General features: G+C 69.1%; 37 protein-coding genes. 18 read left to right on the top strand and 19 right to left on the bottom strand.

Features of this window, described 5'->3' with window-relative positions:
- Positions 1-1,122, top strand: a 1,122-nt coding sequence (locus ACFE86_RS05650) for a dihydrolipoyl dehydrogenase (RefSeq protein ID WP_375454345.1), incomplete at its 5' end; no start/stop codon positions are given.
- Between the two features lie 597 nt (positions 1,123-1,719).
- Here ACFE86_RS05650 and ACFE86_RS05645 read toward each other — a convergent pair.
- Positions 1,720-3,783, bottom strand: coding sequence for an ATP-dependent endonuclease (locus ACFE86_RS05645; RefSeq protein ID WP_375454344.1), 2,064 nt, complete (start codon positions 3,781-3,783; stop codon positions 1,720-1,722).
- Positions 3,784-4,131: 348 nt separating this feature from the next.
- Between ACFE86_RS05645 and ACFE86_RS05640 the strand changes: the two genes are divergently transcribed.
- The 3 genes from ACFE86_RS05640 to ACFE86_RS05630 all read left to right on the top strand — a co-directional run bounded on the left by ACFE86_RS05640 (position 4,132) and on the right by ACFE86_RS05630 (position 6,082).
- A complete protein-coding gene (locus ACFE86_RS05640) occupies positions 4,132-4,350 on the top strand; it encodes a hypothetical protein (RefSeq protein WP_375454343.1) in 219 nt (72 codons plus the stop codon).
- 199 nt (positions 4,351-4,549) lie between these two features.
- Positions 4,550-4,975 carry a fasciclin domain-containing protein gene (locus ACFE86_RS05635; protein WP_375454342.1) on the top strand — a complete coding sequence of 142 codons (426 nt, stop codon included), beginning with the start codon at positions 4,550-4,552 and terminating at the stop codon, positions 4,973-4,975.
- A 258-nt stretch (positions 4,976-5,233) separates the two neighbouring features.
- Positions 5,234-6,082 (top strand): metal-dependent phosphohydrolase, encoded by an 849-nt coding sequence (locus tag ACFE86_RS05630; protein ID WP_375454341.1) that lies wholly within the window; start codon positions 5,234-5,236, stop codon positions 6,080-6,082.
- A gap of 139 nt (positions 6,083-6,221) precedes the next feature.
- Here ACFE86_RS05630 and ACFE86_RS05625 read toward each other — a convergent pair whose 3' ends face one another.
- Entirely contained in the window at positions 6,222-7,343 is a 1,122-nt protein-coding gene (locus ACFE86_RS05625) for a DUF2336 domain-containing protein (protein WP_375454340.1), read from the bottom strand.
- 136 nt (positions 7,344-7,479) lie between these two features.
- Entirely contained in the window at positions 7,480-8,499 is a 1,020-nt protein-coding gene (locus tag ACFE86_RS05620) for an aldo/keto reductase (RefSeq protein ID WP_375454339.1), read from the bottom strand.
- A 217-nt stretch (positions 8,500-8,716) separates the two neighbouring features.
- Here ACFE86_RS05620 and ACFE86_RS05615 point away from each other — a divergent pair, with 217 nt between their 5' ends.
- The 4 genes from ACFE86_RS05615 to ACFE86_RS05600 all read left to right on the top strand — a co-directional run bounded on the left by ACFE86_RS05615 (position 8,717) and on the right by ACFE86_RS05600 (position 11,673).
- Positions 8,717-9,598: a sulfite oxidase heme-binding subunit YedZ gene (locus ACFE86_RS05615; RefSeq protein WP_375454338.1), complete on the top strand. Its 882-nt coding sequence runs from the start codon at positions 8,717-8,719 to the stop codon at positions 9,596-9,598.
- A 78-nt stretch (positions 9,599-9,676) separates the two neighbouring features.
- Positions 9,677-9,997, top strand: coding sequence for a hypothetical protein (locus tag ACFE86_RS05610; protein ID WP_375454337.1), 321 nt, complete (start codon positions 9,677-9,679; stop codon positions 9,995-9,997).
- Between the two features lie 43 nt (positions 9,998-10,040).
- Positions 10,041-10,592, top strand: coding sequence for a Uma2 family endonuclease (locus tag ACFE86_RS05605; RefSeq protein ID WP_375454336.1), 552 nt, complete (start codon positions 10,041-10,043; stop codon positions 10,590-10,592).
- 67 nt (positions 10,593-10,659) lie between these two features.
- Positions 10,660-11,673 (top strand): adenosine kinase, encoded by a 1,014-nt coding sequence (locus ACFE86_RS05600; RefSeq protein ID WP_375454335.1) that lies wholly within the window; start codon positions 10,660-10,662, stop codon positions 11,671-11,673.
- Positions 11,674-11,684: 11 nt separating this feature from the next.
- Here the strand turns inward: ACFE86_RS05600 and ACFE86_RS05595 are convergent, their stop codons facing one another.
- The 3 genes from ACFE86_RS05595 to ubiG all read right to left on the bottom strand — a co-directional run bounded on the left by ACFE86_RS05595 (position 11,685) and on the right by ubiG (position 14,110).
- Positions 11,685-12,659 (bottom strand): NADPH:quinone oxidoreductase family protein, encoded by a 975-nt coding sequence (locus ACFE86_RS05595; RefSeq protein ID WP_375454334.1) that lies wholly within the window; start codon positions 12,657-12,659, stop codon positions 11,685-11,687.
- A gap of 72 nt (positions 12,660-12,731) precedes the next feature.
- Complete coding sequence (locus ACFE86_RS05590) at positions 12,732-13,304, bottom strand: YbhB/YbcL family Raf kinase inhibitor-like protein (RefSeq protein ID WP_375454333.1); 573 nt, start codon at positions 13,302-13,304, stop codon at positions 12,732-12,734.
- A gap of 47 nt (positions 13,305-13,351) precedes the next feature.
- Positions 13,352-14,110 carry a bifunctional 2-polyprenyl-6-hydroxyphenol methylase/3-demethylubiquinol 3-O-methyltransferase UbiG gene (ubiG, locus tag ACFE86_RS05585; RefSeq protein ID WP_375454332.1) on the bottom strand — a complete coding sequence of 253 codons (759 nt, stop codon included), beginning with the start codon at positions 14,108-14,110 and terminating at the stop codon, positions 13,352-13,354.
- A gap of 214 nt (positions 14,111-14,324) precedes the next feature.
- Here ubiG and ACFE86_RS05580 point away from each other — a divergent pair, with 214 nt between their 5' ends.
- The 5 genes from ACFE86_RS05580 (at position 14,325) to ACFE86_RS05560 (ending at position 21,861) form a co-directional block, all read left to right on the top strand.
- Positions 14,325-15,560 carry an aspartate kinase gene (locus tag ACFE86_RS05580; RefSeq protein WP_375454331.1) on the top strand — a complete coding sequence of 412 codons (1,236 nt, stop codon included), beginning with the start codon at positions 14,325-14,327 and terminating at the stop codon, positions 15,558-15,560.
- 106 nt (positions 15,561-15,666) lie between these two features.
- Positions 15,667-17,931, top strand: a complete 2,265-nt coding sequence (ptsP, locus tag ACFE86_RS05575; RefSeq protein WP_375454330.1) for a phosphoenolpyruvate--protein phosphotransferase — start codon at positions 15,667-15,669, stop codon at positions 17,929-17,931.
- An 81-nt stretch (positions 17,932-18,012) separates the two neighbouring features.
- A complete protein-coding gene (gene prfA, locus ACFE86_RS05570; protein ID WP_375454329.1) occupies positions 18,013-19,098 on the top strand; it encodes a peptide chain release factor 1 in 1,086 nt (361 codons plus the stop codon).
- Between the two features lie 226 nt (positions 19,099-19,324).
- Positions 19,325-20,164, top strand: a complete 840-nt coding sequence (prmC, locus tag ACFE86_RS05565; protein WP_375454348.1) for a peptide chain release factor N(5)-glutamine methyltransferase — start codon at positions 19,325-19,327, stop codon at positions 20,162-20,164.
- A gap of 428 nt (positions 20,165-20,592) precedes the next feature.
- Positions 20,593-21,861, top strand: a complete 1,269-nt coding sequence (locus ACFE86_RS05560; RefSeq protein WP_375454328.1) for a DUF4167 domain-containing protein — start codon at positions 20,593-20,595, stop codon at positions 21,859-21,861.
- A gap of 53 nt (positions 21,862-21,914) precedes the next feature.
- Here ACFE86_RS05560 and ACFE86_RS05555 read toward each other — a convergent pair whose 3' ends face one another.
- From ACFE86_RS05555 to ACFE86_RS05540, 4 genes are all read right to left on the bottom strand, one after another.
- Positions 21,915-22,712: a hypothetical protein gene (locus ACFE86_RS05555; protein ID WP_375454327.1), complete on the bottom strand. Its 798-nt coding sequence runs from the start codon at positions 22,710-22,712 to the stop codon at positions 21,915-21,917.
- 19 nt (positions 22,713-22,731) lie between these two features.
- Entirely contained in the window at positions 22,732-23,463 is a 732-nt protein-coding gene (locus ACFE86_RS05550) for an RlmE family RNA methyltransferase (RefSeq protein ID WP_375454326.1), read from the bottom strand.
- Complete coding sequence (locus ACFE86_RS05545; RefSeq protein WP_375454325.1) at positions 23,460-24,554, bottom strand: Ppx/GppA phosphatase family protein; 1,095 nt, start codon at positions 24,552-24,554, stop codon at positions 23,460-23,462. The genes ACFE86_RS05550 and ACFE86_RS05545 overlap by 4 nt, the downstream gene beginning before the upstream one ends.
- 133 nt (positions 24,555-24,687) lie before the next feature.
- The gene (locus ACFE86_RS05540) at positions 24,688-25,161 is read right to left on the bottom strand and encodes a response regulator (protein ID WP_375454324.1); all 474 of its coding nucleotides are present in this window, start codon (positions 25,159-25,161) and stop codon (positions 24,688-24,690) included.
- A gap of 338 nt (positions 25,162-25,499) precedes the next feature.
- Here ACFE86_RS05540 and ACFE86_RS05535 point away from each other — a divergent pair, with 338 nt between their 5' ends.
- Complete coding sequence (locus tag ACFE86_RS05535) at positions 25,500-26,294, top strand: cold-shock protein (RefSeq protein WP_375454347.1); 795 nt, start codon at positions 25,500-25,502, stop codon at positions 26,292-26,294.
- 442 nt (positions 26,295-26,736) lie between these two features.
- On the opposite strand, the gene ACFE86_RS05530 is transcribed toward ACFE86_RS05535, so the two are convergent.
- From ACFE86_RS05530 to ACFE86_RS05490, 9 genes are all read right to left on the bottom strand, one after another.
- The gene (locus ACFE86_RS05530; protein ID WP_375454323.1) at positions 26,737-27,702 is read right to left on the bottom strand and encodes an ABC transporter substrate-binding protein; all 966 of its coding nucleotides are present in this window, start codon (positions 27,700-27,702) and stop codon (positions 26,737-26,739) included.
- A gap of 61 nt (positions 27,703-27,763) precedes the next feature.
- Positions 27,764-28,651 (bottom strand): ABC transporter permease, encoded by an 888-nt coding sequence (locus ACFE86_RS05525; protein ID WP_375454322.1) that lies wholly within the window; start codon positions 28,649-28,651, stop codon positions 27,764-27,766.
- Positions 28,651-29,460 carry an ABC transporter ATP-binding protein gene (locus tag ACFE86_RS05520; protein WP_375454321.1) on the bottom strand — a complete coding sequence of 270 codons (810 nt, stop codon included), beginning with the start codon at positions 29,458-29,460 and terminating at the stop codon, positions 28,651-28,653. The genes ACFE86_RS05525 and ACFE86_RS05520 overlap by 1 nt, the downstream gene beginning before the upstream one ends.
- Before the next feature lie 52 nt (positions 29,461-29,512).
- Positions 29,513-30,463, bottom strand: coding sequence for an acetamidase/formamidase family protein (locus tag ACFE86_RS05515; RefSeq protein ID WP_375454320.1), 951 nt, complete (start codon positions 30,461-30,463; stop codon positions 29,513-29,515).
- A gap of 16 nt (positions 30,464-30,479) precedes the next feature.
- Entirely contained in the window at positions 30,480-31,199 is a 720-nt protein-coding gene (gene urtE, locus ACFE86_RS05510; RefSeq protein WP_375454319.1) for an urea ABC transporter ATP-binding subunit UrtE, read from the bottom strand.
- Complete coding sequence (locus ACFE86_RS05505) at positions 31,196-31,906, bottom strand: ABC transporter ATP-binding protein (protein ID WP_375454318.1); 711 nt, start codon at positions 31,904-31,906, stop codon at positions 31,196-31,198. The genes urtE and ACFE86_RS05505 overlap by 4 nt, the downstream gene beginning before the upstream one ends.
- Positions 31,903-33,021 carry an urea ABC transporter permease subunit UrtC gene (gene urtC, locus ACFE86_RS05500; RefSeq protein ID WP_375454317.1) on the bottom strand — a complete coding sequence of 373 codons (1,119 nt, stop codon included), beginning with the start codon at positions 33,019-33,021 and terminating at the stop codon, positions 31,903-31,905. The genes ACFE86_RS05505 and urtC overlap by 4 nt, the downstream gene beginning before the upstream one ends.
- The gene (gene urtB, locus ACFE86_RS05495; protein WP_375454316.1) at positions 33,018-34,667 is read right to left on the bottom strand and encodes an urea ABC transporter permease subunit UrtB; all 1,650 of its coding nucleotides are present in this window, start codon (positions 34,665-34,667) and stop codon (positions 33,018-33,020) included. The genes urtC and urtB overlap by 4 nt, the downstream gene beginning before the upstream one ends.
- Positions 34,668-35,009: 342 nt before the next feature.
- Positions 35,010-36,236, bottom strand: coding sequence for a transporter substrate-binding protein (locus ACFE86_RS05490; protein WP_375454315.1), 1,227 nt, complete (start codon positions 36,234-36,236; stop codon positions 35,010-35,012).
- A gap of 231 nt (positions 36,237-36,467) precedes the next feature.
- Here ACFE86_RS05490 and ACFE86_RS05485 point away from each other — a divergent pair, with 231 nt between their 5' ends.
- The 4 genes from ACFE86_RS05485 to ACFE86_RS05470 all read left to right on the top strand — a co-directional run.
- Positions 36,468-36,842 (top strand): transposase, encoded by a 375-nt coding sequence (locus tag ACFE86_RS05485; RefSeq protein WP_375454314.1) that lies wholly within the window; start codon positions 36,468-36,470, stop codon positions 36,840-36,842.
- Between the two features lie 446 nt (positions 36,843-37,288).
- Positions 37,289-38,626 (top strand): MFS transporter, encoded by a 1,338-nt coding sequence (locus ACFE86_RS05480; RefSeq protein WP_375454313.1) that lies wholly within the window; start codon positions 37,289-37,291, stop codon positions 38,624-38,626.
- Between the two features lie 189 nt (positions 38,627-38,815).
- Positions 38,816-39,976, top strand: a complete 1,161-nt coding sequence (cyoA, locus tag ACFE86_RS05475) for a ubiquinol oxidase subunit II (protein ID WP_375454346.1) — start codon at positions 38,816-38,818, stop codon at positions 39,974-39,976.
- A 42-nt stretch (positions 39,977-40,018) separates the two neighbouring features.
- Positions 40,019-41,306, top strand: a 1,288-nt coding sequence (locus tag ACFE86_RS05470; RefSeq protein WP_375454312.1) for a cbb3-type cytochrome c oxidase subunit I, incomplete at its 3' end; no start/stop codon positions are given.

Raw genomic sequence — 41,306 nt, 5'->3', positions numbered from 1 at the left:
GTCGACGTGATCTGGGGCGAGGCCGCGGTCGACTCCGTGGCCGAGGGCAACCAGCCGGGGCAGGTGACCGTCAAGGAGAGCCGCCGCGCCGAGCCGCCCAAGGGCGCCAAGGGCGCGGGCACGTACAGCGCCAAGCACATCATCGTGGCCACCGGCGCCCGGCCCCGGGCGATCTCCGGCATCGAGCCCGACAAGAAGCTGATCTGGACCTATTACGAGGCGATGGTCCCCGAGCACATGCCCAAGAGCCTGCTGGTGATGGGTTCGGGCGCCATCGGCATCGAGTTCGCCTCGTTCTACCGCACCATGGGCGCCGAGGTGACGGTGGTGGAACTGCTTCCGCAGATCCTGCCGGTGGAGGATTCCGAGATCGCTGCCATGGCGCGCAAGCGCTTCGAGAAACAGGGCATCAGGATCCTCACCGGCGCCAAGGTGACGCAGGTCGAGAAGGCCGCGGATTCCGTCACCGCGACCATCGAGACCGGCGACGGCAAGTCCCAGACGATCAGCGCGGAGAAGCTGATCTCGGCGGTCGGCGTCGTCGGCAACATCGAGGGGATCGGGCTGGAGGCGCTCGGGGTGACGATCGAGCGCGGCTGCGTCGTCACGGACGGGCTCGGGCGCACCAACGTGCCGGGCCTCTACGCGATCGGCGACGTGGCCGGCCCGCCGATGCTCGCGCACAAGGCCGAGCACGAGGGGGTGATCTGCATCGAGACGATCAAGGGCCTGCACACCCACCCGATGGACAAGGGCAAGATCCCCGGCTGCACCTACTGCCAGCCGCAGATCGCCAGCGTCGGGCTCACCGAGGCGAAGGCGAAGGAGCAGGGCTTCGCGGTCAAGGTCGGCCGCTTCCCGTTCGCCGGCAACGGCAAGGCGATCGCGCTCGGCGAACCCGATGGGCTGGTCAAGACGGTGTTCGATGCCCGCACCGGGCAGTTGCTCGGCGCCCACATGGTCGGCGCCGAGGTGACCGAGCTGATCCAGGGCTACGTCGTCGCCATGAACCTCGAGACCACCGAGGAGGATTTGATGCACACGGTGTTCCCGCACCCGACCTTATCCGAGATGATGCATGAGAGCGTGCTGGATGCTTATGGCAAGGTGATCCATACTTAAGCGAAAAAAAAGCCGCATATTCAGACACTTAGGGAAATTTTGTTAAGCGTAGGAACTTGCTTTGAGGCATGATCCTACGCGATCCCCTACCCCATTTCTGATGCTGAGTGTGACCAGTTTGTGACCGGTTGAGCGTGGCTGTGAGCCGTGGAGGCCAGCGACAACCGCTCATGTGGCGCCTATGGGCTATGACGCCGAACGTGACGGTTCATGGTCTAGCGTGACCACTGCTCAGAAAATGGATGCACGCTCTTCGCACGGCATTTGACGGCCGAGAATCTTATCGGGCCTGGTGGGTCAAAGCGTATCGAGCCTCACTAACGCTTGTCACCACATCAAACAAAAAATCATCGTCTTTTCAGGTCCTTAGAACACCAACCTACCGTGGGACGACCGTAGGCACAATGGACAAAAAGGCGTCGCAAGCGGCTGTTTTTCGCGCCAACTGTGACAGAGAGTGTGACAGGATTCGCCGGGCGTAATCGGGGCTGGTCGCTCATTCCGGTCATGTAGTGACAGAAATTCGAGTGGTATCATCAGCTAAGATTTTTGATCTGGCAAATTAAGATTAGGAAGCATACGCTTTTAGCATGAAACTCAATTCCTAATTACGATAAGATCTGAAAGTAGAGACTTCATCAGCTTCCAATTATCTACTTGTTCCGCCTTCATGTCCTTCATAATTCTTCTCTTTAATCTATCCATCGATATTTTCATCGACATTTTTTTATGAAGATCATTAAACAGACGCTTGCCGTCGCAATTATCTTTCCACTTATCTTCCCACTCAGATTCAATTTCTACTTTTCTAGCGTGATGACGAACCAGAAATTCTGTTTTCCAAGCATCGATTTCACGTTCAGCCAGCTTAGCTTGAACAACGCTCATCCTTTCTCCTAAACTTTCCAAAACGTCACGTAGTTGTTTGTTAAGAAAATCACTCTTCCTTAAATCGAAGTTGATAAAATCAAATGTGTTAAAAACTTCTTTTGCAGCAAGTTCATCAATTTGGTCAAATGCAAGCTGCCGAAGTATGCGACTAACTTCCCCTATGTTCGAAACCGGAGTCTTAGTTATTTCTTCATCTTTGAGTACATCTGTAACTAGATCAACATCGATCAGATAATTCTCCAAACAACGCTTCCCCCATTGCAAGACCTTGACTGTCTCTGTGTCCACCAAGTTTGTTGGCGCTTCGTCTCGATCGAATATAAAAAATCGTTTCGTCAGCTTCTCGCCCCTAGCCTCGGCTGCTTGGAGCTGTCTAATTTGCTTCTCTACTTCCTTTCGACCGCCTAGATCCTTGATTTTGTGCTTACGAAGCAACGACCCAAACCCTAATTCTAGCAAGTCAGCGTCGTCGTCACCCTCCACGAAAAGAGTTCCTTGATACAGCAAGCCCTCACTTTCGGATGTGCCAAGTCGACGCAAAGCGTCTGTTATTTCACGATCGTCCTGACTGCGAACCTTAGTAAGATTTGTTCCCGAAACTAGGTGGAACAGTGCACATTCATCCCGCGCAAATGCGCCCGCCAGTATTTCAGGCGAATGCGAACAGATTATAAATTGCAGAGATTTTGGCGCCGCATACTCATCAACAATAAACGAAAGCATATCCTTACATACGGCAGAATTTAAGTGTAGTTCAGGCTCGTCTAACAATACGATACCGCCGGACTCCATAGATCGACTAATAGTCAAAAATGTGAGAAGTATGCCTTTCTCGCCACTACTAAGAGCATCAATATCGAACTTTCGTCCAGTCTCAACGTCCGTCACAATAATTGTAAGCTGTCCATGCTCATTTACACCTATGCTGCTATTTGAAATTTCACGTCCGCGGAGTATGCCGCTAAATATGCTAGCAAAGTCTTTCTGGATAGAAAGTCTATCTTCTTCACTCGATATAATAGCCCCAAATATAAGTTTTTTTAATCTCGAATATTTCAGCTGCGGCTGACTATTGTAAGACTCTAACTGCAGATGAGCATCTTGAATGCCAAACTGTATATGCTGTTCGCCGCGAGGAAGTGCACGATCGGCAGGAAAGTAGTTGAACCCGGTTGAGTAAGGTGGTTTATTGTTTTCGATAAATTGGAATAAGGCCACATCAATAGGGTTATCGGTTTGAACTAAGTCCGATGTAGGATCGATAGATATATCAAGCACCAGATTTTTACTGGTGATTTTCAGTTTTTGCAAAGATAGAGCTACATCATGAGTTGATTGCTCAAGTGCGGCTTTACCATTAGGGGAGGAAAATATTGTCGCAGAAGGGACAGCGCTTACACCCGGCGCAACTCGAGATAAGGCTAAAGAGACACTAATCTTTTCCGCGTGAAGTTCGAGGTATTCAACTTCCTTTTTATCTAGCTCATAGATACACTTGATTTTTATGGGTATTTCTTTATTGTGAGCTGTAGCTGATGGGATCATTTGCTGAGCATTATGGGGAGATGCCGCATTCAGCGCCAACAGCGATTGATGAGCCTCGGATTGTGTTCGCGGAGCCAACATTGCCTTCGCTAGTTTTATAGCTTCAAGTATTGTTGCCTTACCAACTGCGTTCGGACCGACAACTACGTTAACTAGACTATTAAATTCAACCTCAATATCCTCGATGACCCTAAAATTACGCACTGATAGTTTTCTCAAATGCATCTAGGGTCTCTCTCTGCCATGATAAACATTATAGTAGCTAGCTCTAAGGCTATATTCCTAATATTATTGGAAGCGTGTCAGTTCAGCGGTTTCGATGATGATCGCAGATTCTTGGTTAATTCTCAAGCGACCATCGCTGCGCCATATCATGTCCGATCTGCATCGTGATTTATGGGTAAGGTCTAATGCGACTTAAGCGTGAGGCATTGGCTTGATCGCGGGCCCGTATCGTTTGGCTCGGCAGATAGTTGCCCCCAAGTCGAGGATTCGGAGGTATACGAGACAATAGCGCGTTATCGCTCGTCTCCTGGAAGGTCACGATCCCCCAATCGGTCGCGTGCGGAATCCATGCTCGACGCCACAAAACTCTTCGCCAACGCCCTCGGCGAGCACCTCGCCCTGGTCTACCGGCGCACCTTCGGCAGCCGGGAGCCAGGCACCATCGCGGTGATCGAGGAATCGGCGCGGCTCACCATCGAGCGGATCGTGCAGAGCGACGCACTCGACCACGATGCTGGCCATACCACCGCCGCCACGTTCATCGCCCAGGGCCTATCGCCGGCATGAAGCCCATACCTGCCACGAAACATGCCGAGGCGAAATAATCGGCCTATCGCTTTGTGAATCAAAGACGAACGCGCCTTTCGGGCCAAAACGTCACATCGCGTTGCAGCCACTACAGGATTTTCATCGGCGCTCTATTTAGTTTTGTGAGCTGCAAGATTTGAATATCTTCAAGTCCCGCAGTCTCGCAAAGGATAGATACGTGGCCGATACCAAGCACGACATCGTCGATACCGCCGTCGCCGCGGGATCGTTCAAGACCCTCGTCGCCGCCGTCACCGCAGCCGGCCTCGTCGAGACCCTGAAGGGGGCCGGTCCGTTCACCGTGTTCGCGCCGTCGGACGACGCCTTCGCCAAGCTGCCGGCCGGCACCGTCGAGGAGCTCGTGAAGCCGGAAAGCAAAGCCAAGCTCACTGCGATCCTCACCCTCCACGTCATGGCGGGCAAGGTCATGGCCGCCGACGTCACCGGCAAGACACTCACCCCGGCCTCCGTCAACGGCGAGGCCCTCCACGTCGATGGCACGCACGGCGTCGTGGTCAACGGCGCCAAGGTGACGGCGGCCGACATCGCCTGCACCAACGGCGTGATCCACGTGATCGACGCGGTGCTGCTGCCCAAGGGCTGATACGGGTCAAGGGCTGATCGGGCCGGCCCCGGCCTTCGGGCCGTCCGGCCGATCGCCGTCGCGGGAGCAGTCGGGGGCCGTGTCCGATCCGTGTGGATCGGACACGCCCCCGTTTCCGTTGAGCGCACCGGAGGCTGCCCCGGACGGGGCCGTCGACCCCGCTAGGGGGCTGAATTTGCATGGGACGGAAGGGCTCGTAGGGTTGCGAGGCCCGGCGGCGGGCTCGAACGCCGCGCGCCGTCCCCGATGAGCCGCCCCATGCTCGACGCCACGAAGCTTCTGGCCAACGCCCTCGGCGAGCACCTCGCCCTGGTCTACCGGCGCACCTTCGGCAGCCGGGAGCCGGGCTATGTCGAGGTGATCGAGGAATCGGCGCGGCTCACCGTCGAGCGGATCGCGCAGAGCGACGCGCTCTACCACGACGCCGACCACACCATCCTGGTGACGTTGGTCGCCCAGGACATCTTACGCGGCCGCTTCGTGGCCCAGGGCGTGTCGCCGAACGACTGGCTGCACGCGATCCTGGCCGCGCTCTACCACGACATCGGCTACGTCCGCGGCGTCTGCGCCGGCGACAGCCGCGACCGCTTCGTGATCGACCGGGCCGGCAACACCGTCGGGCTGCCGCGCGGGGCTTCGGATGCCGGGCTCACGGCCCACCATGTCGAGCGGTCGAAGATCGCGGTGTGGGAGCGGTTTTCCGCCCACGAGTTCGTCGATGCCGAGCGGGTTGCGCGCGCGATCGAGCTGACGCGCTTCCCCGTTCCCGACGACGGCGACCATTCCGAGACCGGCACCGAGGCCGGGCTGATGCGGGCTGCCGACCTCATCGGGCAACTCGGCGACCCGCTCTACCCGCGAAAGCTCAACGCGCTGTTCCACGAGTTCGTCGAGGCCGGGCTGAACGACACCCTCGGCTACGCCAACCCCGCCGATCTCGCCGAGCGGTACCCGGCGTTCTTCTGGGGCAAGGTCGAGCCGGTGATCGGCGACGGTGTCCGCGCGCTCGACCTCACCGTGGAGGGGCGGCGCTGGGTCGCCAACCTCTACGCCCACGTCTTCGCGATCGAGCACGACCGAAGGCGGATGGGGCCGCATCCGGGGTAGGGGGCCCGCGAGCAGTCCTCCCCCTGTGCGGGCCGGGCCATCGCAGAGGGAGGCCGAGCTTCCGGCAAAGCTTGCTCGGAGCAGGGCATTCTTCCTCAAGCACGCATCCCGCCGGACGCGGGCCGGGAAAGCTTCCGCGTCACGAACTCTTCCGCGCCCGCGCCGGCAGCGTCCCGCGGCTTGCCGGCCGCTCGACGGCGGCGGAGCGGATCTTGGCAGCCTCCGGCGCGTGGTGGGGCCGGTGGGCGTCCGCGGAGCCGGTGCGCTCGCGCAACGGGCGGTCGAGGATCGCCGAGAGCAGGTCGCGGGCGGCGGCGCGGTCGGTGGTGCGGAACAGGCGCACGAGGTCGAACACCCGCTCCGCCGAGCGCGACACCGCCTCGTCCAGCGTCAGGAAGACGTAGACCGCCTCCTCCTCGTGGAGGTCGGCGGCGCGCAGCCCCAGGGTGAGCAGGTCGTAGCGCGTCCCGGCATCGGGGGCGTCGCGCAGGAAGTGTCCGGGAAGCCCGAGCCCGTCCGCGAGCGCGGCGACGAACCCCGGCACGTCGTGCGCGGCCGAGAGGCCGATCAGCACCGCCCCGAGATCGCGCGGCGGCGGCGGGCAGGGCCGGAGCGCCGCGGTGGCCGAGACGGTCTCGCGGATCGCCTCGCGGCGGATCGGGTCGGCATGGAGGTAGAGCGGCGCGAGTTCGCCGGCCGAGAGGTCGGGGCGCGCCAGCAGCAGGCGGGCGAGGTCGTGGTCGGTGCGGGCGCGGCCGACGAGGTGGCCGACGCCGTCGCCTCGGAGGACGATGCCGGTGTTGGCGGCGAGCGCACGGTCGATCGCCGGATCGCCGCGGTGGACCAGGTCGGCGACGACGCCGCGCCCGAGGCCCGGCCTGCCGGCGATGGCCGAACCGATCTCGGCGCCGTCGCGCAGCGCCGCCTCGATCAGGCCGGGCGACAGGGTGAGGGCCGAGGCGACGACGATATCGCGCACCCGGCCGCCGCGGGCGGCGAGTGCGGCGAGGACCGATGGCGGCGTGTCGGGAAAGGGGGCGAGCTTCTCGGCGACGATCGCCGCCGTCTCCTCGTCGACGATCGGGATCAGGCCGCCGGCGAGCGCGGCGAAGGATTGCAGGTCCGACCGGTCGCGGTTGGCCGCCTGCATGAACAGGTCGGTCTGCACCCGCAGGATGACGGGCTTCAGGTCGAGATGCGCGATGCGGGACAGTTCGATCAGCCCGGACAGGTCGGGCGCGACCGCGACGGATGGGGGCATGGCACTCGGATACGCGACGACGGGACCGACCATCACGCTAGCGGCCTTTGCGTGAATCGACCTTTAATCCGGTCGCGGGACCGGCGTGCCGTCCTGCGCCAAGGCGGGAGCCGAGGCCCGAGCCGCGCCCGCCGCGTCAGACCCCGGCGCCGCTCCGCGTCACGCGGCCCTCGACCGGGTAGGCGGGGTCGTTGTAGCCCGGCGTCGAGGGGTGGCCGGTAACGACGAGGCCGTCGACGAGCGCCTCGTCCTCGGGGGTGAAGGCGTAGGCGAGCCCGCCGAGATAGTCGTCCCACTGCGCGAGCGTGCGCGGGCCTGCGATCACCGCGGTCACGGCGCGGTTGTTCAGCACCCAGGCGAGGGCGAACTGGCCGGCGGTGATGCCGCGCGCCTCGGCGTGGTCCTTGAGGATGCGGGCGATGCGCAGCGATTCCGGGCGCCACTCGGTCTGCATCATCCGCGCGTCGGCGCGGCCGGCGCGGGTCTCGGCCGGCGGCGGGGCGTCGGGGTCGTACTTGCCCGTCAGCACGCCGCGGGCCAGCGGCGAATACGGGACCACGCCGAGGCCGAAATGCGCGCAGGCCGGCAGGTGCTCGGTCTCGGGCATGCGGTTCAGGGCGTTGTAGTAGGGCTGGCTCACCACCGGCCGGTCGATGCCGGCCGCGTCGCACAGCCGGCAGATCTCGGCGATCCGCCACGACCGGTGGTTCGACACGCCGAAATGCCGAATCTTGCCCTGGCGGACGAGGGTCTCCATCGCCCGCACGGTCTCGTCCAGCGGCGTCGCGTGGTCCTCCTTGTGGAGGTAGTAGATGTCGATGACTTCGGTGCCCAGCCGCCGCAGGCTCTCGTCGGCCGCGCGCAGCACGCGCACCCGCGACAGGCCGCGGTCGTTCGGGCCGCCGCCCGTCGGGTTGGCGACCTTGGTCGCGAGCACCCAGGCGTGCCGGTCCCCGGCGATCGCCCGGCCGGTGATCTCCTCCGAGCGGCCGTCGTTGTAGACGTCGGCGGTGTCGATGAAATTCACGCCGGCCTCGCGGGCGCCGGCGACGATGCGGCCGGAATCGGCCTCGTCGGTGGCGCCGCCGAACATCATCGTGCCGAGGCAGATCGGCGAGACCTTCAGGCCGGAACGGCCGAGCGTGCGGTACTGCATCGGGGTAAATCCTGCTTGATCCTGCCGCGCTATCTCGGCGCCGACCGCTCCGGGTCAACCCGTCGCGAGGTGCCGCGCCTTCGCGGGCGGACCCGACCGTAACCGGAGCGCGTTGCCGCCGAAGTCTCCGGGTCGCGGCCATCCGGTCCCGCAGGCGCGCGCCGTCATGCGTCGGCGCGAGCCGGCGGCGATCCGACCTCCGATGCGAAAAGGTGCCATGTCCCCATCCCTGCCGCTGCCCTGGCTCGACCGCGCCGGGCGCCTCTCGCTCCTGAAGCTCGCCGCGTTCCTGCTGGCCGTCGCGCCGGCCGCCTACTTGGCATCCGCCTACGCCCTGAACGGGCTCGGTGCGAAGCCGGTCACGGCGCTGATTCACGGCACCGGCGAGTGGGCGATCCGCTTCCTGCTGGCCTCGCTCGCGGTCACGCCGTTGCGGCGCGTCGCGAACTGGCCGAAGCTGATCCTCGTCCGCAGGCTGCTCGGCGTCACCACGCTGGCCTATGCGCTCGCGCATCTGGTGCTGTACGCGATCGACCAGAACCTCGACCTCGCCAAGGTCGCCTCGGAGATCGCGCTGCGGGTCTACCTCACGATCGGCTTCGTCGCGCTGCTCGGCCTGATCGCGCTCGGGGTCACCTCGACCGACGCCGCGATCCGCCGGATGGGGCCGGCCTGGCCCCACCTGCACAAGGCGGCCTACGCCATCGGGGTGCTCGGCCTCCTGCACTATTTCCTGCAATCGAAGATCGACGTGTCCGACCCCGTGTTCTGGACCGGGCTGTTCCTCCTGCTGATGGGCTGGCGCGTGATGCAGCGGTTGCGCCTGCCGATGCGCCCGTGGTCCCTGGCGCTTCTGGCGACCGCGACCGCCCTGGCGACGGCGGGGATCGAGGCGGCCTGGTACGGGATCAAGAGCGGCATCCCGGCCGATCTCGTGCTCGGCGCCAACCTGGACTTTTCCGACGTGATCCGCCCGGCTTGGTGGGTGCTCGCCCTCGGGATGCTGCTGCCGGCGGCCGCCCTCGTCCGCGGCCCCGCCGCCGGGAAGGCCGTGCCGGCCCGTGCGGGCGGCCGGCCGCGCGTCGCGCCGGCGGGATAGCCGCCTTGCTCCCGCCCGCCCCGTGACGCAGAAACCCCGCCGGCCCCGCGCCGGGCCGGACCGGAGCCCGACCGTCCCATGCGTGGAGCCTTCAGCCGATCGACCCTCGCCCTCGCGCTGCTGAGCCCGCCTGCGGCCCACGCGGCCTGCACGGTCCCGCAGCCGCCGCCCGCCGCAGCGCGGCCAGAAAAGCCGGCACTTCCGCAGAAGCCCGCCTGCCTCGACGCCAAGGGCGGCTGCCCCGGCTGGGAGGCCTACAGCTACAACGACGCGATCAAGGCCTACAACCTCCGGCTCCAGACGTTCCGGCCGCTGGCCGAGGGCTACGTGCAGACGCTCAACGCCTACGTGAAGGCGAGCGCGGATTACGCGCAGTGCGAGGTCAAGGCGATGCAGTAGCCGCGATCTTCGCGGCGCCGTCCGGGCGTGCTAACCTGTGGCCATGAGCGTCGAGCCCAAGCCGCGCATGACCGTCGACGCGTTCCTGGCCTGGGCCGAGGATCGGCCGGGGCGCTACGAGTTGCTCGACGGAGAGATTTTCGCGATGTCGCCGGAGCGCGTTCGGCACGCGGACATGAAGTTCGCGGTACAGACGGCGCTGCGCACCGCAATCCGCCGTGCTGGTCTCAACTGCCGGATGGTGCCCGACGGCGTGACGATACGGGTTGACCGCACGACTGCTTTCGAGCCCGATGCTCTTGTCTATTGCGGTCCTCGAATGGCACCCGACGCTGTCGAAATCACCAATCCGGTTATTGTCGTCGAAGTTCTATCGCCCTCGACCAAGGGCATAGACAGCGGGAACAAGTTTACCGGCTATTTCAGCGTGCCCAGCGTGATGCACTACCTGCTCGTCGACCCGATGAAACACCGCATCGTGCATCATCGCCGTGCCGCAGACCTGATCGAGACTCGCATCGTGTCCGAGGGCGTGCTCCGGTTCGATCCCCCCGGCCTTGACGTGTCGCTGACCGAGATGTTCGACGACACCTGAGCGGCCTCGGCTTGACCGGGGCGGATGCCGGTGCGACAGCGCGGGCAGACAGGCAGGACGACGCCCCATGACCGCGCCCCTCGACCTCCTCGTGCTCGGCAACGCCATCGTCGACGTCATCGCCCGCACGGACGAGGCATTCCTCGCCGCGCAAGGCGTGCCGAAGGGCGCGATGGCGCTGATCGACGAGCCGCGCGCCGAGGCGCTGTTCTCGGCGATGGGGCCGGCGACGATCGTCTCGGGCGGCTCGGGCGCCAACACCGCGGTCGGCGCGGCGCTGCTCGGCGCCAGGACCGGCTTCGTCGGCAAGGTCCGCGACGACGAGCTCGGCGGCCTGTTCCGCCACGACCTCAAGGCGACCGGCGTCGCGTTCGGCGTGCCCGCCGCCACCGACGGGCCGGCCACCGCCCGCTGCTTCGTCCTCGTCACCCCGGACGGCGAGCGGACGATGAACACCTATCTCGGCGCCTGCCAGGGCCTGTCTCCGGCCGACCTCGACGAGGCGGTCGTGGCCTCCGCCCGCGTCGTCTACCTCGAAGGCTACCTCTGGGACCCGCCGGCGGCCAAGGACGCGTTCCGCAAGGCGGTGGCGATCGCCCACGGCGCCGGCAACGCGGTGGCGCTCACCCTCTCGGACGCGTTCTGCGTCGGCCGTTACCGCGAGGAGTTCCTCGGCCTGATCCGCGACGGCAGCATCGACATCCTGTTCGCGAACATCGGCGAGTTGCAGAGCCTCTACGAGACCGACGATCCCGAGCAGGCGCTGAAGGCGCTGCGCGACGAGCGCGACGCCCGCGGGAAGCATCTCCTCGGCCTCGTCACCCGTTCGGCCGAGGGCGCGATGGTGGTGAAGGGCGGCGAGATCCGCGCGGTGGAGGCCTGCCCGGTGCACGAGGTGGTCGACACCACCGGCGCAGGCGACCTGTTCGCAGCCGGCTTCCTCGCCGGCCACGCCCGCGGCCTCGACTACGTCACCAGCGCGCGCCTGGGCGCGCTCGCGGCGGCGGAGGTGATCCAGCACATTGGCGCGCGGCCGCAGCGCGACCTCGTGGCCTTGGCCAAGGCGCAGGGGCTGATCTGATCCGCAGCGTCTCAAGGCCGCAGCAGCACCTTGCCGACAGCCTCGCGGCGGCTGAGGAGGCCGAGCGCCGCCGCGTAATCCTCCAGGGGATAGGTGCCGTGCACCCGCGCGGTCAGCCGCCCCTCGGCCACCCAGGCGAGGAGCTGGCGCTGGTTCTCCTGGTGCGCCGCCGGCTCGCGCTCGGTGAACACGCCCCAGTGGACGCCCGAGACGTCGAGTTCTCTCAAGAGCATGATGTTGAGCGGCAGGCGCGGGATCTCGCCCGCGGCGAAGCCGACCACGAGGAAGCGCCCGCGCCAGCCGAGCGCACGGAACGCCGGCTCCGAGAAATCCCCGCCGACCGCGTCGTAGACCACGTCGATTCCGGCCCCGCCGCTCACCCGCTTCAGGTCGTCGCGCAGGGTCTTCGGGTCGTAGACCAAGCCCGCCTCGGCGCCGTGCGCGCGGGCGACCGCGAGCTTCTCCTCCGACGAGGCGCAGGCGATCACCCGTGCGCCGAGCAGCGCCCCGAGTTCGACCGCCGCCAGCCCGACGCCGCCCGACGCGCCGAGCACCGCGAGCCATTCGCCCGGCTGCACCCTGGCGCGGTTGCGCAAGGCATGGAGCGATGTGCCGTAGGTGATTGTCAGGCCGGCGGCCTGCGCGTCGCCAACGCCGTCGGGCACCGGCGTCAGGCGGCCGGCCGACACCGTCACCAACGCGCGGCAGGTGCCGTACGGGGCGTGCACGATCACACGGTCGCCGATTCGGACGCCCTCGGCGCCAGGCCCGAGCGCCTCGACCACGCCGCACGCCTCGCCGCCGGGGGAGAACGGCAGGTCGGGCTTCACCTGATAGCGCCCGGCGATGATCAGCGTGTCGAAGAAGTTGAGTGCGGCGACGCGAACCCGCACCAGCGCCTCGCCGGGACCGGGCTCGGGATCGGGCAGCGTCGCGATCGCCAGTTCCTCCGGCTTGCCGAGCCGGGTGCAAAGAAGGGCCTTCATCGCGCGTGTCCCCCTCGCCGTTTCCGCCCGGCCGGATCGGCCGATCCGAACGGCTGCGCCGCGTGTCGCTGATCAGCCGCGTTCGTAGCTGCCGGTCAGGCATCCCTTTCCCAGAACGTGGCCCCGCATCGCATCGACCACCGCGCCGCGCCCTGGCGAGGGCGGCAGATCGAGCGCGCGGTCGAGGGCGTAGACCTGGAACAGGTAGCGGTGCGCGCCGTGCCCGGCCGGCGGGTCGGGCGGCAGCCAGCCGTCCGTCAGGAAGCTGTTCCTCCCCAGATCGGGCCGGAAGCCCGGGACGCCGGCGGCGGTGAGCGCGCCTTCGGCGAGATTGTGCGTCGTCGGCGCGAGGTTCCAGGCGATGAGGTGGACGAGCGGCCGCGGCGTCGGGCTGTCGGCATCCTCGGCGAGGATCGCGATGCGGACCGTGCCCGCGGGCAGCCCGCTCCAGGCGAGCGGCGGCGCGGTCTTCGCGCCGTCCGCGGTGTAGCGGGCCGGGATCGGCGCGCCGTCCGCGAAGGCCGCGCTCGTCAGCGCGAGCGTCTCGGGCACGTCCGCGAAGTCCGAATGATAGGCCGTCTTCCCGAGCCCGGCCCTGAGGCCGGACAGGGCTTGGCCCAACCCGGCGGGAATCTTCTCGAGCATCGCGGCGCCTCCTGCTGACGGATCAACCCGGGGGAGAGCGGCCCGGTTCAGGCCGGGCGCTCGGCCGCGACCATGTAGTTCACGGCCGTGTCCCGGCTCGCGCGCCAGCCGTCGGCGAGCGGGTCGTAGACGACGCCGGTGGTGTCGGTGACGGCGAGCCCTCCGGCGCTGAGCGCCGCAGACAGCTCGGCCGGCGTCACGAACTTCTCCCAGTCGTGCGTGCCCCGCGGCAGCCAGCCGAGCACGTACTCGGCGCCGACGATGGCGAGCGCGTAGGCGCGCAGCGTCCGGTTCAGCGTCGCGGCGAACAGCAGGCCGCCGGGCTTCACCGCGGACGCCGCCGTCGCGACGAAGGCCGCCATGTCGGGGACGTGCTCGATCACCTCCATGATCAGCACGACGTCGAACTGGCGGCCCGCCGCGACGACGGACTCGATCGTCTCGGCACGGTAGTCCACCGCGAGACCCTCGGCCTCGGCATGCGCCCGCGCGACCGCGACGTTCTGCGCCGCCGGGTCGAGGCCGGTGACCGCGGCGCCGAGACGCGCGAGCGGCTCCGACAGCACGCCACCGCCGCAGCCGACATCGACCACGCTGAGGCCGGACAGCGCGAACGGCGTCTCGGGCCTGCGGCCGTGATGGCGGCAGACCGCGTCGCGGATGTAGGCCAGCCGCACCGGATTGAAGCGGTGCAGCACCCGCATCGGCCCGCGCGGGTCCCACCACGTCGCCGCGAGCGCGTCGAAGCGCGCGACCTCCGCGCGATCGACGGAGCCGGGCCTTGCGGCCGTGTCGTCAGTGCTCATCCACGGTCCTCATCGCGTATCCCGTCGGGGTCGGCAGGCTTTCGAGGCGCTTTGCAGGCGGGTCCGGCGTCGTGTTGACAGCCTCCGAACCCGCTTGTACGCGCCGGACGCCGGTTCGGTACAGCGGTCGGCTCGGCCGGTCGATCGGCGATCCCATCCCGGCCGCGATCCGCTTCCGGACCGGCCGGAGACTGCAAGGAAGCGCGGACGCCGCATGCCCCGTCTGGTGATGAAGTTCGGCGGCACCTCGGTCGCCGGCATCGAGCGCATCCGCAACGTGGCCGCCCACGTCGCCCGCGAGGTCGCGGCCGGCTACGAGGTCGCCGTCGTGGTCTCGGCGATGTCGGGCAAGACCAACGAACTCGTCGGCTGGGTCCGCGAGGCGGACGGCGGTTACGACGCGGCCGAGTACGATGCCGTGGTGGCCTCGGGCGAGCAGGTCACGTCGGGGTTGCTCGCCGTCGCGCTGCGCAAAGGCGGCATCCCGGCGCGCTCCTGGCAGGGCTGGCAGGTGCCGATCCTGACCTCCGACGCGCACGGCTCGGCCCGGATCGAGGACATCGACGGCGCCCGCCTCGACGCGGGCTTCAAGCGTGGCGAGGTCGCGGTGATCGCCGGCTTCCAGGGCATCCATGCCCGGACCGGGCGCATCACGACGCTGGGGCGCGGCGGCTCGGACACCAGCGCAGTCGCCGTCGCCGCGGCGATCGGCGCGGAACGCTGCGACATCTACACCGATGTCGACGGCGTCTACACCACTGACCCGCGCGTGGTGCCCAGGGCCCGGCGCATGGAGCGCGTCACCTTCGAGGAGATGCTGGAGATGGCCTCGCTCGGCGCCAAGGTGCTCCAGGTCCGCTCGGTGGAGCTTGCGATGGTGCACCGGGTGCCGACGACCGTGCGCTCCTCCTTCGATCCGCCGGACGCCGCGCGCCCCGGCACCCTCATCTGCGACGAGGAGTCCGACGTGGAACAGCAGATCATCACCGGGATCGCGTTTGCCCGCGACGAGGCGCAGATCACACTGCGCCGCGTCAAGGACAGCCCCGGCGTCGCCGCGGCGATCTTCGGGCCGCTGGCGGACGCCAACATCAACGTCGACATGATCATCCAGACGGTGTCGGGCGACCAGTCGACCACCGACATGACCTTCACGGTGCCGGCGGCCGACTACGACCGCGCACGCACCGTCCTCGACGGCGCGCACGCGACCATCGGCTACGCCCAGATCGAGGGCGCCACCGACGTGGTGAAGGTGTCGGCGATCGGCGTCGGCATGCGCAGCCACGCGGGCGTGGCGGCCAAGGCGTTCCGGGCGCTCGCCGACAAGGGCATCAACATCCGGGCGATCACCACCTCCGAGATCAAGTTCTCGGTCCTGATCGACGCGGCCTATACCGAGCTTGCCGTCCGCACGCTCCACTCGCTATACGGCCTCGATCAGGTCTGACGGTCGGCAGGCCCGGACCCGAAATCCGGCGGCCGGCATCGCCGGCGCCGCGCTCGTTCTTCATCGAGACGGCCCGACGCCACGCTGACAGGGGATTGACGAGACGATGCCCGCTGCGCCCGGAGGCCCGCGCCTGCTGCTGCGCCGCCTCCGCGAGGCCATGGCGGAGCCGGTCAGCCCCCAGGCGCGCCTCGATCGCATCGTCGTGGTCATCGCCGCCAACGTCATCGCCGAGGTCTGCTCGGTCTACGTGCTGCGCGACGACAACACCCTGGAGCTGTTCGCGACCGAAGGGCTGAACCGCGAGGCGGTGCACCTCACCCGGATGCGCGCCGACGAGGGCCTCGTCGGCCTGATCGCGCAGACCGCCGAGCCGCTCTCGCTGTCGGACGCGCAGACCCATCCGGCGTTCTCCTACCGTCCGGAGACGGGGGAGGAGGTCTACCACGCCTTCCTCGGCGTGCCGCTGCTGCGCGCGGGCAACACGCTCGGCGTGCTCACCGTCCAGAACAAGACCTACCGCGTCTATTCCGAGGAGGAGATCGAGGCGCTCCAGACCACCGCGATGGTGCTCTCGGAGATGATCGCGTCCGGCGAGTTCCAGGGCCTCGCGCCGGATGCCGGCACCGCGGCCCGCCGCCCGGTCAGCGCCCGCGGCGTGGCGCTGGCCGAGGGCATCGGCCTCGGGCACGTGGTGCTGCACGAGCCGCGCATCGTCGTGAAGACGCTGATCGCCGAGAACGTCGAGGCCGAGGTGGCACGCCTCGAGGCGGCGATCGAGGCGGTGCGCTCGGCAATCGATGCTTTGGTCGAGCGCGGCGACAAGATCGGCACCGGCGAGTCGCGCGAGGTGCTGGAGACGGTGCGCATGTTCGCCCACGACAAGGGCTGGCTGCGGCGGATGCGCGAGGCGGTAGTCTCGGGCCTCACGGCGGAGGCCGCGGTGGAGCGGGTGCAGTCCGACAACCGCGCCCGGATGATGCGCCAGAGCGACCCGTACCTGCGCGACCGCCTGCACGACCTCGACGATCTCGCCAACCGCCTGCTGCGGCGCCTCACCGGCCAGGAAGGCGCGGGCGCGGGCGCGTTCCTCCCGGAGAACGCCATCCTCGTCGCTCGCTCGATGGGTCCGGCGGCGCTCCTCGACTACGACCACACGCGGCTGCGCGGCGTCGTGCTGGAGGAGGGGGGGCCGACGAGCCACATCGCGATCGTCGCCCGCGCGCTCGGCATCCCGGCGGTGGGCGAGGTAGAGAACGCCACGGCGCTCTGCGATTCCGGCGACGCGATCATCGTCGACGGCGTGGCGGGCGAGATTCAGGTCCGTCCCGGCCCCGAGATCGAGGCGGCTTATGCCGAGATGGTGCGGGTGCGCGCCAAGCGCCAGGAGCAGTACCGGGCGCTGCGCGACGTGCCGGCGATCACCCGCGACGGCGCGCGCATCGGCCTGCACCTCAACGCCGGCCTGCTCGTCGACCTGACGCACCTCGCCGAGACCGGGGCGGAGGGCATCGGTCTGTTCCGCACCGAGTTGCAGTTCATGGTCGCGCAGCGGATGCCGTCGGCGGCCGAGCAGCAGGCGCTCTACGAGGCGGTGTTCGCGGCCACCGGCGACCGGCCGGTGACGATCCGGACGCTCGACATCGGCGGCGACAAGATCCTCCCCTACATGCCCAAGCTCGAGGAGGAGAACCCGGCGCTGGGCTGGCGGGCGATCCGCATCGGTCTCGACCGGCCGGCGCTGCTGCGGGTGCAGCTCCGTGCCCTCCTCAAGGCGGCCGCCGGGCGCCCGCTCAAGATCATGTTCCCGATGGTGGCCACCGTCGACGAGTTCGTCCGGGCCAAGGCGATCGTCGATCGCGAGAAGGCGCACCTGCGCCGCCACGGCCACCCGCTGCCGAGCGATTGCCGCCTCGGCGCGATGGTCGAGGTGCCCTCGCTCCTGTTCCAGATCGACGAGATCGCGCAGGCCGCCGACTTCCTCTCGGTCGGCTCGAACGACCTGATGCAGTTCCTGTTCGCCGTCGACCGCGAGAACCGCCGCGTCGCCGACCGCTTCGACCCGCTCTGCGCCGCCGCGATCCGCGCCTTCCGCCTGATCGCCGAGCGCGGGGCCGCCGCCGGCTGCCCGGTGACCGTCTGCGGCGAGATCGGCGGCCGCCCGCTCGAGGCGATGGCGCTGATCGGGATGGGCTTTCGCGACCTGTCGATGTCGCCGGCCTCGATCGGACCGGTCAAGGCGATGGTGCTGAGCCTCGACGCGGGCGCTGTCTCCGACCTGATCGACGCCGAGATGGCGCGCGCCTCCGACGGCGCCTCGCTCCGCCCGGCGCTGGCGGCCTTCGCCAGGGCCCAGGGCGTTCCGATCTGAGCGGGCTTGAATCTTGAGCGGTCCTGCCCGTATCGATCCGAAGCCTCGTTTCCGTCCGCGTGTCGGAGTAGACACCGGTCGATGATCCCCTTCCCCCCCGACCGCCTCGACGCCATCCTCGTGCGCCACGACATCGTCACCGGCACGCTCGCCGCGGGCGACGGGAACTCCGAGAGCATCGTGCAGCTCTCGCGCGAATTGTCGGACCTCGATCCGGTGGTCGCCGGCATCCATGCCTACCGCGCGGCCGCCGCCAACCTCGCCGAGGTCGAGGCGCTGATCGACGAGCCGGGCGGCGACCCCGAGATGCGCGCGCTCGCCGCCGACGAGAAGCCGGACGCCGAAGCCGCCCTGGTGCGTGCGCACCGCGACCTCCAGCTCATGCTGCTGCCCAAGGACGCGGCCGACGAGAAGAGCGCGATCCTCGAAGTCCGCGCCGGCACCGGCGGTGACGAGGCGGCGCTGTTTGCCGGCGACCTGTTCCGGATGTACGGCCGCTACGCCGAGTCGAAGGGCTGGAAGGTCGAGGTGATCTCCGAGAGCGAGGGCACCGTCGGCGGCTACCGCGAGGTCGTGGCCGAGGTGAAGGGCCGCGGCGTCTTCGCCCGCCTCAAGTTCGAGAGCGGGGCCCACCGCGTCCAGCGCGTGCCCGACACCGAGACGCAGGGGCGCATCCACACCTCGGCCGCCACCGTCGCGGTGCTGCCGGAGGCCGAGGAGGTCGACATCGTCATCAACGACGCCGACCTGAAGATCGATACGATGCGCTCGCAAGGCGCGGGCGGCCAGCACGTCAACAAGACCGAATCGGCGATCCGCATCACCCACCTGCCGTCCGGCATCGTGATCTTCGTCCAGGAGGAGCGGTCGCAGCACAAGAATCGTGCGCGCGCGATGTCGCTGCTGCGGGCCAAGCTCTACGACGCCGAGCGCACCGCCAAGGACGCGGTGCGCGCCGCCGACCGCAAGTCGCAGGTCGGCAGCGGCGACCGCTCGGAGCGCATCCGCACCTACAACTTCCCGCAAGGCCGCGTCACGGACCACCGCATCAACCTGACCCTGTACAAGCTGGAGGAGATGCTGGCCGGCACGGCGCTCGACGAACTGGTCGACGCGCTGGTCACCGAGCATCAGGCCGAGCTGCTCGCGGCCGAGGGGATGGCGTGATCCGTCTTCCGGGCGCGGCCGGCCCGGCCCGCTCGATGATCGCCCGGAGGCACGCAGGGGTCGAAGCGATCGGGCGGGACGCGGGTGCCGCGGGGTGCCGTCGAGGGCGACCGGGACGCCGCTCCGCCGGCCCGCGGGAACGCCGGCGCTCGCCTGCCCCCGGGGACGGGCGTTGAATCGAACCGGCTTCGATCCCGCGCTCTCGCGCCGCGACGTGCTGCGGCTGATGTCCGAGCACTTCCTCGCGCAGGGCATCCCCGGAAGCGATGCGCGCTTCCTCCTCCTCGGCGTGCTCGGCCTGCGCAACATCGACGTGGCGCTGCACGGCGGGCGCCAGATCGGTTCCGAAGGGGCCGCGAGGCTCGATGCCGCGCTGCGGCGGCGGCTCGCGGGCGAGCCCGTCGCCCGCATCCTCGGGGCCTGGGAGTTCTGGGGCCTGCCGTTCCGGCTCTCGCCCGAGACGCTGGTGCCGCGGCCCGACTCAGAGACCCTGGTCGAGGCGGCCCTGCGCGGCGTTCCCGACCGCGCCGCGCGGCTGCGCCTCCTCGACCTCGGCACCGGCAGCGGCTGCATCCTGGTCGCGCTTCTGAGCGAACTGCCCCGCGCCACGGGCATCGGCCTCGACCGCTCGGAGGGCGCGTTGCACACGGCCCGCGCCAACGCCGCGGAGAACGGCGTGGCCGACCGGGCCGGGTTCGTCGCGGCCGACTGGTGCGATCCGCTCGCCGGGCAGTTCGACCTCGTGGTCGCAAATCCCCCCTATATCGCCGGCGCGGCGATCGCCGGCCTCGATCGCGAGGTGCGCGAGCACGATCCCGCGCTTGCCCTCGACGGCGGCGTCGACGGACTCGATGCCTATCGCCGGATTCTCGAAGGCGTGTCGGGCGGTCTGCTCTCGGAACGCGGCACCCTCCATGTCGAGGTCGGGTTCGACCAGGCGCGCGCGGTCGCGGAGTACGGGGCGAAGGCCGGGTTCGCGGTGCGCGGCATCGCCCGCGATCTGGCGGGGCACGCGCGTACGGTGTCGTTCTCGCACCGCCCGGCGGCGGCGTCCCGGCAGGCCTGAAGCGCCGCGATCTCGGAAAAATGGGGAAATCCTTGTCGAGCCTCCGCTTGGGCGCGCGTGGCGGCTTGCGCATCGCGAACGATCCGTTAAGACGGACGACCGTAAGTTCGGTGCAGACCATCTCCGCCGGGATGTGGACCGAACACGCCGCCGCCGATCAGACGCAGGCTCGTTCACGGGCAGCGGCTCGGCGGTTTTTGAACCTGACAATCGACAGGCGTCCTGGACGCGCACGTAGGCCCCGAGGGATCGGGACAGACGGCCGGTAGGCGAGCGGATCGCGGATCGTCGTGGATGATCCGGCCGCGGGCGTCGGCGAGGACCCGCAAGCGCGGCTCTTCCGGCCTCACCGCCTTCCCAGGACCGGACGCGCCTTTCGCACGAACGAGGGTCATCTGAGACCGATGAGACCAAACCAGAACCGACGGGTGCGCGGCCGCAACCGGCCGAAGGGCCCCAATCCGCTGACCCGATCCTACGAATCCAACGGTCCCGACGTCAAAGTCCGCGGCACGGCCCAGCACATCGCCGACAAGTACGCGCAGCTCGCGCGGGACGCCCAGGCGGCGGGAGACCCGGTCGCGGCTGAGAACTACTTCCAGCACGGCGAGCATTATTTCCGGATCATCTCCGGCGCGCAGGAGCAGGGACGCCCGCAAGGCGGCGGCTATGCCTCGCGGTCGTTCGACGACGACATGGAAGACGGCGACGACGACCAGGGCGGCGACGCCAACGGACAGGGCTACGCCGGATACGGTGCCGAGTACGGCGATCCGGGCCAGCAGCCGCAGCCCTACGAGATGCGCAACGACAACGGCCAGCAGGACGGGCGCCAGGATCGGAATCAGCAGGACCGCGTGCAGCCGGACCGTCCGGGCCAGAACCGCGGCGACCGGCAGGAGCGTCGCGACCGTTTCCAGAACAACCGCAACGACCGGCCGCGCTTCGACAACGGTGCCCGTTTCGACAACCAGCGGCCAGATCAGGGTCGGCAAGACCAGGGTCGGCAAGACCAGAATCGGCAGGACAACGGGCCGCGGCCGGACCAGGCGCGCCCCGATTACGATCGTCAGGATGCGCCGCGCCAGACCTTCAACCGGCCGGATTCCGGGCGCCAGGATTACAACCGCCAGGAGAGCCGGCCGGAAAGCCGACAGGAGCCGCGCGGCGATCACGGCCGCCGGGACCAGCAGCGCGAGGCGTTTCCGCACCAGGATCAGCCTCGCCAAGATCAGCCTCGCACCGACGCCCCCCGCGAGGGCCGCTACGAGAACGGCCGCGCGGAGCCGCAGCGCCGGGACGCGCGGCCCGATGCCCGGCAAGATACGCGCGCCGAGGCTCCGGTCCGGAGCGAAACTGCCGCCAGGACCGAGGCCCCCGCCAGGACCGAAGTCCCCGTCAGAACCGAAGCCCCGGCCGGGACCGAGGCGTCCGCCCGCCGCGAACGCCGCCGCGAGGAGCCGCGCCCCGTCGCCGAGGAGCCGACGGGCCTGCCGGCCTTCCTGACGACGCCGTCGCGGCTGCCGTTCACGGCCGAGCCTACCGCGGCGGACGCGCAGGTGCCGGGACAACCCGCGTCCGCCGGCGACGAGGCGCCGGCGCCGAAGGTGCGCCGCCGCCGCCGCCCGCGCTTCGAGGCCACCGAGGGCTCGACGGACGCCAAGCCCGCGACCGACGGCGACCCCTCCGTCGAGTGAGTGATCGCCGGACGGTCGGAAAGGGCCGCCCCGGTTCCCCGGGGCGGCCTTCGTCATGTTGGGGCTCTACTCCCTGAGCCGCACCGCGCGGCCGCCCAGTCCGGGTAGGCCCGGACGCGGTGGATCAGGCGGCGATGGCGTGCGGCCTCGCCGAACGGTGCCAGTTCCCAGTCCCAGGTGTGGACGGCCTCCGGTAGGGCGATCCCGTGCATCAGGTCGAGCCGGTCGGTGACGGCGCCGGCGCGATCCTCCTCGCGCGCGTCGATGTCGGTGATCAGGCAGACGCGCGCACCGAGGCGGTCGAGGGCCGCGAGGTGTGCGGCGACGATCCCGGCGCCGAGGCCGGGCGGAACGCTCAAGCCCCGCGATTCGAAGCGGTCGATCGGCAGGATCGGCAGTTGCGACAGCAGGTTGGCGGAGAGGACGAAGTCCGCGCCGGCGCAAGCGCCGGCGAGCGGATCGGACTCGATCGGCCCTTCTCCCAGAAGCCACCGGCCGGTGCCGCCGAGATCGATGGTCGCGCGCGCGACGTTCGCGTGGCGGCGTGCGCGGACCCGCGCCGGCCAGGGATGCACCGCATCGACGAGCACCACCTGCGTGAAGGCGGCGGCGAGGTCGGCGAGCGGCACGTCGTCGAGGAGCCCGGAACCGAGGACGACGGCGCGCCGCCGTGATCGCAGGTCCGCGAAAGCCGCGCGCACGACCGCGCGCGAGGCCGCGAGGTGAGGCGCCCAGGCCGTGCGGCAGCGGCGCGAGCGCGCCTGCAGCGACACGCTCTCGCGCAGGTATCCGAGGCGGCGCAGGTGCGCAGGTGCGGGCGTGCCGAGGTAGAGCGCCCATTCGCGCAGCATCGGCGGGCGGCGTCCCGGATCAGTCCGCGTCCGGCTCGGCCGCCGACGCGCCGGCGCGCGCCCCGCGATAGCCCGTCGCCAGCACGTAGAGCTCGCTCGAATCGGCCCGACTCGCGTTCGGCTTGACGTGGCGCACCACGGCGAAGTCGCGCTTGAGGTCGGCGAGCAGGGCGGTCTCGGTGCCGCCCTGGAGCACCTTGGCGAGGTAGGCGCCGCCCGGCGCCAGGACCTCGCGGGCGAACGCGGCCGCGGTCTCGGCGAGCCCGATGATGCGCAGGTGGTCGGTCTTCTTGTGGCCGGTGGCGTTGGCCGCCATGTCCGACAGGACGAGGTCGGCCGGCCCGCCGAGCAGGCCGGTGAGGCGCTCGGGCGCCTCGGGGTCAAGGAAGTCGAGGGTGATGAAGTCCACCCCCGGCATCGGCTCGATCTCCAGGAGGTCGATGCCGACGATGCGGCCCGTCGCGCCGACGACCTTAGCAGCGACCTGCGACCAGCCTCCCGGCGCCGCACCGAGATCGACGATGCGCTGGCCGGGTCTCAGGAGCTTGAACCGCTCGTCGATCTCGATGAGCTTGTAGGCCGCGCGCGAGCGAAAACCCTCGCGCTTGGCCCGGGCGACGTAGGGATCGTTGAGCTGGCGCTCCAGCCAACGCTTCTGTGACAGCGTGCGCCCGCGCCCGGTCTTCACCCGCTGCTTGAGGTCGCCGCGGACCCCGCCCGTCGCGCTCGTCCCGCCGCGCCTGTCGCTCACCGGTAGCCCCCGCGGCGCCAGACGCCGTCCTCGCGCATCATGTTCATCAGCAGTCCCTCGCGCAGGCCCCGGTCGGCGATGCGCAGGCGCTCGGCCGGGAAGGCGCGCCGGATCGCCTCCAGAATCGCGCAGCCGGCGAGCACCAGATCGGCGCGGTCGCGCCCGATGCACGGGTTCTCCGCACGCTGGTCGAGGCGAGTGTCGAGGAGGTCGTCGATCGCGCCGGAGACCTCCGCGTCGCTCATCCAGAGCCCGTCGACGCGGCGGCGCTCGTAGCGCACGAGGCGCAGGTGCATGGCGGCGATCGTCGTCACCGTGCCGGAGGTGCCGAGCAGGTGGAAGCCGGGGGCGGTGGCCGCCGCCGCCGCGCGGATCGCGAAGGGGCCGAGCATCCCGGCCACCTCCTCGACCATGCCTTCGAACATCCTCCGCGTGACCTCGGCCCCGCCGTGCCGCTCGGCCAGCGTCACCACGCCGACGGGCAGCGAATCCCAGGCACGGATGCGCAGGGTCGGGTCGGTCGAGGGGTTGGCCGCCGCCCCGTCGAGCCACGCGATCTCGGTGGAGCCGCCGCCGATATCGAAGATCACCACGGATTCCGCCTGCGGGTCGGCGAGCGCGGCGCAGCCGGTGACCGCGAGGTAGGCCTCGGTCTGCCGGTCGACGATCTCGAGGTCGAGGCCGACCTCGGCGCGCACCCGCGCCACGAAGTCGGCTCCGTTCACCGCGAGGCGGCAGGCCTCGGTGGCGATGATCTTGGCGCGGCGCACGCCGCGGGCGCGCATCTTGCCCCGGCAGATCCGCAGCGCCTCGATCGTCCGCTCGATCGCCGCCTCGCCGAGGCGATCGGACGTGCCGAGGCCCTCGCCGAGGCGGACGATGCGCGAGAACGCGTCGATCACCCGGAAGCCGCGCGAGGCCGGCTCGGCGATCAGCAGGCGGCAGTTGTTGGTGCCGAGGTCGAGCGCGGCATAGGCGTTGCGGCGCACGTCCCGGTGCACGGCGGCGGCTGCGCCGCCCGGAGTCCCGGAGCCGGCCGATGGCCCCCCTTGAGGGCGGGCCGGCGCGGTGGCGCCACTCTCGTCCCTCATCGGCGGTGTCGCGCTTCCCCATCGCCGGCCCCGGCGCACGGCCCGGCCCTCGTTCGGGTTCGACCCTACTCGCTCGGCAGGGAACTGCAACGTCCGGCGCGCGCGAGGCGAGCCCGGGACGCGCGAAAACCGGTCAGGCCATCGACTTCACGAGGCTCGCGGCCCGGCTCGTCGGCCGCAGGAGGCTCTTCACCTGCGAATAGGGACGCGGACGGTTGATCACCTCGTCGAGGCGCGACCACAGGGTCTTGGGCGAGAACGGCTTCGCGATGATCTCGTTGACGCCGAGCGAGATCGCGCGGTCGACGACGTTGCGGCGCGGCTGGGCGAGCATCAGGATGATCGGCACCGTGGGGCAGGGCGAGGTCGAGGGCGTGCGCGCCAGCCGGATGAACTCCTCGCCCGAGAGGATCGCGAGGTCCCAGTCGATGATCGTGAGGTCCGGCTTGCTCTCGGCGAGCACGCCAAGCGCCTCCGCCCCGTCGGGCGCTTCGAGCACGCGCTTGATGCCGACGCGCATCAGCATGTCGCGCACGATGCGGCGGATGTAGAGGCTCTCGTCGACCACGAGGGCTGAAAAATCCGGGAAGGTCGGGGTCGCGATCATGCCGGGGCGGAGACGGGGGGCTGGCGGATGCCGGAACCCGTCGGTACGTCTACGCCACCGGCCTTTGCGCTTCCCTAACGCGATCCGTGGAACGCGGCAGCGTCCGCGCGTACCGCCCGGCGATCGCCAGCGGCGGTCGCCGGCGACGGGAAAGTGATGGAACCGCGGCCGGAACGACGACAAGGTCCTTGCAGTCAAGGCCCGATTGCGTCAGGACTGAGGCGTTATTCTTGGTTACCGCGACCGGGAGTGATGGGATTGCGGGGCGTGAGCTGTCTGGGATGGCGCGCACGCGGTATTCGAGACGCGGTCGGCGGACGGTTTTTGGCGAGCTTTCGATGGGACGTGGTCGTGATTTCCGGGGGCCGCAGAAGCGCGGCTTCGATGAGGGTGGCGCCGAGCCGAGATGGCCTGATCAGGCTCCCCCGAGCGGCGGCGGGTATGGCGGCGGCGGCTTCGGCGGCGGCGGCGGGGGCGGATTTGGCGGCGGTGCGCCGCGCGCCGCGGCAGCGCCCACGGGTCCCGAGCGCGATGCCACGGTGAAGTGGTTCAACAAGGAGAAGGGCTTCGGCTTCGTCGAGCTCGGTGACGGCTCGGGCGACGCCTTCCTCCACATCCGCGCCGTCGAGGCGGCGGGCCATGCCGACCTGATGCCGGGCACCCGGCTCACGGTCCAGACCGCGCAGGGCCAGAAGGGTCCGCAGGTCACCAACGTGACGAGCGTCGACACCTCGACGGCCGAGGCGGCGCCGCCCCGGCGCGAAATACGCGATGTGCGCCCGCCTCGCACCGGCGGCTTCGCCGGCGCGGGTGGCGGGTACGGTGCCGGCGGCGGTTATGGCGCCGGTGGCGGCGGCTATGCCGGTGGCGGCAGCAGCTACGGTGCGGGTGGCGGCGCCGGCCGCGTCGCATCCGGCCCCTCGACCGAGATGCAGGGCACCGTGAAGTGGTACGACCCGGCCAAGGGCTTCGGCTTCGTGTCGGTCAACGACGGCGGCAAGGACGTCTTCGTCCATCGCTCCGCCCTGTCGCGGGCCGGTCTCGATTCGCTGGCCGAGGGCCAGACCGTGACGCTCGCCGTGATCGACGGTCAGAAGGGCCGCGAGGCCCAGAGCATCAACGTCGACGATTGACCGGCGCGACGCGGCGGCTACCTATGCGCCGGGTTCCTGGGAATGATTCACGACGGCGGCCCCTAAGCGGGCCGCCGTTTCTCGTTGTGGGCCGTTCGGAAAGGTGTTTTGCATGCGCCATGCCTTCCGGCCGCGCGTTGCGCCCCTTCTCGGGCACTGGGCGGGGATTCTCGGGTGCTACGCCGAGGCGAATGCCGGCTTCGGGGGCGATCGGGATGTCCGCAAGCCGGGTGGCGTCCTGAAGCGAGATGCGCGCGGCTGGGCCACTGAACGACCCAGAGCATTTTCCCAGTGAGGTGGATGCCGGCTCACGTGAGAAAAATAATTTGGCCACACAAGAACTTAGAGCATTTCCTATGATCCGGAGATCATGGGAAATGCTCTGGCTCCGAGCGCGACCGGTGCCGCCAGGACGTCGCGACAGCACAACCGCGCCTGCGGCTCACTCGCCCGCGACAGCCTTGGCGATGAACTCGCGGCGCACGAAGGCGGCGTAGTCGGGCTGGGCCGCGAGGTTGCCCAGCGCGATCTGCGTGTCGAGGGCGATCTTCAGGGCGTCGGGCGTAATGTCGACGCTCTCCGGGTAGACCTTGTCGCCCATCATGCGCTTCACGGCGGCCTCGACCACCGCCGGGTCGAGATTCGGAAATTCCTTCTTCGCCACCGTGACGGCCTTGGCCGGCTCCGCCTGCATCAGCCGGATCGCGGCCTGCATCCCGTTGACGAAGGCCTGCGCGACGGCCGGATCGACGTCCTTGCGCGCGCTCACCGCCGAGAAGGCGTAGGGACCGTACTTCTCGGGGAAGCCGAGCACCACCTTCATGCCCTTGGCCGCGACCTGATCGAGGCCGGGCTCGTAGAGCACCGCGACCTTGGCTTGGCCCGCAAGGAACGGACCGGGCTCGGTGCCGAGCTGGACCTGGGTCAGGGTGACGTCGTCCTTGCTCATCCCGTTCTCCTTGAGGAGCTTCAGGAAGAGGGACGTGCTCGTCGTCGGCATCAGGCCGGTGACGATGGTCTGGCCCTTTAGATCCTTCACGTCCTTGAACGGGAAGTCCGGCGTCGTCGCGATCCAGACCGCGGCGCCGTTCACGACGTTGGCGATCACGCCCACCGGCGCGCCCTTCGAGGCCGCGACCGCCGTCCATTCGGGTCCGTGGATCGAGAACTGCGCGCTCTTCGAGATCACGGCCGACAGCGCCACGCTCGGCGCGCCGGCGGTCTCCTTGGTGACCTCGATGCCGGCATGCTCGAACAGGCCCTCGTCGATGGCGACGTAGAGCGGCAGGTAGAGCATCGACTGGAAGGCTTGGCTGACCGTGGCCTTCAGCGCCGCCGCGGACGCCGGCGCGGTGCCGAACATCAGGGCGCCGGCAAACGCTGCGAGGAGGGGGCGACGCTTGATCATGGCGGGTGACTCTTTTTCACGAGGATACGCGAAGACGGCGTTCCGGCCGCCGGCCGAGCGGTCAGACCTGGACGCTTCCCGCGGTGCTGACCTGCCGCCAGGGCAGGATGCGGCGTTCTGCGAAATCGATGACGTGGTAGAGGACGAAGCCGACGAACATCAGCACGAACAGCCCGACCCAGACGGCATTGAGGTCGTAGAGCGAGGAGGCATTGTAGATCAGGTGGCCGAGGCCCGCCTGGGACGAGATGAACTCGCCGACCACGGCGCCGACGAGCGCGAAGCCGACGTTGATGCGGAACATGCCGATGATCGCCGGCAGCGTCGAGGGCACGATGACGGAGCGGAAGATCCGGTTCTTCGATGCGCCCATCGAGGCGAGCAGCGCCTGGAGATCGGGGTCGGCGTCGCGGGCGGCCTGATAGGCGGCGATGAGCGCGACCAGCGCGGTCAGCGAGACCGCGAGCGCCACCTTCGAGACGAAGCCGGTGCCGAACCACAGGATGACGATCGGCGCCAGCGCGATCTTCGGCACCGAGTTGATCGCGACGATGAACGGCTCGACGATGCGGGCGACCAGCACCGAGTACCACAACCCCAGCCCCGCGACCGAGCCGAGGATGGTGCCGATCACGAAGCCGAGGATCGCCTCGACCACGGTGAGCCAGGTGTCGCGGGCGAGGCTGCCGTCGCGGACGCTAGCCAGGAACACCCGCCAGATCCCCGACGGCGCACCGACGAGGAACTCGGTGAGCCAGCCGGCATCCACCGCGACTTCCCAGGCGGCGAAGAACACGGCGACCGCGAGGAGCTGGATCAGGCCGCGGCCGAGGTTGGTGTCGATCGCCCGCGCCAGCGGGCCGGGCCTGCGCCGGGTCGCGGCCGCCTTCTGGCGGACCGGCGCCTTCGCGGCGGGGGCGTCGGTGCCGGACACGGCCTGCATCGCCATCAGGCGGCCTTCGCGCGGGTCTGGGCGCGGGTCTGGATGTCGAGTTCGCCGCAGAGGGTGTGGAAGTATTCGGAGAAGCGCGGATCGCTGCGCGCGCCGATCGGCGAGCGGTCGCTGAGGGCGATGTCGTGCACCGCCTTCACCCGGGCCGGACGGTTGCCGAGCACCACGACGCGCTTCGAGAGCGCCACCGCCTCGTCGATGTCGTGGGTCACGAGCACCACGGTCTTGTCGTAGGTCTCGACCGCGTCGAGCAGCACGCCCTCCAGGTAGAGCCGCGTCTGGTAATCCAGCGCCGAGAACGGTTCGTCGAGCAGCAGGATGTCCGGGTCCATGATCAGCGTCCGGATCAGCGCCGCGCGCTGCCGCATCCCGCCGGACAGGGTCTTGGGATAGGCGTTCTCGAAGCCCGACAGGCCGAAGCGGGCGAGGTAGTCCCGCGCGGTTTCGGTCGCGCGCTTGGGGTCGATGCCCTTCATCTCCAGGCCGAGCATCACGTTCTGGAGCACGGTGCGCCAGGGGAACAGCAGGTCCTTCTGCATCATGTAGCCGACCCGGCCCGACAGGCCGGGCACGGCTTCGCCGCGGAAGCGCATCGTGCCCGCGTCCGGCTCGAGCAGGCCGGCGATGACGTTGAACACCGTGGTCTTGCCGCAGCCGGACGGGCCGATGATGCTGACGAAATCGCGCTCGTAGATATCGAAGCTCAGGCCGTCGAGCACCGGCACGGCGCCGCCCTTGGCCGGGAACGCCTTGCGGATTCCCGTCAGGGAAAGCTGGACGTCCCGGCCGCTCGCATCCGCATCCATCACGACAACTCCACGCATCGGACGAGGCGAGCAAGCCTCGGGCCACGGCCCATCAGCCGGCAGCCGTCAGGGCCGATTTCGGCATCAGCATGTGCACGCCCTTGTTGCCGTCGACCGTCTGCGTGATGCGCAGGTTCCCGGCGAGCGAGCACAGCATGTAGGCCTGGTTGCGGGTCAGCTTTGTTCGGGCGCAGAGGTGCTTGATCATCTCGCGCAACGCCTGCCGCATCGCCTCGTCGAGGCTCTCGTGCAGGCCGATCGACATCAGGTCGGTGGGCGTCTCGGCGAACGGCCAGTCGTAGCCCAGGTCCTTGCGCACGGTGAGCCGGAACGTGCCGGTGAGGCCGGTCTCAAGCGCCGTGATGCAGACCTCGCCGTCGCCCTGCACCCCGTGGCCGTCGCCCGCATAGAAGCCGGCGCCCGCGTTGTAGACCGGCAGGTAGAGGGTCGAGCCGACCTTGAGCTCCTTGTTGTCCATGTTGCCGCCGAAGCCGCGGGGCACCGGCGTGCCGACCCGGCCCCAGGCGGCGGGCGGCGCGGTGCCGAGGATGCCGAAGAACGGATCGAGCGGCAGCTCGGTGCCCCAGGGCAGCACGCAGACGCCGCGGGCGACGTCGATGTCGGGGTGGATGGTCTCGTACTCGGTGAACTCGTCCGGCAGCGTGCCGAGCAGCGGCAGGATCGCGACGAAGCCCCAGTCCTGGCGGAACTTCTGATCGAGGATCTCGACCTGGAGCACGTCCCCGGGCTCGGCGCCGCGGACGTGGACCGGACCGGTGACGAAGTGCGGGCCGGGGCCCTGCACGCAGGTGTCGAGCGCCGTCAGCAGGTCGGCCGGCACGCGGGCCGGGTCGGGATGGAGCGATTCGCGCCCGCCGGCCGGGAACGAGTGCAGGGTGACGGTGTCGCCGGATTCGATCTCCAGCACCGGGGGGAGAGCGGCATCGAAGTAGCCCAGCACCATCGTGTCGGGGGTCGCGGGGATCTCGTGATGCGTCGGCATGGGTTCTCCTTCCGGGTCAGACGGCGATGTGGCGGGACAGGTCGGCGTGGCTGATCTCGCCGCGGGTGCCGCGCTCGACGACTTGGCCGCGCGAGAGCACGACGCAGGAATCGGCGAGCCGGATCGCGAAGTCGAGGTACTGTTCCACGAGAAGCACGGTGATCCGCCCCTTGAGCCCTGCGATCACCGCCTCGATCGCCGAGACGATGGAGGGTTGGATGCCCTCGGTCGGCTCGTCGAGCAGGAGCAGGCGCGGCCGGGTGGCGAGCGCGCGGGCGATAGCGAGCTGCTGCTGCTGGCCGCCCGAGAGGTTGCCGCCGGGCCGGTGCCAGAGGTCGCGTAGCGCCGGAAAAAGGGCCGCCGCCTCGTCGATCGCGTCGGTCCGCTCCAGCCCGTGGGCGCGGGCGGCGACGCGCAGGTTCTCGGCGACGGTGAGGTCGGAGAAGATCTCGCGGCCCTGCGGCACGGTGGCGAGGCCCGCCCGCGCCCGCCGGTCGGAGGAGAGCGGCCCGACCTCGGCGCCGTCAAACGCGATCCGGCCGCTGCTCGCCGGGATCAGGCCACTGAGACAGCGCAGCAGCGTGGTCTTGCCGGCGCCGTTGCGCCCGAGCACCGCGAGGCAGGCTCCGGGCTCGATCGACAGCGCGACGCCGCGCAGCACCTGGGCGCTGCCGTAATGCTGGTCGAGGCCCTCGACGTCGAGGCGCATCGGGGCTTGCGCTGAGGGCGTGCTCATCGGCCGAGGAACACCTCGATCACGCGGGCGTCGGCGCGGGCGCCCTGCATGCCGCCCTCGTAGAGCGTGCGGCCCTCGTGCAGCACCGTCACCCGGTCGGCGATCGCCTCGACGAACACCATGTCGTGCTCGATCACCAGGATGGCGCGGTCGGGCCGGCGTAGGGCGTGGATCAGCGCGGCGGTGCGTTCGGTCTCCGAATCCGACAATCCGGCCACCGGCTCGTCGAGGAGGATGATCTTCGGATCGGACGCCAGCACCATGCCGATCTCGAGCCACTGCTTCTCCCCGTGGGCGAGCGACCCCGCGAGCGCGTCCTCGCGCGGGTCGAGCCCGGTCTCGGCGAGCACCTCGGCGATGCGCGCGGCGCGCAGGCGCGGAACCATCGCGGTGCCGCAGCCGATGTCGAGGTTTTCGCGGACCGTGAGGGCGGGGAAGACGCTCGGCTTCTGGAACTTGCGCCGGACGCCTGCCCGCGCGATCTCGGTCTCGGAGCGTCGGGTCAGGTCGAGGGTGTCGCCGAACATCACCCGGCCGCTCCGGGGCTTGGTGATCCCGGAGATCACGTCGAGCAGCGTGGTCTTGCCGGCGCCGTTCGGGCCGATCACGGCGCGGACCTCGCCGGCATCGACGGCGAGCGAGAGCGCATCGAGCGCCCGGAAGCGGCCGAACACGACGCTCAGGTTCTCGACGACGAGGGCGCTCACGGGCCGATTCCGGCGCGGAACCATGTCGGGCGAAGCCTCAGCGTCGCGAGGTCGAGCAGGCCGTTGGGCAGGCCGAGCACCACGAGGAGAACCAGCCCGGAGAGGACGAACGGCCACGCCTCCGGCATCGCGGCGCTGAGCCAGAACTTCAGCGCGTTGACCGCGACCGCGCCGATCACCGCGCCGCCGAGCCGGCCCATCCCGCCGACCGCCACCCAGACCGCGATCTCGATCGAGAGGTCGGGCGCGAGCACCCGCGGGTTGATGATGCCGACCTGCGGCACGTAGAGCACGCCGGCCAAGGCCGCGAGCGTCGCCGAGAGGCACCAGACCCCGAGCTTGAGCCGCGTCGTGCTGTGGCCGAGCGTGCGCAGCCGGGTCTCGTCGTCGCGGCAGGCGAGCATGCGCCGGCCGATCCGGCCCGCGACGAGGGCGCGGGTGCCGACGAGCACTGCCGCGAGCGCCAGCAGCGCCGCCACGGCGAGGCCGGTGACGACTCCGGGCGAGCCCATCGGATACCCGAACAGCAGCGGGAAGCCGGTCATGCCGTTGTTGCCGCCGAGGCCGGTGTCGTTGCGGAACATCAGCAGCATCGCAACGTAGACGAGCGCCTGGCTGATGATCGAGAAGTAGACGCCGTTCACCCGCGAGCGGAACGAGGCGAAACCGAACACGAAGGCGACCGCCGCCGCGAGCGCCAGCGCCAGGAACAGGGCGTAGGGCGCGCTGGTCAGGCCGAACCAGTAGGCCGGCAGGCTCTTCCAGCCCATGAACTGCACGAAGTCCGGCGCGACGCCGGTGACGGAAAAGGCGTGCGCGAGCAGGTGCATGGCGCAGACGTAGCCGCCGATCGCGAAGAACAGCCCGTGCCCGAGACTGAGGATGCCGAGATAGCCCCACACGAGATCGAGCGACACGGCGAGGATCGCGAAGGCGGCGAGTTGGCCGACCGCGTTGACGAGGTAGGGGGCCGGCGACAGCGTCACGAGGCCGAGGCAGGCTGCGAGGATCGCCAGCAGCACGCCGGCCAGCAGCGGGTCGCGCAGGAAAGCGGCGCCGAGCCGCCGCGGTGGTGCTTGGATGGGAGCACGGACGGCGTCGGTTCCGCCGCTCATCGCCGTCGCTTTGCGGCAAACAGTCCTTCGGGGCGCCGCTGCAGGAACAGGATGATGCCGACGAGCACGATCACCTTGGCCGCGACCGCGCCGTAGAACGGCTCGATCAGCACGTTGGCGCCGCCGATCCCGAGGGCGGCCACCAGCGTTCCCACCACCGTGCCGACGCCGCCGAGCACCACCACCATGAAGCTGTCGACGATGAAGTTCGCGCCCATCCCCGGGTTCACGCTGTAGATCGGGCAGAGCGCGACGCCCGCGAGCCCGGCGAGCCCCGAGCCGAAGCCGAAGGCGAGGCGGTCGACCCGGCGGGTGCGGATGCCAAGCGCGCCGGCCATGTCGCGGTTCTGGGTGACGGCGCGGATATCGAGCCCGAGCGGCGTGCGCTTGAGGATCAGGAGGGTCGCGGCCAGCGTCACCGCGGCGAAGGCGATCGCGAACAGCCGGTTCCAGGTGACGATGAAGTCGGCATAGAGCGGCACGCCGCCGCTGACGTAGGACGGCATCGAAAATTGCAGGTTCTGCGAGCCGAGCCCGACGCGCACGCCGTTGATCAGGAACAGGCTCACCGCCCAGGTGGCGAGCAGGCTCATCAGCGGCCGCCGGTAGAGGTGGCGCAGGATCAGAGCTTCGATGGCGATGCCGACGAGCGCGGCGGCGAGGAACGCGACGGGGATCGCTGCCAGCAGATAGAGGTCGAGGAGGCCGGGGGCGAGGGCGCGAAATGCCTGCTGCACGCCATAGGCGGCGTAGGCGCCGACCATGATGAACTCGCCCTGGGCGAGGTTGATCACGCCCATCAGGCCGAAGATGATCGCGAGGCCGGCCGCCGCCATGAACAGGATGCTGGCAAAGCTCAGGCCGTTATAGGCGAGCGCCAGCCCGTTGCCGATCGCCACCGCGCGCTCGACCCGCGCGATCCCCGCATCCAGCGCGCCGCGGAAGGTCGGGTCGGCGCCGTAGGCCGGGTCGGTCTTCAGCGCCGCGAGCCGCGACAGGGCCGCGCTCGACGGTGCGTCGGCGATGGCCGCGATCGCCGTTCGGCGGCGCGCCGGGTCGGGCGCGTTCAACGCCGCCGCCTGCATGGCCTGGAGGATCGCGTTGCGCAGGCCGATGTCCGTCTCGGCGGCGCGGGCGCGGTCGAGGATGGCATCGGCCTCCGGTACGCTTCCGATCCGCCGCCCCAGGGCGGAGAGTCCGGTCGCGCGCGCCTCCGCGTTCACGCCCGTGAGCAGTCCCACGATCCCCGCACCCGTCTCGACCAGTCCGCGCTGGCGCAGGCCGAGGACCGGCGAGCGCGCACCCGTCGCCGAGGCCGCGGCCCCGGTCGCCGCGTCACGACCTTCGGCCGCCCCGGCGCGCTCGAGGAGGATGGCGGATTCCCCGGTGCAGGCGAGGCGCCGGTCGAGCAGGGCCCGCAGGATCGTACCCGCGAAGGCGAGGTCGTCGGGGGCGGCGGTCGCGGCGGAGCCGATGATCGCCTCCGCGCCCCGGCTCACGGCCGCGCCGTCGCCGCAGAAGGATTTCGCGAGGGCCGCCCGGTCGAACGCGGCGGCCGCCCAAGCTGCGGTCGTTGGAAGGAGGAGCAGGACGAGCGCGAAGGTCACGGCGACGACCGAGGCGGACGATCCGGCGGACCACGTCACCGCATGAAACATGGGCGGCGCGACCGGTCCCCTCTCCCCGCGTGCGGGGAGAGGCCCGACTGCACGCCGTCGTGCAGCCGGGGAGCGAGAGGCGAAGCCGAAGCGACGGTGAGGGAACGAGCCCGGACGAGACGCATCCGGCATCACCCCCTCACCGTCGGCTGCCGCCTTGGCTCGCGACGACGACAAGGTCGTCGCAGCCCTCTCCCCGCAGGCGGGGCGAGGGGATGCGCGGCTACCGACGCGTCAGGCGCCGGGCTGTGTGAATCCGCAGGCCCTATCGGAGAGCGGACCCGCGTCCGGGCCGGAAGCCATGGCCGACGTGTCGCTTGCTCGCGCGCCTCAGCCATACGGGCTGAACGGCACGGGCTTGGGGGCGTCCGGCGACTGCCACAGCACGTCGAAGCCGCGCTTCTCGTTGACCGAGCCGATGAACACGCCGCGCGACACGTAGTTGTTCTCGCCCGTCATCGTCATCGTGTAGCCCGACGGGCCGTCGTAGCTGAGGCCGGCGAACGCCTTGCGCACGTCCGGCACCGCGAAGCTCTTGGCCTTGGCCGCGGCCAGCGCCCAGAGGTGGACGCTGTCGTAGGCCGAGACCATCGGATCGATCACCGTGTCGGCGCTGAAGGGCACGTTCTTCGCCTTCACGTAGGCGGCCCAAGCGGCGAGGAACGTCTTGTTGCCCTCGCCCTTGGCGGCCTGGAGGTAGGCCCAGCAATTGAGGTGGCCGACGAGCTTGGTCGTGTCGAGGCCCTCGAGATCCGCCTCGACCATGTCGAGCCCAAGGATCGGCACGTCGGTGGCCAGGATGCCCTGGTTGGCGAATTCGCGCAGGAAGTCGGGGATCGAGGAGCCGACGACGGTGAGCACCACGATCGCCTGCCCGCCCGGCTGGCTGGCGAAGCTGCGGACCTGGTTCACCAGCGTCTGGAAGTTCGAGAACCCGAGCGGCACGTATTCCTCGCGCCACGCGCTCTCGGCGATGCCCTTGGAGGTCCAGTAGCCCTTCAGGATCTTGTTGATGGTGCGCGGCCAGACGTAGTCCGAGCCGATCATGAAGAACCGCTTGGCGGAGACGCCCTCCGCCCCCATCAGGTAGTCGACCGCCGGCAGGACCGAACTCGACGGCGGCGAGTTCACGTAGACGACGTTCTTCGAGTTCTCCTCGCCCTCGAAGTGAAGCGGATAAAACAGAAGCCCGTCGTTCTGCTCGACCACCGGCAGCACGGATTTCCGCGACACCGAGGTCCAGCAGCCGAACAGGGCCGCGACCTTCTCCTGTTGCAGCATCTGACGGCCGATCTGGGCGTAGAGCGGCCAGTCCGAGGCCGGGTCCGAGGTGATCACCTCGACCTGGCGCCCGTTGACGCCGCCCTTGGCGTTCAGCTCGTCGGCGGCCATGCGCACGACGTAGTTCAGCCGGCCCTCGATGTTGGCCATCGTGCCGGACGACGAGAACAGGCAGCCGAGCTTGACCGTATCCGCCGCACGGGCCGGGCGGATCAGCGCGGGCGCGGCGAGCGCCGCCGCGGTCCCGATCAAGCCCCGTCTCGTGAATTCGACCATCGGACCCGTGCTCCCCGCTGAACGGGACGGATTGTCCGGTCTCCGGGCGCTGCGGGGAAGGCCAAAGAGGCTGCAGGAGCGGCACGGTCATGCGCAAATCCGCGGCGACGCGCTCACAGGGCGGGCGCCGGCGCCGCTAAACGTCAAAATTCACGTTGCGGCCGCGGCCGCCGGCCGGTCCGCTTCTTGCTGGTCCTGACGCGGCCTGAGAGCGTGACGGGGAGCCTGCGCATGCGTCGATCCCACCATACGGATGCGGAGATCGCGTTCCTGCTGAGGGAGGCCGAGGCCGGCATCGCCATCGCGAGCATCTGCGCGGCGGCCCACGTCTCGGTCGGGACGTTCTACCGGTGGCGGCGCCGGCTCGGCGGCCTGCCGCCCGCCGGCATCGCACGCCTCGGCCGGGTCGAGCGCGAGAACGCGACGCTGCGCGCGGAGGTCCTGCGCCTGCGCCAAGCCCTCCGGCCCATGCCGGCATCGACCGCCGGGCCGGAGGCGCGCCGGTCACCGGGTCCGGGCAGCGATCCGCGCCATCCGGCGACCGTGCGCCACCGCGACGGCAGCGCCTCGGTCGGACGCTACGCCTTCGTCAGGACGGCGAACTGACGGTTCCCGGCCTTCGGCCCGCCTCGGCGGTTCTCAGGCATCATACGCGATCACGGTATGACGCACGACCAAGTAGAAACGAGTTCCGCCGGGGGACTGGCGCAGATGAAGCCGCGGCGCCCGATCCGTCGGACGCCGGCCTCGCGGGCACCGGGCGAGCCGGGGTGACCCGCCCTGCGGCCGTAGCGGAGGCCCGGCTCCGCTCACTGCAAGACCGCATCGTGCGATCGGGCGGGCGTCCTGCGCCAGGGCCGCGATCGATAGGCGTCGACGGCGGCTCCGGTCCCTGTGCGCCGGGCGCGAGGTCGGGACACGCTTCGCGATCACGCGCCCGCATCGTCCGTGCGGCGAAAGCGGATGTTTCCCGACCAGGCTAGGTGCGCTACGCATCCTGAGCCGACGGCGTCGCGAAATCGTCGTCCCATCGAGCTGGACGGCCATCCGCCATGACTCCTGAGCCCGCCCTGGCCTCTTCCAACGCCCTGGAGCGCGACGCGCGGGCGACCTCCGCCGGCCACAAGGTCGCGCCGGGAGAGATCGCCATCGGCGTGGTGATCGGGCGCGCCTCCGAGTATTTCGACTTCTTCGTCTACGGCATCGCCTCGGTGCTGGTGTTCCCGAAGGTGTTCTTCTCGTTCGAGCCCGACGCGCTGACCGCGACGCTGTACTCGTTCGCGGTGTTCGCCCTGGCCTTCGTCGCCCGCCCGGTTGGGTCGGCGGTCTTCATGGCCGTGGATCGCCGTCACGGGCGCGGCGTCAAGCTGACGATCGCCCTGTTCCTGCTGGGCGGCTCGACGGCGGCGGTGAGCTTCCTGCCGGGCTACGCCTCGATCGGCGCCGCCTCGATCTGGCTGCTCGCGGGCTTGCGCATCGCGCAGGGGCTGGCGCTCGGCGGCGCCTGGGACGGGCTCGCCTCGCTGCTGGCGCTCAACGCGCCGCGGGAACGGCGCGGCTGGTACGCGATGATGCCGCAGCTCGGCGCGCCGCTGGGCTTCATCGTGGCGAGCGCGCTGTTCTCGTTCTTCCTCGTCAACCTCGACGCGGCCGACTTCCTCGAATGGGGCTGGCGCTTCCCGTTCTACTGCGCCTTCACGATCAACGTCGTCGCGCTGTTCGCCCGCCTGCGGCTGGTGGCCACCGCGGAGTTCGTGCGGCTGATGGAGCAGGGCCGGCTCGCGCCGGTGCCGGTGCTCGACCTGCTGCGCCACCACGCCCTCGACGTGTGGATCGGCGCGTTCGTGCCGCTGGCCGCCTTCGCCCTGTTCAACCTCGTGACGATCTTCCCGATCAGTTGGCTGACCCTCTTCACCGACCGGTCGGCGGGCGAGTTCCTGATCGTGCAGTGCTCGGGCGCCATCGTCTGCGCCGGCGCCGTCGCCGCCTCCGGGCTGATCGCCGACCAGATCGGGCGGCGCAGGACGCTGCTCCTCAGCTCGGGCCTGATCGCGGCCTTCGCGCTCGGCAGCATCATCGCGCCGCTGGTGTTCGGCGAGAGCGCCATCGGCCAGACCATGTACGTCACGATCGGCTTCATGCTCATGGGCCTTGCCTACGGGCAGACCGCCGGCGCGGTGACCGCGCGGCTCGGCGCACGCTACCGCTATACCGGCGCAGCCCTGACCTCGGACCTCGCGTGGCTGTTCGGCGCAGGTTTCGCGCCGCTCGTGGCGCTCGGCCTCTCCGCCCGGTACGGGCTGTGGATGGTCGGCCTGTACCTGCTGTCGGGTGCGGCGGCATCGCTCCTTGCCCTCGCCCTCGACCGTTCCGAGATGAGGCAGATGTAGCCGCGCGGTCGCGCGGGCACCCCATCCGACCAGACTTAGCGATCGCGCCGGACGGCCGACGGCCCGACGGCAAGGCAAACCGAGTTGACCGCCGTGGCACGCTCCGCCTCAAGCCCGCTCCAAGGCTCACGCCAAGACCCGCTCCCAGGACATGGCCGCCCGAGAGACCGCGCCGGGACGGCGCGCAGGCTGCTCCGGGCGCTGGCCGCCCTCTCCGCCTCCACCCTGCTCGCCGGCTGCAACCTCGTGGTGATGCAGCCCTCGGGCGACGTGGCGGTGCAGCAGCGCAACCTCGTCCTCGCCTCGGTCGGGCTGATGCTGCTGATCGTGCTCCCGGTCATCGCGTTCACGCTGCTCTTCGCGTGGCGCTATCGCGCGGCCAACACCGAAGCCCGCTACGATCCCGACTGGCACCACTCGACCCAGCTCGAAGTGGTGATCTGGACGGCGCCGCTGATGATCATCATCGCGCTCGGCGCGCTCACCTGGATCAGCACCCACACCCTCGACCCGTTCCGGGCGCTGAGGCGCCTCGACGCCGCGCGCCCGCTCGCCGCCGGCGTCAAGCCGCTCACCGTCGAGGTCGTGGCGCTCGACTGGAAGTGGCTGTTCTTCTACCCCGAATACGGGATCGCCACGGTCAACGAGCTCGCCGCCCCCGTGGACCGGCCGATCGACTTCAAGATCACCGCCGCCTCGGTGATGAACGCCTTCTACGTCCCGGCGCTCGCCGGCATGATCTACGCGATGCCCGGCATGCAGACGCAGCTCCACGCGGTGATCAACAAGGCCGGCGAGTATGCCGGGCTGTCGTCGCACTACAGCGGCAGCGGCTTCTCGCGCATGACGTTCAAGTTCCACGCCCTCGACGAGGCCGGCTTCGGGCAGTGGGTCGCCAAGGCCAAGGCCCAGGGCTCCGAACTGAGCCGCGAGGGCTACCTCGCCCTGGAGAAGCCGAGCGAGGCCGAGCCGGTCAGGTACTACAACGCCGTGGCCGACGGCCTGTTCGGCTCGATCCTCAACATGTGCGCCGTGCCGGGCAAGATGTGCATGAGCGAGATGATGACGATCGACGCCAAGGGCGGCGCCGGCAAGGACTCGACCGAGAACCGCGAGCGGCTGCGCTACGACAACCGCCACATCCTGCGCGGCGACGAGCCGCCGGCCGCCACCGCTCCAGCCTCCGGCCGCCCCCCGCGGGGTGTGGAGCAGCCGCAGGGCATGAAGCCGGACGCGCAGAACCCGCACGTCCACGACCAGACCTCGCACGGGGCCGGTTCGCATCCCGGCCACGACATGCCGGCGCCGGAGCGCGACTCCGCGGCGCCGTCCCAGCGCAACAACGACTGACGCCGGCTCGACGCCGCCAGAACTCTTGAACGGGCCGATCCCATGTTTGCGAATCCGGACCTCCAGAAGCTCATCTTCGGACGGCTCTCGCTGCAAGACATCCCGTACCACGAGCCGATCCTGCAGATGACCTTCGCCATCGTGGCGCTCGGCGGGATCGTCGTCGTCGGTGCGATCACCTATTACCGCTTCTGGGGCCCGCTGTGGCGGGACTGGCTGACCTCGGTCGATCACAAGAAGATCGGCATCATGTACATCATCCTCGCGCTGGTGATGCTGCTGCGGGGCTTTGCCGACGCGATCATGATGCGCGCGCAGCAGGCGGTGGCGTTCGGCGCCAACGAAGGCTACCTGCCGCCACACCACTACGACCAGATCTTCACGGCGCACGGCGTGATCATGATCTTCTTCGTGGCGATGCCGTTCGTCACCGGGCTGATGAACTACGTCGTGCCCCTCCAGATCGGCGCGCGCGACGTCGCCTTCCCGTTCCTGAACAATTTCAGCTTCTGGATGACGGTCTCCGGCGCCATGACCATCATGGCCTCGCTGTTCGTGGGCGAGTTCGCCCGCACCGGCTGGCTCGCCTACCCGCCGCTCTCGGGCGCGGACATGAGCCCCGGCGTCGGCGTCGACTACTACGTCTGGGCGCTGCAGATCGCCGGCATCGGCACGCTGCTCTCAGGGATCAACCTGATCGCGACCATCGTGAAGATGCGCGCGCCGGGCATGACCATGATGAAGCTGCCGATCTTCGTCTGGACCTCGCTGTGCACCAACGTGCTCATCACCGCCGCCTTCCCGATCCTCACCGCCGTCCTCGCGCTGCTGACGCTCGACCGCTACGTCGGCACGCACTTCTTCACGAACGACCTCGGCGGCAACCCGATGATGTACTTCAACCTCATCTGGATCTGGGGCCACCCGGAGGTCTACATCCTCATCCTGCCGGCCTTCGGCATCTTCTCGGAGGTGACCTCGACCTTCTGCGGCAAGCGCCTGTTCGGCTACGCCTCGATGGTCTACGCGACGGTGGTCATCACCATCCTGTCGTACTTGGTGTGGCTGCACCACTTCTTCACGATGGGCTCGGGCGCCAACGTGAACTCGTTCTTCGGCATCACGACGATGATCATCTCGATCCCGACGGGCGCCAAGATCTTCAACTGGCTGTTCACGATGTACCGCGGCCGCATCCGCTTCGAGCTGCCGATGATGTGGACCATCAGCTTCATGGTCACCTTCACCATCGGCGGCATGACCGGCGTGCTGCTCGCGGTGCCGCCGGCCGACTTCGTGCTGCACAACTCGCTGTTCCTGATCGCCCACT

The organism is uncultured Methylobacterium sp., assembly GCF_964244095.1.
Lineage (GTDB): Bacteria > Pseudomonadota > Alphaproteobacteria > Rhizobiales > Beijerinckiaceae > Methylobacterium.
This window is presented reverse-complemented; position numbering and strand designations above follow the sequence as displayed.

What these genes read in the sequence shown, in the direction of transcription:
- ptsP (WP_375454330.1), top strand. Translation starts at nt 15,667, where the DNA reads ATGCCCGCTGCGCCCGGAGGCCCGCGCCTGCTGCTGCGCCGCCTCCGC.
- ubiG (WP_375454332.1), bottom strand. Translation starts at nt 14,110, where the DNA reads ATGAGCACTGACGACACGGCCGCAAGGCCCGGCTCCGTCGATCGCGCG.
- ACFE86_RS05535 (WP_375454347.1), top strand. Translation starts at nt 25,500, where the DNA reads ATGGGACGTGGTCGTGATTTCCGGGGGCCGCAGAAGCGCGGCTTCGAT.
- ACFE86_RS05525 (WP_375454322.1), bottom strand. Translation starts at nt 28,651, where the DNA reads ATGGCGATGCAGGCCGTGTCCGGCACCGACGCCCCCGCCGCGAAGGCG.
- ACFE86_RS05530 (WP_375454323.1), bottom strand. Translation starts at nt 27,702, where the DNA reads ATGATCAAGCGTCGCCCCCTCCTCGCAGCGTTTGCCGGCGCCCTGATG.
- ACFE86_RS05545 (WP_375454325.1), bottom strand. Translation starts at nt 24,554, where the DNA reads ATGAGGGACGAGAGTGGCGCCACCGCGCCGGCCCGCCCTCAAGGGGGG.
- ACFE86_RS05645 (WP_375454344.1), bottom strand. Translation starts at nt 3,783, where the DNA reads ATGCATTTGAGAAAACTATCAGTGCGTAATTTTAGGGTCATCGAGGAT.
- urtC (WP_375454317.1), bottom strand. Translation starts at nt 33,021, where the DNA reads ATGAGCGGCGGAACCGACGCCGTCCGTGCTCCCATCCAAGCACCACCG.
- ACFE86_RS05620 (WP_375454339.1), bottom strand. Translation starts at nt 8,499, where the DNA reads ATGCAGTACCGCACGCTCGGCCGTTCCGGCCTGAAGGTCTCGCCGATC.
- ACFE86_RS05520 (WP_375454321.1), bottom strand. Translation starts at nt 29,460, where the DNA reads ATGGATGCGGATGCGAGCGGCCGGGACGTCCAGCTTTCCCTGACGGGA.
- ACFE86_RS05580 (WP_375454331.1), top strand. Translation starts at nt 14,325, where the DNA reads ATGCCCCGTCTGGTGATGAAGTTCGGCGGCACCTCGGTCGCCGGCATC.
- ACFE86_RS05630 (WP_375454341.1), top strand. Translation starts at nt 5,234, where the DNA reads ATGCTCGACGCCACGAAGCTTCTGGCCAACGCCCTCGGCGAGCACCTC.
- urtE (WP_375454319.1), bottom strand. Translation starts at nt 31,199, where the DNA reads ATGAGCACGCCCTCAGCGCAAGCCCCGATGCGCCTCGACGTCGAGGGC.
- ACFE86_RS05610 (WP_375454337.1), top strand. Translation starts at nt 9,677, where the DNA reads ATGCGTGGAGCCTTCAGCCGATCGACCCTCGCCCTCGCGCTGCTGAGC.
- ACFE86_RS05640 (WP_375454343.1), top strand. Translation starts at nt 4,132, where the DNA reads ATGCTCGACGCCACAAAACTCTTCGCCAACGCCCTCGGCGAGCACCTC.
- ACFE86_RS05515 (WP_375454320.1), bottom strand. Translation starts at nt 30,463, where the DNA reads ATGCCGACGCATCACGAGATCCCCGCGACCCCCGACACGATGGTGCTG.
- ACFE86_RS05490 (WP_375454315.1), bottom strand. Translation starts at nt 36,236, where the DNA reads ATGGTCGAATTCACGAGACGGGGCTTGATCGGGACCGCGGCGGCGCTC.
- ACFE86_RS05625 (WP_375454340.1), bottom strand. Translation starts at nt 7,343, where the DNA reads ATGCCCCCATCCGTCGCGGTCGCGCCCGACCTGTCCGGGCTGATCGAA.
- prfA (WP_375454329.1), top strand. Translation starts at nt 18,013, where the DNA reads ATGATCCCCTTCCCCCCCGACCGCCTCGACGCCATCCTCGTGCGCCAC.
- ACFE86_RS05595 (WP_375454334.1), bottom strand. Translation starts at nt 12,659, where the DNA reads ATGAAGGCCCTTCTTTGCACCCGGCTCGGCAAGCCGGAGGAACTGGCG.
- ACFE86_RS05480 (WP_375454313.1), top strand. Translation starts at nt 37,289, where the DNA reads ATGACTCCTGAGCCCGCCCTGGCCTCTTCCAACGCCCTGGAGCGCGAC.
- ACFE86_RS05540 (WP_375454324.1), bottom strand. Translation starts at nt 25,161, where the DNA reads ATGATCGCGACCCCGACCTTCCCGGATTTTTCAGCCCTCGTGGTCGAC.
- ACFE86_RS05590 (WP_375454333.1), bottom strand. Translation starts at nt 13,304, where the DNA reads ATGCTCGAGAAGATTCCCGCCGGGTTGGGCCAAGCCCTGTCCGGCCTC.
- ACFE86_RS05485 (WP_375454314.1), top strand. Translation starts at nt 36,468, where the DNA reads ATGCGTCGATCCCACCATACGGATGCGGAGATCGCGTTCCTGCTGAGG.
- ACFE86_RS05605 (WP_375454336.1), top strand. Translation starts at nt 10,041, where the DNA reads ATGAGCGTCGAGCCCAAGCCGCGCATGACCGTCGACGCGTTCCTGGCC.
- ACFE86_RS05615 (WP_375454338.1), top strand. Translation starts at nt 8,717, where the DNA reads ATGTCCCCATCCCTGCCGCTGCCCTGGCTCGACCGCGCCGGGCGCCTC.
- ACFE86_RS05600 (WP_375454335.1), top strand. Translation starts at nt 10,660, where the DNA reads ATGACCGCGCCCCTCGACCTCCTCGTGCTCGGCAACGCCATCGTCGAC.
- prmC (WP_375454348.1), top strand. Translation starts at nt 19,325, where the DNA reads ATGTCCGAGCACTTCCTCGCGCAGGGCATCCCCGGAAGCGATGCGCGC.
- ACFE86_RS05555 (WP_375454327.1), bottom strand. Translation starts at nt 22,712, where the DNA reads ATGCTGCGCGAATGGGCGCTCTACCTCGGCACGCCCGCACCTGCGCAC.